The sequence below is a fragment of the Paenibacillus xylanexedens genome (genome assembly GCF_007680605.1).
Lineage (GTDB): Bacteria > Bacillota > Bacilli > Paenibacillales > Paenibacillaceae > Paenibacillus > Paenibacillus xylanexedens_B.
Genome location: NZ_VEIO01000004.1, coordinates 84094 through 141764, shown reverse-complemented (window position 1 = coordinate 141764; position 57671 = coordinate 84094). Strand labels below are relative to the sequence as shown.

At 46.9% G+C, this 57671-nt stretch carries 43 protein-coding genes and 2 riboswitches (1 of these 45 running past the window's edge); of the genes, 34 read left to right on the top strand and 9 right to left on the bottom strand.

Translation table 11 applies throughout. The features are described from left to right. The 3 genes from FS818_RS20010 to sdaAA form a co-directional block, all read left to right on the top strand. Nucleotides 1–780, top strand: the 3' portion of a protein-coding gene (locus FS818_RS20010; protein ID WP_145334040.1) for a LolA family protein. It extends 315 nt beyond the left edge of the window; the window shows 780 of its 1095 coding nt (coding positions 316–1095); its start codon lies beyond the left edge, outside the window; it ends in the stop codon at nt 778–780. 194 nt (nt 781–974) lie between these two features. After that, nucleotides 975–1151, top strand: a riboswitch (glycine riboswitch). 4 nt (nt 1152–1155) lie between these two features. Next, a riboswitch (glycine riboswitch) is annotated at nt 1156–1294 on the top strand. A 113-nt stretch (nt 1295–1407) separates the two neighbouring features. After that, a complete protein-coding gene (gene sdaAB / locus FS818_RS20005) occupies nt 1408–2097 on the top strand; it encodes an L-serine ammonia-lyase, iron-sulfur-dependent subunit beta (RefSeq protein ID WP_145334038.1) in 690 nt (229 codons plus the stop codon). Then, nucleotides 2087–3022 carry an L-serine ammonia-lyase, iron-sulfur-dependent, subunit alpha gene (sdaAA, locus tag FS818_RS20000; protein ID WP_145334036.1) on the top strand — a complete coding sequence of 312 codons (936 nt, stop codon included), beginning with the start codon at nt 2087–2089 and terminating at the stop codon, nt 3020–3022. Before sdaAB ends, sdaAA begins: the two co-directional genes overlap by 11 nt. A gap of 250 nt (nt 3023–3272) precedes the next feature. Here sdaAA and FS818_RS19995 read toward each other — a convergent pair whose 3' ends face one another. Further along, nucleotides 3273–5027, bottom strand: a complete 1755-nt coding sequence (locus FS818_RS19995; RefSeq protein WP_145334034.1) for an alpha-glycosidase — start codon at nt 5025–5027, stop codon at nt 3273–3275. 371 nt (nt 5028–5398) lie between these two features. Here FS818_RS19995 and FS818_RS19990 point away from each other — a divergent pair, with 371 nt between their 5' ends. The 6 genes from FS818_RS19990 (at nt 5399) to FS818_RS19965 (ending at nt 13144) form a co-directional block, all read left to right on the top strand. Continuing rightward, complete coding sequence (locus FS818_RS19990) at nt 5399–6082, top strand: response regulator transcription factor (RefSeq protein ID WP_145334032.1); 684 nt, start codon at nt 5399–5401, stop codon at nt 6080–6082. Then, nucleotides 6079–7665 carry a HAMP domain-containing sensor histidine kinase gene (locus FS818_RS19985; RefSeq protein WP_145334030.1) on the top strand — a complete coding sequence of 529 codons (1587 nt, stop codon included), beginning with the start codon at nt 6079–6081 and terminating at the stop codon, nt 7663–7665. Before FS818_RS19990 ends, FS818_RS19985 begins: the two co-directional genes overlap by 4 nt. 97 nt (nt 7666–7762) lie before the next feature. Then, the gene (locus tag FS818_RS19980; protein WP_145334028.1) at nt 7763–8677 is read left to right on the top strand and encodes an ABC transporter ATP-binding protein; all 915 of its coding nucleotides are present in this window, start codon (nt 7763–7765) and stop codon (nt 8675–8677) included. After that, on the top strand, nt 8674–9390 hold the full coding sequence (locus FS818_RS19975) for an ABC transporter permease (RefSeq protein ID WP_145334026.1): 717 nt from the start codon (nt 8674–8676) through the stop codon (nt 9388–9390). Before FS818_RS19980 ends, FS818_RS19975 begins: the two co-directional genes overlap by 4 nt. A 1-nt stretch (nt 9391) precedes the next feature. Further along, nucleotides 9392–10126 carry an ABC transporter permease gene (locus FS818_RS19970; RefSeq protein WP_145334024.1) on the top strand — a complete coding sequence of 245 codons (735 nt, stop codon included), beginning with the start codon at nt 9392–9394 and terminating at the stop codon, nt 10124–10126. Nucleotides 10127–10435: 309 nt separating this feature from the next. Continuing rightward, nucleotides 10436–13144: a PAS domain-containing hybrid sensor histidine kinase/response regulator gene (locus FS818_RS19965; RefSeq protein ID WP_145334022.1), complete on the top strand. Its 2709-nt coding sequence runs from the start codon at nt 10436–10438 to the stop codon at nt 13142–13144. Nucleotides 13145–13319: 175 nt separating this feature from the next. On the opposite strand, the gene FS818_RS19960 is transcribed toward FS818_RS19965, so the two are convergent. Then, nucleotides 13320–14273, bottom strand: coding sequence for an L-lactate dehydrogenase (locus FS818_RS19960; protein WP_145334020.1), 954 nt, complete (start codon nt 14271–14273; stop codon nt 13320–13322). Nucleotides 14274–14831: 558 nt separating this feature from the next. Here FS818_RS19960 and FS818_RS19955 point away from each other — a divergent pair. Further along, entirely contained in the window at nt 14832–15527 is a 696-nt protein-coding gene (locus tag FS818_RS19955; protein WP_145334018.1) for a hypothetical protein, read from the top strand. 152 nt (nt 15528–15679) lie between these two features. Further along, nucleotides 15680–16498: a protein kinase domain-containing protein gene (locus tag FS818_RS19950; RefSeq protein ID WP_260989923.1), complete on the top strand. Its 819-nt coding sequence runs from the start codon at nt 15680–15682 to the stop codon at nt 16496–16498. 237 nt (nt 16499–16735) lie between these two features. On the opposite strand, the gene FS818_RS19945 is transcribed toward FS818_RS19950, so the two are convergent. Then, complete coding sequence (locus tag FS818_RS19945) at nt 16736–16945, bottom strand: hypothetical protein (RefSeq protein WP_145334016.1); 210 nt, start codon at nt 16943–16945, stop codon at nt 16736–16738. 210 nt (nt 16946–17155) lie between these two features. Between FS818_RS19945 and map the strand changes: the two genes are divergently transcribed. Continuing rightward, nucleotides 17156–17902 carry a type I methionyl aminopeptidase gene (gene map, locus FS818_RS19940; protein WP_145334014.1) on the top strand — a complete coding sequence of 249 codons (747 nt, stop codon included), beginning with the start codon at nt 17156–17158 and terminating at the stop codon, nt 17900–17902. Nucleotides 17903–18176: 274 nt separating this feature from the next. Next, on the top strand, nt 18177–19190 hold the full coding sequence (locus FS818_RS19935; protein WP_145334012.1) for an NADP-dependent oxidoreductase: 1014 nt from the start codon (nt 18177–18179) through the stop codon (nt 19188–19190). 451 nt (nt 19191–19641) lie between these two features. On the opposite strand, the gene FS818_RS19930 is transcribed toward FS818_RS19935, so the two are convergent. From FS818_RS19930 to FS818_RS19920, 3 genes are all read right to left on the bottom strand, one after another. Further along, entirely contained in the window at nt 19642–20127 is a 486-nt protein-coding gene (locus FS818_RS19930) for a CcdC family protein (protein ID WP_186331798.1), read from the bottom strand. A gap of 1296 nt (nt 20128–21423) precedes the next feature. After that, nucleotides 21424–21999, bottom strand: coding sequence for a TetR/AcrR family transcriptional regulator (locus FS818_RS19925; protein ID WP_145334010.1), 576 nt, complete (start codon nt 21997–21999; stop codon nt 21424–21426). Further along, nucleotides 21996–22721, bottom strand: coding sequence for an MBL fold metallo-hydrolase (locus FS818_RS19920; protein WP_145334008.1), 726 nt, complete (start codon nt 22719–22721; stop codon nt 21996–21998). Before FS818_RS19920 ends, FS818_RS19925 begins: the two co-directional genes overlap by 4 nt. A gap of 430 nt (nt 22722–23151) precedes the next feature. On the opposite strand from FS818_RS19920, the gene FS818_RS19915 reads away from it, so the two are divergent. Together FS818_RS19915 and FS818_RS19910 are read left to right on the top strand one after the other, a co-directional pair. Further along, nucleotides 23152–23613 (top strand): RrF2 family transcriptional regulator, encoded by a 462-nt coding sequence (locus tag FS818_RS19915; RefSeq protein WP_145334006.1) that lies wholly within the window; start codon nt 23152–23154, stop codon nt 23611–23613. Between the two features lie 268 nt (nt 23614–23881). Continuing rightward, nucleotides 23882–24508, top strand: a complete 627-nt coding sequence (locus FS818_RS19910) for a nitroreductase family protein (protein ID WP_123065584.1) — start codon at nt 23882–23884, stop codon at nt 24506–24508. Between the two features lie 209 nt (nt 24509–24717). Here FS818_RS19910 and FS818_RS19905 read toward each other — a convergent pair whose 3' ends face one another. Both FS818_RS19905 and FS818_RS19900 read right to left on the bottom strand, forming a co-directional pair. After that, nucleotides 24718–25401 (bottom strand): S-layer homology domain-containing protein, encoded by a 684-nt coding sequence (locus FS818_RS19905; RefSeq protein WP_145334004.1) that lies wholly within the window; start codon nt 25399–25401, stop codon nt 24718–24720. A gap of 108 nt (nt 25402–25509) precedes the next feature. Continuing rightward, the gene (locus FS818_RS19900; protein ID WP_145334002.1) at nt 25510–26421 is read right to left on the bottom strand and encodes an AraC family transcriptional regulator; all 912 of its coding nucleotides are present in this window, start codon (nt 26419–26421) and stop codon (nt 25510–25512) included. Between the two features lie 145 nt (nt 26422–26566). Between FS818_RS19900 and FS818_RS19895 the strand changes: the two genes are divergently transcribed. The 6 genes from FS818_RS19895 (at nt 26567) to FS818_RS19870 (ending at nt 32460) form a co-directional block, all read left to right on the top strand. After that, nucleotides 26567–27712 carry an AAA family ATPase gene (locus FS818_RS19895; protein ID WP_145334000.1) on the top strand — a complete coding sequence of 382 codons (1146 nt, stop codon included), beginning with the start codon at nt 26567–26569 and terminating at the stop codon, nt 27710–27712. Continuing rightward, nucleotides 27709–28479 carry a hypothetical protein gene (locus tag FS818_RS19890; protein WP_145333998.1) on the top strand — a complete coding sequence of 257 codons (771 nt, stop codon included), beginning with the start codon at nt 27709–27711 and terminating at the stop codon, nt 28477–28479. Before FS818_RS19895 ends, FS818_RS19890 begins: the two co-directional genes overlap by 4 nt. Nucleotides 28480–28901: 422 nt before the next feature. Beyond that, nucleotides 28902–29987 carry a sulfate ABC transporter substrate-binding protein gene (locus FS818_RS19885; protein ID WP_145334262.1) on the top strand — a complete coding sequence of 362 codons (1086 nt, stop codon included), beginning with the start codon at nt 28902–28904 and terminating at the stop codon, nt 29985–29987. A 170-nt stretch (nt 29988–30157) separates the two neighbouring features. Further along, a complete protein-coding gene (cysT, locus tag FS818_RS19880; protein WP_145333996.1) occupies nt 30158–30997 on the top strand; it encodes a sulfate ABC transporter permease subunit CysT in 840 nt (279 codons plus the stop codon). A 142-nt stretch (nt 30998–31139) separates the two neighbouring features. Beyond that, nucleotides 31140–32018 carry a sulfate ABC transporter permease subunit CysW gene (gene cysW, locus FS818_RS19875; RefSeq protein ID WP_145333995.1) on the top strand — a complete coding sequence of 293 codons (879 nt, stop codon included), beginning with the start codon at nt 31140–31142 and terminating at the stop codon, nt 32016–32018. Nucleotides 32019–32220: 202 nt separating this feature from the next. Then, on the top strand, nt 32221–32460 hold the full coding sequence (locus FS818_RS19870) for a YezD family protein (protein ID WP_110898208.1): 240 nt from the start codon (nt 32221–32223) through the stop codon (nt 32458–32460). A gap of 252 nt (nt 32461–32712) precedes the next feature. Here FS818_RS19870 and FS818_RS19865 read toward each other — a convergent pair whose 3' ends face one another. Further along, a complete protein-coding gene (locus FS818_RS19865; RefSeq protein ID WP_145333993.1) occupies nt 32713–33645 on the bottom strand; it encodes a hypothetical protein in 933 nt (310 codons plus the stop codon). A gap of 305 nt (nt 33646–33950) precedes the next feature. Here FS818_RS19865 and FS818_RS19860 point away from each other — a divergent pair, with 305 nt between their 5' ends. From FS818_RS19860 to FS818_RS19805, 13 genes are all read left to right on the top strand, one after another. Then, complete coding sequence (locus FS818_RS19860) at nt 33951–39617, top strand: S8 family serine peptidase (RefSeq protein WP_145333991.1); 5667 nt, start codon at nt 33951–33953, stop codon at nt 39615–39617. A gap of 15 nt (nt 39618–39632) precedes the next feature. Then, nucleotides 39633–40451: an imm11 family protein gene (locus tag FS818_RS19855; RefSeq protein WP_145333989.1), complete on the top strand. Its 819-nt coding sequence runs from the start codon at nt 39633–39635 to the stop codon at nt 40449–40451. A gap of 58 nt (nt 40452–40509) precedes the next feature. Then, entirely contained in the window at nt 40510–44664 is a 4155-nt protein-coding gene (locus FS818_RS19850) for an RCC1 domain-containing protein (protein WP_186375556.1), read from the top strand. Nucleotides 44665–44800: 136 nt separating this feature from the next. Beyond that, nucleotides 44801–45214 carry a GNAT family N-acetyltransferase gene (locus FS818_RS19845; RefSeq protein WP_145333985.1) on the top strand — a complete coding sequence of 138 codons (414 nt, stop codon included), beginning with the start codon at nt 44801–44803 and terminating at the stop codon, nt 45212–45214. A 270-nt stretch (nt 45215–45484) separates the two neighbouring features. Next, nucleotides 45485–45865 carry a ribbon-helix-helix domain-containing protein gene (locus tag FS818_RS19840; protein ID WP_145333983.1) on the top strand — a complete coding sequence of 127 codons (381 nt, stop codon included), beginning with the start codon at nt 45485–45487 and terminating at the stop codon, nt 45863–45865. Then, on the top strand, nt 45843–47147 hold the full coding sequence (locus FS818_RS19835; protein WP_186331795.1) for an MFS transporter: 1305 nt from the start codon (nt 45843–45845) through the stop codon (nt 47145–47147). Before FS818_RS19840 ends, FS818_RS19835 begins: the two co-directional genes overlap by 23 nt. A gap of 172 nt (nt 47148–47319) precedes the next feature. Next, nucleotides 47320–47457: a hypothetical protein gene (locus FS818_RS28940; protein WP_161556981.1), complete on the top strand. Its 138-nt coding sequence runs from the start codon at nt 47320–47322 to the stop codon at nt 47455–47457. A gap of 118 nt (nt 47458–47575) precedes the next feature. Next, nucleotides 47576–50326, top strand: coding sequence for a lanthionine synthetase LanC family protein (locus FS818_RS19830; protein ID WP_145333979.1), 2751 nt, complete (start codon nt 47576–47578; stop codon nt 50324–50326). After that, nucleotides 50304–51104: a GNAT family protein gene (locus FS818_RS19825; RefSeq protein ID WP_145333977.1), complete on the top strand. Its 801-nt coding sequence runs from the start codon at nt 50304–50306 to the stop codon at nt 51102–51104. Before FS818_RS19830 ends, FS818_RS19825 begins: the two co-directional genes overlap by 23 nt. Next, nucleotides 51071–52564, top strand: a complete 1494-nt coding sequence (locus FS818_RS19820) for a hypothetical protein (protein ID WP_222128831.1) — start codon at nt 51071–51073, stop codon at nt 52562–52564. Before FS818_RS19825 ends, FS818_RS19820 begins: the two co-directional genes overlap by 34 nt. Then, entirely contained in the window at nt 52546–54315 is a 1770-nt protein-coding gene (locus FS818_RS19815) for an alpha/beta hydrolase family protein (protein WP_145333974.1), read from the top strand. The genes FS818_RS19820 and FS818_RS19815 overlap by 19 nt, the downstream gene beginning before the upstream one ends. Nucleotides 54316–54686: 371 nt before the next feature. Continuing rightward, nucleotides 54687–55319, top strand: coding sequence for an NAD(P)-dependent oxidoreductase (locus FS818_RS19810; RefSeq protein ID WP_145333972.1), 633 nt, complete (start codon nt 54687–54689; stop codon nt 55317–55319). A gap of 311 nt (nt 55320–55630) precedes the next feature. After that, nucleotides 55631–57382, top strand: coding sequence for an NAD(P)H-hydrate dehydratase (locus FS818_RS19805; protein WP_186375555.1), 1752 nt, complete (start codon nt 55631–55633; stop codon nt 57380–57382). Nucleotides 57383–57671 lie beyond the last annotated feature (289 nt).

Below are 57671 nucleotides of genomic sequence, written 5' to 3'. Positions count from 1 at the left end.
GAGGCGAAGACCGCTTTTGCGATGGATTCATCAGCGCTCCAGCAGGAACCCAACCAGACCCAGAAGCAGATGCTGGTGGATCAACTGGAACGTATGCGTGACAACCATAATGTGAAGATGCTGGGTCAGGAAAAGCTTCAAGACCAGGAGGTCATTCATATTGAACTAACGCCGAAGGATGAGGGTTCATTGTCCATGTCTTCGGAGTATTGGATAAACCCCAAAGAGTGGATGGTTGTTAAAGCCACCAGTACGCATGGGGATACCAAATCAGAGTTTCTTTATGACCGGATCAATTACAATCCTGAGTTCACAGACCAGACATTTACGCTGGATATTCCTGCAGATGTTGAAGTGAAAAAAATGAATGACGTGATGAATAACCAAGAAATCACACTGGAAGAGGCAGAGAAGTCCGTGGGCCAGCCCCTCCTACAATATGTAGGAAAAGATATGAACTTGTCGAGAATTGAGCTCATTTCGTCTATGGGTGAAAACGGCCGGGATGAAGTGACGTTGTATTATGTGAAGGATAACAAACCAGAAATCAGCATGACCGTATTCAAAGCACTAGAGGAAAACGGTGATGAAAAGCTGCTTCCAGAGGAAAAGAAAGTTAACATTCGTGATACAGAGGGTTCATACATGTCTATGATTCGGAACTTGTCGTGGAGTGAGGACGGTCTTCGTTATTCGGTCATGGGCGAAAATGATTTTTGGACAGAAGAGCAACTACAGATGTGGGTAAATGAGCTGCAAATACCGAAGCCAGCGAAATAATGTTGGCTGGTAGAAAAAGATTGAACAAGCTTTGAACCATATGAATGAAATGAGCATATCGTATATAGAAAATGATGTACCCTGAGATTACGTCACTTTTATTGACATATAGAGTATGGCATATTACGCTGTATATGATTGAATGCATGGCAGAATGGTGAACTTTCATTCATGAAAGAACAGAATATAGCGAATGATAACGAGCGGGAGAGACCTGAGCAGGATGATGATGCAATACAGTACAAGTAAGCATGATAGATGCCATTTTAGATGCAAACTGTACTGTACAGATGGCTTAGGCACCGAAGGAGCAAGCAGTTATGCACCCGGCATAACCGTTAATCTCTCAGGTAAAAGTACCGTCGTTGGACGCAGCTCTGGAGAGTGCGCGGAAGAAGCGCCACCCAAGGGGTATATGATTGTCAGATTGCTGAACAGGTGAGTGCTTGCGTGTACTCGGCCTTGTTCTTCCCTGGCGCTAGAATCATGAAACTCTCAGGTATCAAGGACAGAGAGAGGGCTAACGGCCTTCTTCTGTCCTTTTTTAATGTCATCAATCAGTAAATCAGGAACATTATGGCGGTCTTGTCCGCATGGCGATGACAAAACCAATTGGAGGGTTACAAGGTGCGATTTAAAGATGTTTTTTCAATTATTGGTCCGTCGATGACGGGACCATCCAGTTCACATACAGCCGGTGCGGCAAGATTGGGACGAATTGCGCGTCAGTGGCTGGGATGTATGCCAGAACGTGCGAGACTTACATTATATGGCTCATTTGCGGATACCTATCAGGGACATGGAACAGATCTGGCACTAATCGGCGGCTTGCTGGGTTACGTTACAGATGATCCGCGTATACCGGATGCAGAGCAGTATGCAGATGAAGCAGGCATGGAGGTTGAATTTTACACCAGCGGTCTGCCAGCTCCCCATCCGAACACGGTCAAGATTGAATTGTGGCACGGTGAACGGGCATGCTCTTTAATAGGTGCTTCCATCGGTGGCGGCAGTGTATCTGTGCATGCGTTAAACGATTTTCGCGTACAGATCAGTGGAGAGTTTCCGACACTTGTTTTGCGTCATGCCGATAAAGCGGGAGTGCTGGCATCCGTGACCTCAACCATTAGTTCATCCGGAGTGAATATCGGCTATATGCAAGTGGATCGAAAGGCTCGTGATGGTGAGGCACTAACAGCAATGGAGATGGATGCACCGCCGAGTGAAGACACGCTGAGCAAGCTGCGTTCATTGGATCATATGCTGGACATACGTGTGATTGATCTGAAGAGAGGGGTTGATCCGGATGCGGTTTAAACATCTACATGAATTGAACGCCATCTGCACTGCGGAGTCCAAAACCGTTGCACAGTTGATGATTGAAGAGCAGGTGCAGGAGACCAATACACCGGAAACAGACGTGGTAAAGCAGATGTCGGAGTACTACCAGGTGATGAAAGAAGCCGTTCGTAAAGGACTTACAGAAGATACCACCTCACGTAGCGGACTGACGGGTGGGGATGGGAAAAAGATGGCCGAATATATTCGCCAAGGCGAAACGTGCTCAGGTGATGCTTCTGCCCTTGCCATGGCCTATGCGCTATGTGTATCGGAAGTGAATGCTTCTATGGGACGTATCGTGGCTACCCCAACGGCGGGCTCTTGTGGCATCATTCCGGGCGTGTTTATCAGCTCGCAGGAACGATTTGGCTGGACGGATGAACATCTGGTGAATGGATTGTTCTGCGCTGGTGCTATTGGATACGTGATCGCCAACAATTCATTTATTTCAGGGGCCGAGGGCGGTTGTCAGGCGGAAGTAGGTTCAGCGATTGGCATGGCTGCCGGTGCGATGGTGGAGCTTCGCGGAGGGACGCCGGAGCAGGTGGTGCATGCTGTAGGATTGGCTTTGAAAAATACACTGGGCCTCATCTGCGATCCGGTTGCTGGCCTTGTAGAGATTCCATGCATCGTGCGCAACGGACTCGGTGCCGTTACTGCACTGGCTGCCGCAGATATGGCACTCGCTGGTGTACGCAGTGCCATTCCGTCTGACGAAGTCATCGACGTGATGTTGGAGGTAGGCAGCGCGATGCCGAGCCGTCACCGCGAGACAGCGCAAGGCGGGCTCGCTCAGACACCTACAGGCCGCAAGATGATGGAGAAGCTGGCGAAACCGAAGGCCAAGCGGTTGCCGGATGAGACATCCGAAACATCACAAACAGGCTCAGAGGCAGAGTAGCAATTGGATCATTTACAGGGTGGGGCCAAATAGCTAAGGAGCACACAACCAGGTTCCGATTAGCAATTAGCAAGTAGTAATTAGAGCATGTTAGTCGTTATTACTTCATAACAAACAAGCGTCCGCGAACCTGGCCTGCTCAGGTTATGCGAGACGCTTGTTTGTTCATTGTGCCTAAACCAGCCAAGATAGCAGTTAACCAATCAGAATTAGGAAAAGCAGTTATTTATGGTGAGTTTCAAAAGGCCATTTACTTTATTTCTGTGCGCATCACGGCATATCCGTATGCAGGCAGTTCAATGGCAAGCACACCGTCTTCCAGAGCGGTGCGATGGTTGCCCTCAAACAGCTCCGTCCAAGGTTGCTCCCCTGCGTCCAGTTCAACGATGGCCGTTTCCTCAGAACGGTTAAACAGAATGAGGATGCGTTCCTCGTCACTTTGCCGCTCCATCACAAGCTGGCTGCCGCCTTCCTGAGCTTGCAGGAAACGAATGGTTCCGGCTGCACGCAGTGCAGGATGAGCATGGCGCAGCGCAATCAGCTTTTGATAAAAGTGAAGTAGCTCCCGGTCCTGCTTCGCTTCGTCCCACTCCATGCATTTGCGGCATCCCGGATCATGTTCACCGTCGAGCCCAATTTCGTCACCGTAATAGATACATGGCGCTCCCATGTAACTGAACTGGAACAAGGCAGCCAGCTTCATCTTGCGTTGATCGCCCTCACACAAGGTAAGCAGGCGAGGAGTATCATGACTGTCGAGTAAGTTGAATGCCACCTCGCTCGCTTGAAGTGGGTAGCGGGATAACTGCCGGCCAAGGGCACTCGCGAATTGTGCAGCGTGCATCTTATCTTCCACGAAGAAATGATTTACGGCGGCGGTGAACGGATAGTTCATGGCGGCATCGAACTGGTCCCCTTGTAGCCAGGAAGAAGATTCGTTCCATATCTCACCCAAAATGTAGGCATCCGGGTTGGCTGCTTTAACAACCCGCCTGAAATCTCTCCAGAAAGCATCGTCCACTTCATCAGCTACATCAAGACGCCAGCCGTCCGTGCCAACTTCCTTGATCCAATATTCAGCTACTTCGAGCAAGTAGGCCTTCACATCGGGATTCTCTGTATTTAACTTGGGCATATGAGCCTCAAAGCCAAATGTCTCATAGGTTGGAATGCCATCCTTTACGTCCAGCGGGAATTCATGTACGTGAAACCAGTCCTTGTATTTGGATTTGGCGCCATGTTTTTGTACATCAACAAAAGGAGCAAATGTTTTGCCTGAATGATTAAACACGGCATCCAGCAGTACACGAATACCGCGTTCGTGACATAGCTTCACCAGATGCTTCACCGTGTCAGCATCACCGAAATGGCGGTCGACGCGCAGATAGTCCTCGGTATCGTATTTATGATTGGTTGTAGCTTCGAAAATCGGAGTGAAATAAATCGCGTTAATACCCAGTTCACTGAGATAATCGAGGTGATCGATTACGCCCTGCAGGTCACCGCCAAAGAAATTAAAGGGTGTAGGTTCCCCGCCCCAAGGTTCAACCCCCTTGGGATTGATATCCGGGTTTCCATTGGCAAAGCGCTCGGGGAAAATCTGATAAAACACAGCATCTTTCACCCATGCTGGGGGCGTAAACACGGCTCCGGCATGAAGATAAGGGAACTGGAACATGCGGCCGGGATCATCCGGCTCCTCCTCTTGGAAATCCGTCTCGGTCATCCAGATCTGTTCATCTCCACTTTTGAGCAGAAAAGCATACTTCAATCGATGATACGGAGGTTTCACTTCCCCCTCGTAGTAGTCAAACATAGAGTCTGACGTCAATTTGGTCAGAGGAACCATATCTCTTGTTTCCTCCCAAGCGTATTTATCTCCAGTCAGGGCATACACCTCGGTGAGATCATTTTTTTTGGCACGTAGACGTAGACGAATCGTATCCTGATCATAGGCATAGGCCCAGTTTCGTTTCGGCTGGTGAAAGATGGCTTCAAGCAACATATGTAATTCCTCCTGTCAGATAGAAATGAAGTAAGCAGAAACCAATTCATTTAAATTAGATAAAATATGCTAGTAGAACAGAAAATACATGTAGTATGTAAACATCATTGCTGAATGATATAGCTTCATATTACGTGACTGCAGATTGCGTTATAATGAGGGTATGAAAAGAGAGGGCCGGTTCTAAACGAGTGACATGGAATGTACTGAAGCCCGGGCAACGGACATTGTAGCTTGTGCAACCAGGCTTGTATTTAAACTCGCGGGGAGGCTCGCCCCATTCAAAATTTAAAGCCAAGATCATACAGATAAGCAATGCCGCCCAGATATATCATTAACCCAAAGGGAACGGAAAGGAAACGAGTACATAGATGAAAAACAAACTGTTATACATTGAGGACGATACGGAAATTGCAACATGGGTGAGAGAAGACTTGGAGGAGCGTGGATATGAGGTCGTCTGGCTCGGGAGTGGTGAAGGGGCCACCGAGGCTGTGGCAGATTGTTCCCTTGTAATTCTGGATGTGATGTTGCCAGGGCTCGACGGATTCACGGTAGGCCAGCGATTAAAAAAAGAATATCCTGCTGTGCCCATCGTTATGCTCTCGGCCAGAACATCCATTGATGACAAGCTGCATGGGCTTGATTTCGCCGATGATTACGTGACCAAACCGTTTCATCCGGACGAGCTTGCAGCGCGAATTGAGGTTCAACTGCGGAAGGCAGGAGCGGTAGCTTCAGATGAAACGGTACTTAAACTGGATCATCTGTCGATCTATGAGCAGGATAACCGGATCGTGAATGAGCAGACGGGGGAAGAGATTATTTTATCGGGCAAACAGTTTCATATCTTTGCTTATTTGCTTCGGCATATGGGCATGATTCGCACTAAAGAACAGATCTATGAGGCGGTGTGGAACGAGTCTTATCTGGATGGGGACAAAACATTGATGGTGCACATCCGGCATCTGCGCGAGAAGCTGGAGCTTGATCCGGCCAATCCTGTCATTATTCAGACGGTACGCGGTGTTGGCTATCGCGTCAAGAAGCCATGATCAGATGGTATAGAGAACGGAAGGCCGGAAAGTTTGAACAGAAAAGAGGCAGAAGCACGGATCAGCCTATCCGCCCCAAAATAAAGTTTGGCCGATCACTGATGTCCAGATACATGCTACTGATCCTGGCAGCTTTTCTGTTTGTACCTGTTGTAGTACCGGTGGTAGCAACGGTATTTATTGTGGTCATCAATAACGTAAGCTCTAGTGAAGAAGCACCTTACGGTGATGCTGATCAAATCACCAAACTGTGGACGAGCGAATCCAAGAAGCTGGATGGGGCGTCTGATCAAATGGTGGATAAACGGATGAAAGAACTGCAGGAGAGATATCCTAAATCAGCTATGTATCGTGTAAATGCAACGGGTAGAACGATGTTAGTGCTTGGTGGTGAAGAGGCGAAGGTGCTGAAATCTAAGTCATTAAATCCTTCAGACGCCTCCGAAGGAGAGCCGGAGTCTTTCGATACAGATGTCATTCTGAAGTGGTCGCTCGCAACTGGAGAAAAAGCAGAGACCCGGATCCCGGCGAGATGGACACCAAATGATACGGTTCAGTTTATGAAGGAAGCCTTCTATCGCGATCCTCTAACCGTGGTTTCTTTTATAGGCGGAGGAAATGTGAATAAAGGACAAGGGTTTATGGTGATTGAAGTCCCACGTGAACTCATTCAAAACATTACTAATAACGGGGTAGTCGAGTTCATCTATTTCGGAGCAGTGATGCTGATTGTGTTTGTCATCTTTATTGTGATGTCCGTTCTGTTCTTCGCCAAAATTCGCAAACGACTGATTCACTTGCAATCTGCTATGGTTACCCCGACCAAGGAGGGTATACCTCTTCCAGTGGACATTAAGAGATCGGATGAGATTGGACATTTGGAGGAATCCTTTAACCAGATGGTACATCAGTTAACGGATAGCCTTCAGCGTGAGCGGGAAGAGGAGCAACTTCGCAAACGGCTTGTGGCAGGGTTATCACATGACCTGAGAACACCGCTTACGGTAATTCGAGGGCATATGCATGCACTGAATAAAGAAAACCTAAGTGATAAAGGCGTGCGGGCACTGAGCCGGATGGAAGGCAAGATGCAGGATCTTGGTGAACTGATCGACAACTTGCTCACGTATAATCTGCTGACTAGTGGAAGATATACTTTAAAACTGGAGCAAAAAGATGCACTGCGTATGATAAGGGAAGCTGCTGCTTCCTGGTATCCCGTGTGGGAGAAGGAAGAGTTTGAGATCGACATCGACCTGCCTGAAACGCCGTTAATCTGGGATGTGGATGCACAAGGGTTGCGGCGTGTGCTGGACAATCTGTTCCAAAACGTCGTTCGTCATGCGGCAAGCGGAAAGTATATTCGCATTTCCACGGAGCAGATTCAGGGCCGAACTGCCGTAGTAATTGAGGATCACGGGCCGGGGATTCAGCCGGAATCAGGTACGAAGGGCACAGGACTTGGCTTGTCCATTGTCGATTTGCTGATTCGTGAGATGGGCTTGCGGAAGCGGGTAGATAGCTCGGATATGGGTGTCCGCACCTATCTATATAGCGGCAGAGAGAATGATCCGGAAGTTTGAGCGCAAGCAAAGAGGTTTCTTTTTTAAACTAAACTTAAACTTGGACATACGCTGGCTTTAACCTTGGAGGGTTACGATAGTTCCGAGGTGATGATGAATGAGCGAAAATATTATTCAAACAGCGAATTTATGGAAAACATACAAGGACCGTGCGGCTGTCCGTGAACTTGACCTTCATATTAAAAAGGGAGATATCTACGGCTTCCTTGGCCCTAACGGTGCCGGCAAAACAACAACGATCCGTATGCTTCTCGGATTGATTAAACCGACCAAAGGGGTCATCCGGGTGTTCGACAAAGATATTCGGAAGGACCGTATGGACATTTTACGTCGCGTAGGTTCCTTGGTGGAATACCCCTCGTATTACGGTCATCTGAATGCGGTAGAGAATCTTGAAGTGTTGCGCCGTATTATCAACGTACCCAAGTCAAGAATTGCGGAAGTGTTATCTATTGTTGATCTGACGAAAGATGCTAAACGAAATGTAAAAGGGTATTCACTCGGGATGAAACAGCGTTTGGGCATTGCCAGCGCGCTACTCGGCGAACCGGAACTGCTTATTTTGGATGAGCCAACGAACGGACTTGACCCGGCGGGGATTCAGGAGATTCGGGAACTCATCAAACGGATGCCGCTGGAGCATGGCATCACCGTTCTTGTATCCAGCCACTTGCTGAGTGAAGTGGAGCAGATGGCGAGTCGCGTCGGTATTATAAGAGATGGCAAAATGGTGATGCAGGACACGATGGCGAGTCTCCACAGTCAGACAGGCAGCTCAATCAGGCTCACGGTGTCCGAACCGGAGGCGGCCATGAAGCTTGCTCGTGAGCAGGGGCAATTTGGTCAGAGACAGGGTGCCGAGCTTACCTTCCCCTACATGGATAACAGCGCAGTTGCACTGCTGGTACGCCGACTGATTGAACAGGATCATGATGTATACCGGGTCGAAGAACAGAGACAGTCTTTGGAGGATCTCTTCATGCGTGTCATTGGCGAGGGGGCTACTCTATGACAGGGCGTGCATTATCAGCCGACTGGCTCAAAATTCGTGGCAAAGGTATCTGGTTTCTGGTGTTTCTGGCCCCAATCGGGTTAACGGCCATGCAGGCTCTGAATTTCGGATTACGACTGGATTATCTGAAAGAGCAGTATGCCGATAATTTGTGGGGAGGTCTGCTCGGTAACGTAGTTGTTTTTGTTCCGCTCGCTTTAATGCTGGGTGCGACCATTCTGAGTTCGATGATCGCCGGAATAGAGCACGAGCAGGGGTCGTGGAAGCAACTTCTGGCGATGCCGATTCAAAGGCCAGCCGTTTATCTTGCAAAGTTTCTGCTGGCGTGTGTGCTACTAATGATCTCGTGTTTGTTGTTAACCGCAGGGGTTGTTGGACTGGGACTTGTGCTTGGTTTCGATGCCAAAGAAATACCGTGGGCACAGGCATTGAAGCTGGGACTTATGCCGCTGGCTGGTGCACTGCCCGTATTGTCCATTGAATTATGGTTTACGCTGGTATCCAAAAATCAGGCACTACCGGTTACCTTCGGCATTATTCTTGCCATCACCGGTATGTTCTCACTTATGATCTCTCCACAATTTCCACTGGCTTGGGCGCAGATGGCGTGGAGTGCTCCTAACGCGTATCTGTACGCAGGGATGGGTGCAGGTTTAGGGATCATCATTCTGCTGACAGGCATGATGCACTTCAGCCGGAAGGATGTGGCCTGATATGAATTTCGCTACAACCTATTTTCGTATCTTATCAGCGGAACGTTTGAAGATGGCCAAATCGCCAATCTCGCTTTTGGTTCTGATCAGTCCGCTGATCGCACTGCTCATTGGCCTGCTGTCTTCCCCATCGGGTGACTGGACAGCATTGATGTCAGCCATGGTGATGATTCACGGTATGCTTTTGTTACCGATGCTGACAGGGGTGTTTACCTCATTTGTATGTCGTTTCGAACATGCGGGAGGTGGATGGAAACAGCTTTTGGTTCTGCCACTTACACGTACAGGTGTGTATTTAGGTAAATTCACAATTGTGTTACTGCTCTTGGCGGTTACACAGTTGCTTCTATTCGGAAGTATCATATTGACAGGGTTAATTCATGGGATGGCATCACCGGTGCCTTGGGGATTCCTTGTGAGCAAAATGCTGCTTGGACTTCTGGCATGTATCCCGCTGGCGGCATTACAGATGTTTGTGTCTCTGGTCTGGAGTAGCTTCGCCGCGCCGCTTGCCTTGAACTTCGCGCTAACGATACCTAACATTCTGGTCGGAAACTCTGCAACGTATGGCCCGTATTATCCATGGGCACAGCCGATGATTCTGATGCTTCCCATCGAGGGCACAGGGTTTGGAGCGTTCAATGTTCCACTGGGAACACTTTTAACCGTAGTTGGTGGCAGTGCCGTGTTATTTATGGCGATGGGCATGATTTATTTTTCGAAGAAGGAAGTATAAAGTATACGTTCGATGAGAATAACAAATGAACCTTTCCTGAGGCTGTGCATCCAAGTGATTTGGTATGCGGACAGTCTCAGTTTTTTTATATTATTTGATAAAGGTCAAATCCCATCTTTTTCATGCCTAATGATGTGAATTTCATCCTATTTGATAAGCAAAATGAGACGAGAATCTGGTAAAATAAAAAAAGCTGTTTCTAGTCAGGCGAACATGGTTATTCGAGGGTAAGGCTGTTACAGCCGAAAATGGCGCATACGTAATGTGATGAAGAAAGAAGATTTTGGCTGAGAAAAGAGGGGTAGGCCTTTGGATCATAATAAAACGGAAACCCTGAAACGAATTATTTCTGAGGGTAGCTCTTACCGATCATTGTTTTTTAACCACCCGGATGCCATCTATGTGATGGACATTGAAGGGAATCACATCGATGCTAACCCTTCGTTTGAACGGTTATCCGGCTACAAGATTGAAGAGCTTGCAGGGGTGAGTCGGGATCGCATCAGCCCGCCTGAGAGTGAAAAGAGAAGAGCGCAATTCATCGAAGATGTTCTGGCTGGACGTTCAGTCAGTGAAGCGATGGCTTTTTATCATAAAGATGGTTCTGTGAAACATGCACAGGTGACCTATATACCGATTACAGAAGGTGATGAGGTTGTCGGCATCTACGGAATTGCCAAGGATGTCACGGACAAGGTCATCATCGAACAGGAACTGCAGGAGACACAGGAGAAGTATCAGGTGCTGGCTGAACATGCACAAGATCTGATTACAACCTGCACTATAGATGGTGAACTCCTCTATGTCTCTCCATCGGTTCGTACACTGCTTGGTTATGAGCCGGAGGAAGTCACAGGGAAATCATTTAAATCCTATTGTTACCCGGGAGATTATCCGGACCCTTTGCTCATTTCTAATATTGGTCATGGCTGCAAGATGAGAGTGTTACACAAAGATGGGCATTACATCTGGATGGAAACATTGGCGAAGCCCGTGACCGGGGAACATGGCAAAATAACGCAAATTGTCAGCATCAGCAGGGATATTACCCAGCAGAAAGATGCTGACAGACGTCTTCGCGAAAGCCGTGAGCGTTACAAGTCATTGTTTGAATATAATCCGGCTGCGGTATACTCCCTGGATCTGGAAGGTAATTATAGCGCTGTGAACAGCAATATGGTGCAGATGCTTGATATCCCGCGTAGCAAACTCATCGGACAGTCCTTTCTGTCGAATCTGGATAAAAGAGAAATACACAAAGGAGAAGCCTGTTTTGAACTTGTGAAGCAGGGGCAAGCCCAATACTATGAGACTCGTGTTGCGAGTTCCAGTGGCCGAAAGATCGAAGTTTCAGTAACGAATGTGCCTATCATTGTAGATAACGAAATGGTGGGTGCTTACGGTATAGTATCAGATATAACGGAGCGCAAGGAATACACGGAGCGTATTCAGGAGCTAAGCAAGCAGCATGAGTTGATTCTCAATACCGTTACCGAAGGAATCTACGGTCTCGATGCGGATGGCATTACGATGTTCATGAATCCGGCGGCGGCGTCCATGTTTGGTTATGAAGCTCATGAATTCATTGGTAAGAGTTCACACCCGATTATCCATCACACCCGTGCAGACGGAAGTTATTTTCCAAAAGAGGAATGTCCGATTCATATGACGGTGCTCGATGGGCATGCGCGTTCAGTGACGGAGGACGTGTTCTGGAGAAAAGACGGCAGTAGTTTCCTCGTACAGTATCAAGTAACTCCGATTATTGACGAGGGCCAGATTCGTGGTGCGGTAGTTGTCTTTAATGACGTTACCGGTGAACGTGAAATTGTTCGCGCCAAGGAAACGGCTGAGCTGGCCGCACAAGCCAAGTCCGAGTTCCTGTCCCTCGTCAGTCACGAAATCCGGACACCGATGAACGGCATTGTAGGAATGACCGAGCTATTGGTGGGTACGGACTTGTCAGAGGAGCAGCGAGAGTATGCACAGATCATTCAAGAGAGCGGCGATGCACTGCTGAATATCCTGAATGACATTCTGGACTTCAGTAAGCTGGAGTCTGGTAAAATGGCCCTGGCCTACGAGCCGTTCTCGCTCCGCAAGATGCTGGAGCAGGTTGCGGAGCTGTTCAAGCCACGGGCGGACGAGAAACATCTGGATATTCGCTTCCGTCTGAATCCGAGTATCCCTGACTATATGGCAGGGGATTCGATGCGAATCCGGCAGATTCTGGTCAACCTTGTTGGCAATGCGCTGAAGTTCACAGATCAGGGAAGCATCGATGTTACCGTCGATATTATCAAAGGAAGCAAACCTGAGGATAGTGTACTGGATTTTGCTGTGCAAGATACGGGGATTGGTATTCCTGCGGACAAGCAGGATCAGTTGTTCCAGTCGTTCTCTCAACTACATCCAGTCATTAACCGCAAATATGGCGGTACAGGACTCGGGCTGGTGATCTCCAAGAGACTTGTCGAGATTATGGGTGGAAGCATCAGTGTGGAGAGTACGGAAGGAGAAGGCTCTGTTTTCCGGTTTGCCATTCCGACGACGCGAGTTGAAGCAGCAGGTGAAAAGTCAGCAAGCGAGTTCCGGCATGACCGTACACGTCAAAGTGACAAGGTGGCTATGCGTATTCTCGTAGCAGAAGATCATCCGGTTAATCGGAAGATTCTCCAGGAATATCTGGAGAAACTGGGTTATGAGGCTGATGTGTGCACGAATGGTGTAGAAGCGATTGATGCCATCTCGCAGAATGCCTATGATATTGTACTGATGGATATTCATATGCCTGTGATGGACGGTCTGAAAGCCACGAATCTGTTACATCGGTTAATTCCTCAGGACCGGATTCCTCCGATTATTGCCGTAACGGGTAATTCCAGACGGGAAGATAAAGAGGCCTGTCTGGAGATCGGCATGCGGGATTTCATCAGCAAACCTGTGATGCTAAGTGAGTTGAAGCGTGTCCTTCAGCAATGGGGACCGTCTGATGAGCCATTAATTGGGCCTAGTTAAGTGGAGATGCATGTGTAGATCATTGGATTGAATTGAAGCCCAACGGATTAAAAAGATAAGTGTAGCAGAACAACCTTCATTTCCGCAGTGTGGTGAAATGAAGGTTGTTTTTTTGTATTTTATTTAGTAGCAAGCTCGCAGATTAGACCAGTTGCTACTCCGAATTTACGGAGGCTTAGGCGATGGTCAGGCGGTTAATATTACCGGACAAAATTTCACAGGAACGCTCGAATTTCTCAACCTCGGCTTGATCGAGATTTAATTCGATAATCTCTTGAATGCCGCCCTCTCCGATGATTGCAGGGACTCCTGCACATACATTCCGCTGTCCATATTCGCCATCGAGAATCGCGGATACGGCAATGATTTTATGCTCGTCATTCAGGATGGAGCGAGTAATATGGGCAAGTGCATTCCCGATGCCAAACTGGGTTGAACCTTTACGGGTGAAAATCTCCCAGCCGGCATCTTTCGTTTTTTTGGCGATATCGTCCAGATCCAGATGTTTGAAGCGTTCCTTGTGTTGATCCAAAATGTGCAGAATAGGCTTGCCGCCAATGGTAACATGGGACCAAGCCACAAATTGGGACTCGCCATGCTCACCGAGTGCGTAGCCGTGTACGCTGCGCGGGTCGATGGAGAATACCTCGGAGAGCAGTGTTTTGAGCCGTGAAGAGTCGATCGAAGTTCCCGTCCCGATGACACGCTCACGCGGCAAACCGGACAATTTCCATACCATATACGTAACAATGTCCACGGGGTTGGCTGCGACAACAAAGATGCCGTTAAAACCACTGTTCATGATCGGAACCACGATATCTTTGGCAATGGATTCTGCTTCCTCCAGAACATCCAGTCTTGTCTGTCCAGGCTTTGGATTGGCTCCAGCGGTCAAAATGATGACATCCATACTGCCGCAATCGGCATACGTTCCTGCGTATACTTTCGTTCGGTTGTGTGTAAAGTCCATGCAATGGGAAAAATCGAGTGCCTGTGCTACCGCACGGTCATACGTCCGATCGACCATCATAATCTCCCTGCATATCGATTGATTGATCATCGAATATGCACAACTTGAACCCACAAGACCCGCCCCGATGACCGCCACTTTTCCTGATTTGCCTAACACTGCCTTCAGCCTCCGTTTACATTGGATTTATCCGTTACTTGATTATTGTTATGTTAAGTATAGTGCTTTATTTTATGCTGAAATTCAATTCTACGTTACATAAGATAACACATGGAAAAGCTATACAGCAATGATTCCCTCTGTCGCGGGAGCGTGTTGGAGTAGTGGAGTTAACAAAATTGACATCAATTTGATGCACTCCGAAATTTAGACGGCATTTGCATATCCCGTTTTCGACATGACAGCATTCCTGTAGCTTGTCGGATGAAGAGGTTTTTTTGCGAAATATAGACCTGACAAAAGTTCTTACGAATCCCCAGAAACAGAACTAAACCGTCAAAGGGTTCTGCAAGCAGACTGACGAATACTTACCGACATGCAAGAGAAAAGCACTGGCGGGTTACATGAGGAAGGTTGTTTTAGGGTTGTTCAGGTATCATGTGCATCGTCCATTGTTGTGCAAGAGAAAGGTCACCCGAACCGATGACAGTTCGTTGCAGGAACGCTAAAGTCGTTATTTTGCAAGCCCAAAAACTTCATACCGGGAGGGAATTCATGATGATTGAAGAAGTAGGAGCAACGACGGAAACGGCCAAGAGCCTGGGGATAGGTGCCAGTACTCTTCGTAAATATGCAGCAGCACTCGAGGAGCAGGGATATCGTTTCGAACGTTCTGCGAATAAATCCAGATTGTTCAAATCCGATGATATCGAGTGCATCGAACGTCTGATGACTGAGCTTAGAGAGCATAACCTGCCGCTGGCTGATGCAGTGGTCACGGTACTATCCCCAGCAGAAGGGAAAACAGAACAGCATTCTGTCCAAGCCATTCGTGAGCAAACAGAACAGGAGTGTGCTGTAGCCAGTACGGTCTTATCCGGATCTAATCCATTACCGCCGCTGGAAGTGGATCAGTACGGTCAATTGAGATCTTATGAAGGACTCGGCCAGCTTGTAAGTGAGGTTACCTACGGTGCGGTTGAACCCAAGCCGGAAGAGGACGATCGCGTGCAGGTGTTACAGCACCGGGTGGATGAACTGGAGCTGACACTCCAGCATCTGGCGGAGACTCATCTTGCGCTCCAGGAACAGATGGAGAAGCAACGTCAGTGGATGAACGAAAAACTGGAGGAAGAACGGGATCGCGAACTCGTGACCAATTTGCGCAGCTATCAGGGGCGAAAACGAAAGTCTAAAATCACTTCACTCCGTATGTTGTTTGGCTTGATGCCAAAGAAACATAAAGAAGCTTAAATGGTTCTGCATTATGGAGGATCGTGATTTCACATATACAGCCTGCTATAATTAGCTCCAATACAACATGAAGTCCAGCCGCTGATCAGTCGTTTTCTCAGGACAGGATAGGGAAATCGGTCAGACACCAGAAAGCTGGCGTGGGAGGCAACGTGGAGCTGGAGCGAAGCTGGCAAAGATTACTCGGATTATTTACAGATCGCCCTGGACGACAAGGAACAATCATAGGGGATCGTTATGTGATACGGGATCTTCTCGGCATGGGGAGTTATGGACTGACCTATCTGTGCGTGGATCAGCAGACGGGAAGGGAAGTCGCGTTGAAGGAATCAAAGCCGAGCAAGGGAAGGCTTGCTGCGCGGCTACTGAGCAGGGAAGCGGATGTGTTACAGCACCTGAATCATCCAGCAATTCCGAAGCTTTTGGATGCTTTTAACGTGCGAAGACGGAATTATATGGTGACAGAGTATGTCCGCGGACAGACGCTGGAACAATTGATCTTCGAAGAAGGACAGCAATATACAGAGCGTGAATGCGTGGAACTCGCTTGTCAGCTGTTGGCCCCGGTAGCTCATGTACACAAGCAGGGATTCATTCATGGCGATGTCCGAATCCCTAACGTCATTGTAAGAGAGGGTCGAGTGTATTTAATTGATTTTGGCCTGGCAAGACGCTTGGGGGAGCCGTTGTTGCCAGAGTTAAAACGCCGAATGAAAGATGTGCCTGAGCCTGAAGACGAACCGGCTATACCTGATCAGGATTTGCAGGATATCGGTCACTTTCTGCTTTTCATGCTGTATTCGGCCTATGAGCCGCAGAAGGGTAGCGCTCCTGCCAGCTGGCAGGAGGAGCTTCAGCTTACGTCTGAACTGCATGAGATGCTGGAGCGGCTTCTCGGGCTTCGTCCGGGTTACGAGGGCGGGGCAGGAGAGTTGCAGCGTGAGATGGATCGGATGAGAGCGTTGCTGTAGAAGCAGAAGAGCGCAGTAGAAGTTTATATAAATTAAAAAGCGGGGTGTTCCGAAGGCCGTGCGTGCGGTATCGATGGAACACCCCTTTTTTATATTTGGTGGTCAAGAGCCAGGTTCAAGTGAGGGTGGAGCCGGGACCGACGTAGAGTCATATCAGAATTGAGCCAAATTCAATCAGAGTTGAGTAAATCTAGACCTTAGCTATTGTGCACAACAATGTGGTATGTTCCGTACCGTTTAGCTGGAGCTATACTTTCTGCTTTTGTAATACCCTGATCCATGGCGCTGATCCCTGTACTTCATATCGGATGAGGAATAGCGCTTGTAGCTGCGTTTGCCAGAGGAACTGCTGTATTTTTTATAGGAACGTCTGTTGGAAGAACTGTAACGTTTATGGTGAGATGAGGACTTGGAGTCGATGAGTTTGCCTATGAGTTTCTTAAACATGAGTCGTTCATCCTTTCGTGTTCAGTTATTTTTATGCTAATACGTAGCTTGCCCAAGAGGGGTTTCGTGTTTTTGGAGAAAAAAACACTCATTCATTCAAAGCTTGGCGTATAATAGGATGTTGGTTCAGTTATCGGAATTTTTTATTTTGAGCGTTTCGCGTTACAATAGAAGACAGGATAAGATCATAACGGACAAGGAGTAGTTGGCATGATCACGATAAAGACGAAAGAACAGATTGAACAAATGAGAAAAGCTGGAGAAATTCTGGCTGCGTGCCATAGAGAAATTGCAAAACTGATTCGTCCGGGAATCACAACACAGGAAATTGACCAGTTTGCAGAGGCATTTATGAAAAAAAATGGCGCTATACCGGAGCAAAAGGGCTACAACGGGTACCCTTATGCGACATGCGCGTCGGTTAATGACGTGATCTGTCACGGCTTTCCGGGAAAATATGCGCTAAAAGACGGCGATATCGTTACCATCGACATGGTCGTGAATTTGGATGGCTGGCTGGCGGACTCGGCTTGGTCTTATGCAGTGGGAAATGTAAGTCCTGAAGCGCAACATTTGCTAGACGTGACGAAAAACTCTCTCTACAAAGGCATTGAGCTTGCTATTGTCGGTAACCGGATCGGAGATATCTCACATGCCATTCAAACGTATGCTGAAGGAGAAGGACTGTCCGTGGTTCGTGAATTTATTGGACACGGTATCGGAGAGAAGATGCATGAAGAACCGCAGGTTCCTCACTACGGCCCGCCGCATCGCGGTCCACGTCTCAAGGAAGGTATGGTCATCACGATTGAACCGATGTTAAACATTGGAACATTCCGCAGCAAGCTGGATTCGGATGGTTGGACTGCACGTACTTTGGATGGAAGCCTGTCTGCTCAGTATGAACATACCATTGCCGTTACCGCCGATGGACCGGTCATTCTGACTGCACAATAAGGTAGGTTGACTACACACAGAACGGAAGCCTATGTGCACGGTATGAACAACTCATGTCATTATGCAGAGGGTTCAGCTATTTTCGCTGTGCTGTAAGGTTGGTATAGAGCTTTTATGTGACGATATTTGTATATTTTCGGGCGGCCCACGTTTGTGATCCGCCTGTTTCGGTTTAAACTATTATGAAGATCAACATAGAGCCCGTGGTGCGCCTGTATTACTGCAGATGACAAGGACTGACCTTGGAGCCACTGGGAATCAGGAGGTTATTTTGATGACTGTAAACAAACAGATCGTACTGGCGTCCCGTCCTGAAGGGACCCCATCCAAAGAGAATTTTGAATTCGTTGAGGCATCGCTACCTGAACCGGAAGCCGGGCAAGTGCTGGTTCGTACATTATATTTGTCAGTCGACCCGTACATGCGGGGACGAATGAAAGATACGAAATCCTATGCACCGCCGTATGCCCTGAATGAAGTTATTAAAGGGGGCACGATCGGGCAGGTTGTGGAATCCTCCGAGCCAAATTTACGCAAAGGTGATCTGGTGACAGGGATGTGGGGCTGGCAGCAATATGCTGCGGTCAATACAACGGATCTGTCGCTGATTGATTCAGACGAGGCTCCAATCACAGCCTATCTCGGTGCATTGGGCCTGACGGGTTTGACCGCGTATTTCGGCATGGAGGATATCGGAAAACCCAAAGATGGAGAGACCGTTGTGGTCTCAGGTGCGGCAGGAGCTGTGGGGATGATTGCAGGTCAGATCGGTAAAATCGTCGGTGCGCGTGTGGTCGGTATCGCAGGTTCTGACGATAAATGTACCTATCTGAGAGAAAAGCTTGGTTTCGACGTTGTGCTGAACTATAAGACGGAGCAAGATATGTCGGCAGCGATTGAAAAGGCTTGTCCTGACGGGGTCGACGTATACTTCGACAATGTTGGCGGCGATATTTCGGATGCCGTACTGCGTCATATCAATCGGAATGCGCGTATTCCGCTGTGCGGACAGATCTCGTCTTATAATCTGGAGAAACCGGATATCGGCATGCGTCCACAAACGCTGCTGCTAACGAACACGGCGCTGATGAAAGGTTTTCTGCTGGGCGACTACACGAAGTCTTTCAAGGAAGGCCGCGCCAAGTTGGCCAAGTGGATTCAGGAAGGCAAGTTGCAATATGAAGAGAACATTGTGGATGGCTTCGAACGGACGCCAGAAGCTTTCATCGGTCTTTTCTCCGGAGATAATCTGGGCAAACAGCTGGTAAAGGTTGCAGACCCCGAATAGATGAAGTCGAGTTAGATCATTTGGGTTGATGGATGAATTCATTCATTCTACCTATCATAGTGACTTCCGTATATATCGTTATGATCAAGTGGTTCTAGACTGCGATTGCTCATATTCTGATGTTGAAGACAAACAAAAGCAGGAATAGGAGAAAGAGCAACGGCTGGAACAAAAGCAAAAGTGAAACCAAAAGCGCTAAACAAAGGCTGGAACAAACTAGAACAGAAACTAGAACAAGAGTAGGGCAAAAGTAGATCAAAACAAAGTAGGGCAAAAGCAAAAGACACGTTCTTGGCACCTTTTGACGGTGTGTTGAACGTGTCTTTTTAAGTTGATGTTGATGTGATCGATGTGATTGCTAGATGCTCAATACCTTAATTGTTAAATTGTTAAATTCTAATTGCTCTAGACCTATAAGAATCATGGCAGAGCCGGGTGTATTAGCTACCATCTAGTTCTGAACAGCGAGCACTTCCTTATAGTGTTTGTACATATATACACGCCAGCGCACTATCATACCGAACGCTAGCAGGAAGAACAGGCCGCCTGTCTGCGGAATGCTGACATATTGCTGGATGACTTCATGCAGAATCAGGCGTACAGCCAGAAGTCCTAGCAAAATGAAGGCAAAGCTGCGGGAACGTGTGGCAAAAATCTCTTCTCCTACGCGTTCAAACTTGGTGCTGCGAATGAGTGGATACGAAAAAATAAACCAGCCGACCAGAAGCGCGATGAGCGCCCACAACCATGGAACATGGGTCTCCGGTACAACAAACATAAAAAAGCCTGTGCTCATGCCGAGCGGCGGAATAATGATTTTACGGATGGTGACCGGCCGGTGGCTGGCTTTCATACGAATGAAGATGGCAAGTAAGGCCATGACAAGCATGCCAACGGTCGCCCCGATTTGAAGATAGTACGGAGAGATTTGAGCCACGTAAACGCCCTCTTTCTACTATGATATGTAATCCGTTGAATCGGATAAGATACAAAAAGACCTGATTTTTCAGTTTCTATTATAGCACAAACACAGGAACTCGATAGAACGCATATCTTTTAAAAATGCAGGCAATATTGATCGTTCTTTATTCGGAAAATATGTAGAAAATGTCTGAAAACGCTGAAGAAAGCAGATTTTGCCGAATTTTCGATCCAAGCAGGGAAGGGTTTTCCCGCAGGCGTGAAGGGGCACGTCAAGGGAAAGTGACATAGCAGGGGGCAAAAAGTGGGGAAAAATGCCCTTCAGTAGGTTTCAAGACACGCTCTAGTATTGTTCCCGCTGAGTTGTCGTTTATTCGAATAAAAGGAAATTAAGCAGATAGAGTAACAGATGTACTAATGACTGCACTAAGAAGAGATTACTGCAACAGATGTCAGGCGTGGGATGGTGTATCTAAACTCGTTAACCTCTGCTCCTGCTCCTGCACATCAGCCCTGCAGGCTAACGATCACCAGGAGCCTTATTTGCCGCATTTTCTGCTCATTTTAATTCTAACGATCAGGAGAAACCTTATTTTGTGAATTTTCGGTCTTTTTCACGGTTTCCAGCCCCGTTTCGAGAGAATAGCGTCTCTGGTGATCGTTAGAATTTCAAGAGGCTGTTTATCGAGCGTATAAGGTCTGTGGTGATCGTTAGAATTCCGACGTACTTACGGAGTCTCAACTTTGTTGGGGGGATTGTAGTAGATTGGTCAGATTCAACGGATCAGACGGCGGAGGTGAGCTTAGTTGCAGGCATGCTTGGATTAGAGCGCGTAGCATGTGCTGGAACTTAAACGTTACGAACAGCCTGGTTCGTTTGGTTGGACAGGGCTTCGATTACTGGGTGCATCCCGTCCAGACCATCTTTCCTTGTTTGGTTACTTACTCGTGTCCTGACTGTTCTCTTTTGCTTGGGTACTTAGGCTGGTTTCGTCGTGTTTCCTCACCTCATGTGTACAAGGCTGACCACGCTCAGTCTTGCCATGAAGAGGGGCACCGCCTGTGCCAGGAGCTACAAGCGGTGCGGAAAAGGGGACTTCGTTCGTTTGATTAGATAGACTTCGATTACTGGGTGTAGCTCAAGTCCTGAGAGCATCTTCCTTCGTTCGGTTACTTACGAGCGTCTTGGCTGTTTTTCTCTTGCTCGGATATTTAGGATACTTAGCGTTGTCCAGAACGTTAACTCCTGTTCATAGGAACGATAAGCTAAAAATGCTGGAGTATATCCCGACAGAGTTAGCCTCGCCCTTGTTTATACGTCTTCGGACAGGTGGCGCAGCCCGTGGAGAAAAGCGGATACGGTCAGACGCAGGCTATCGTCCGGACTGAAATCCATGCCGAAGCCGCCCTGTGCCTCAATGGAGGCAAAACCATGGCAGAGGCTGCGTAATCCCCGAACAGCATGCAATGCTTGCGCTTCGGTGAGGGGGTATGGTTGCAAGGTATGCAGCAGCATGTTCAGCAGAGCTGTTTTGCATGCCGCGAGCTGCGGTTCATTCAGGTCGGGCGCATGGTATGAGGCTTCGTAGAGCCCGGGATGCTGGCGAACGAAGCCTATATAAGCGGCGGCGATGGCTTGAATGGCCTCGTCGCCGGTGCGGTCAGCCACAGCCTCGTTTACGGCAAGGCTGAGCTGTTGCACTGACATCAGCGCCAGTTCCTGGCGAAGCCCGGGGAGTCCGCTGATGTGGTTATAGAGCGACGGCGAGCGCACATCCAGCCGCTTCGCAAGAGCGGCCAGGGTCAGCGCCTCGAAGCCGTCGCTGTCCACGATCTGGATCGCGGCGTCAAGCAGCGCGCCGCGATCCAGACCTTGCCGGGGGCTCATCGCAGCCCCCCGGCTGGTTGCAGTCGCTGCCGAGCATCAGCGACTGCCGCGCGCATGGCCGCCGCGGGCTGGCGGAGCATTCGTCCGTGGCCAACGGCCAGCACGGACGGCTCCAGCTCCGCCAGGCGCTTCGCGCTGGCTAGTGCCGCTTCGCGATTCCACGTGGCCAGCGCAGGGAACGGGAAGAGCGGGCGCACGCGGCCGGACACGGCGAGGCCCCCGCGCACTTGATACGCATCGCCGACGATCAACACGCGGCTGCGTGTATCCATGAAGGCCATATGCCCAGGCGTATGGCCTGGAGAAGCAATAGCGACCAGCGATCCGATCTGGTCGCCATCTTCGAGCAGGCGATCCGGCTTCGTACGGATGCCTTTGGGCACGCTGCCGCGTACCGGGGTCTGCGGCTCGTGCGGCAACAGCGATGTGTCCCCGGTTAACAGCTTGGCATCTCGGCTGGAGATGCATACCTCGGCATCGGGGAGCGCATCCTTGAGACCATCAAGCGCCCCAACGTGATCCGCATGGGCATGGGTTAGGATGATGGTGGTGATGGGTTTCCCCAAGGAAGCGGCTGTCTCCAGAATACCTTTGAGACTGAATGGCATGCCTGCATCTATCAGGGTCAAGCCTTGTTCCTCTTCAACAAGATAGACATTTACAGGAAAGAGACGGGGAAGAAATGAGACCTGGTGAACATCGAATTCACGGGTAACATGCATCGGAAATCCTCCTAAAACTAATGATGTTAGTAATATAACTAATGACATTAGTTTATGCAATATAAATTTTCGTCGTAACCGGATAACTTCTAAATCAGCTTGAAATCAAACTTTACAAAAAAAGCGTTTTCAAAATGAAGATTAGCGATTATAATAATCACGTAAGCCCTTTCATATGTCTATCTTATTGGAGCCCTTCGCGAAGCGATAGGCTCACTTTTTTATGCCTAGAACGTTTTTAACATCAGGTTTTGAACCAGCTTTCAACAGACTACCAAGAGAGTGTAAGTATTGATATAACAGGGAAAACTACGATTCAATGACGTTCAGGAGCAAATGTTGACAAACATAACTGTTATTCATATAATGACAGTTATACTTACCTTGGAATGAAGTTCATCGGTGTTGTATGCCGGGAAGGGAGTAAGTTATGAACAGCGAATTTACCATTGCGGTGCATTGTCTTGTTTTTCTATCGATGAGAAGCGAGTGTATGGCCAACAGTGAAGACCTGTCTCAAAGTGTGGGTACACACCCGGCCAGAGTCCGCAAGGTACTGAGTGTTCTGCGTAAACATGGTTACTTGACCACCAAAGAAGGTGCTCATGGGGGATACTTGCTTAGTCGGCCAAGTGAAGAGATCAAGCTTGGAGAAGTGTACAGGTTGGTCGCTGGAGGTTCGCTAGGGCCAAGCTGGTGCTCAGGCGAATCGGGTTCACCGTGTAAAGTTTCCTCTAATATGCAAGGTGTAATGGGAGCTATATACGATGGAGGAGAAGAGGCGCTGAGCGCTTATTTCGACCGTATATCCATTTTTGATGTGATGCAAAGCATCGAGCGCGGAGAAGGACCTTTTCCGATGGAAGAAGTATCTACCGAAGAGAAGACCTGAATGGGTGCTGTCAGAGTCATCGCATTAAGTATATGATGATGACGTGGTTAAACAGTCATGGGAGAGAAGTGTAAGAGATACGTATGCTCCGGTGTAAAAGAGTTTGAAAGATGAGGTAATTCCGGGCATAACGTGAACACAGATGGGGAGCGTTCGTCTGCGCTGATGTTATTTTCGGAAGGCCTGTGCTTGGGGCGGATTGGCTTTCAAGGCGTGCTTTGCGAACGTAAAAATATAATATTCCAAACAGAACTAAGGAGTGGAACACATGTCCGTTACTGAAAAAAATGAAACACTGAGCGTCATCAGCGAACGTCACGCGGTTAAAAAGTACGAGAAAGGTTTTGTATTGCCAGAGGCTGACCTGAACGCAATCTTGACTGCAGCTTCCGAAGCACCGTCTTCCTGGAACCTGCAACACTGGAGATTCCTCGTGATTGAATCCGAAGCAGACAAAGCAAAATTGTTGCCGATCGCTTACGGACAAACTCAAGTAGTGGACAGCTCCGTAACGATTGCCGTTCTTGGTGATCTGGAAGCGAACCGCAATACATTCATCTACGATCAAGCTGTTGAAGCTGGCGCACTGCCTGCTGAAGTTCGCGACGCGTTGGTGGGTCAAATTAACGGTGCTTACCAAAACCCGCAAATCGCTCGTGATGAAGCGATCCGCAACGCTTCTTTTGCTTCCCAGAACATTATGCTGGCAGCACGTTCCCTGGGTTACGACACTTGCCCAATGGGCGGATACAACCCGCAGCAATTGATCGAAGCATTCAACATCCCTGCACGCTTTGTACCAACTTTGCTGATTACTGTAGGTAAAGCTGCTGAGCCAGCTCGTCCATCAGGTCGCTTCCCGTTGTCCGAAGTCGTTGTAAAAGGTTCTTTCTAAGTCCATCTAAACTTGGATTATAGGTAGTAATATTCTAAGCGAGTACATCCTCTTATCGGAGGAAAGTACTCGCTTTTGCTATTTTCACAGATCGTCGGTACGGATTACGGTTGCTGTGTGCTCATTGAACGACCATGGTAAAACCCCGCATCTTCCAAAGAAGAAAGATGCGGGGTTTGCCATTCTATTCTTTTGTCCTGAGATACCTTTTACTTCTCCGGTGTTTCCGGGATTTGCGGTGTGAAGAAGGATTCCATGTGCTGGATGGCATTGTACATCATCACGGCAGCTTCAGCGCGAGTAATGGCTTGTTTCGGATGGAACTGTCCGTTCGCATCGAGTGCGCTGATCTTCAGCACCAGAGAACGCTGTACTGCGCCTTGGTACTCGGGTGTAAGCTCATTTTCGTCCGCAATGTCTACCGGCTGGATTTTGATCATAGGCAGACCCCCTTTGGCCTCAATCGCTTGCATGAGGAAGAGAGTATACTGTTCACGGGTAAGCGGTTTGGAAGGATCAATATTTTGCGGAAGCTTGATACTGTTGTACTGTGCGCGGATGAAGGCATCGCTGTACCAGACACCGTCTTTTACCACTGAGAAATAATCACTAGGCACAGGCATTTTAATAAAACGAATCGCATTCAGGTTTAAGTCCAGTCCGTCGACGATCAATTGAACGCCTTGCGCGGTACTTAGCTGTTCTTCTGGCTTGAACAAGTTATCGCTAACCCCTTTGATTAATCCATCCTGATGGAGAGATTCGATTTTGTCTGCACCCGGAATGCCTTGAATATCCGTGAATTTGGACGGCGCAGCATGGAGAGGGCCCGCGCTTAAGGAGAGTGTAAGCAGGGCTCCTGCTGTAAGGGTTGCTATAAAATTTTTCTTCATTTCGGTGTCGCCTCGCTTTTCCAGGAAGTTCATATCCCTTTGTTTTAAAGTGATTTGCCCCTATAGACGACCCTTTTGTTCAAAAGGTTGCTTTAATTTTCCACAAATTTATCCTTTGGATTGGTTCCGGTAATCCGTGGGGGACTGACCCATCATTTTGCTGAACAGTCGTGAAAAATAGTACGGGTCACTGAACCCCAGCTCGGAGCTGATCTGTTTGATGGTCCAATCGGTAAAATCAAGATAACGGCAGGAATGCTGGATTTTGAGCCGTAAGAAATAATCGATGGGTGAATGACCCGTCACCTGTTTGAATACTTGGGAATAATGCGGCACGGACAAGCGGGCATGCGCGGCCAGTTCCTTGAGTGTAACCCCGCTCTCCAGGTGCTCCAGCATATACTGTACAGAATACTCGGCTGCTTGTTTGCTGGTCATCACTCCGTTATCAGTTGCAGAGGCATAGGAACCGTAAGCAAGCAAGCCCAGCATGTAACCGATAATCTGTGAGGCAAAGGTCATCGTTTGCAGCGAATATCCGGTTTCGAGCGCGCCGTAACATTCATGAAAAAGCTCCAGCCATCGTTGTGCCTTCGCAGGTGGCATTGTTGTAATCTGCTGCGAGATCAAGGATTCGATATATGCATGGGCGTGTTCGCCGCGCAAGTGAAACCAGTATATGCTCCACGGTTCTTCCGTGTTGGCACCATAGATATGAGGAATGTGGGCGGGCAAAATAATCAGGTTCCCCGGTTGCACCTTACAGGTTTTACCCTGTTCCAGTTCATACCAGCCTGAGCCTTCCGTGCAGTACATCAGAATGTGTGAGTCACATCCTTCCGGGCGATCCCGGTAATGATGCTCTGCTTCATGGAAATATCCAATATCCGTGACATACAATCCCGATGTCACCGGGGAAGCAATTGCTTCCATCAGTAATGATTCGGGTAGCACCATTAGTTTTTGCCGGCGGAATCCGTCTGATTTACGTAACAGGGGTGGGCGGTGTGTTGGTCTCATATTTCATATTATGGTGAGGGAGGAAAGTGGAGTCAATGTTGTTATGAGTCCATGCTAAATAAAGGTGTAAAAAAATTACGTTCTTACTCAATACTGATGTATGTTTTTTACGAATTGGCTTATTATAAGAGAAAGGAGGGATAACATGTTAAGCAAAATAACGATGAGTAATTTTCGATCTTTTAAAAATACGACGGTTGTTGATATTCGCGCTACAGGATATAAAATACTTTCAGATAAAAATGTATACGCAGATACACTAAAGGGACTTTTTTTCGTAGGAGCGAATGCATCAGGTAAAACCAATGCCATTCGTGCATTGAAGTTACTGTTAGATCTTTTATTTGCTGAAAGAAAAATAGATATTGGAGCAGAGAGGTGTCTGTTTTCATCAGGAAAATCAATGAGCTTAGAGTATGAGTTCGAAATTAGCCATCATGAAATTAAATATTATATCGAATATATACGGGAACAGCGTACTTTAGTTGAAGTATTAACGGTTGCAGGTGAAGTTGTATTGAATCGAATTGGAAAAAATGCCAAATCGGAGATTACTGAAAATAAGGTGTATGAGGATATCGATACAGACATGTTAGTATTGAGAGAGATCTACTTTAATACAAAATTCAGAACTCAGAAAGTTTTAAAAGATTGGTTTGATTTTCTTATTAACTCGGTGTATATAGATGGATATAAAGAAACGGTTTTTTCTCCGGGGAACATTAACTTAACCATTGAAGATTATCTTGAGAACCATGGTGTGGATGAAATTAATACCTTTTTTGAGAAGTTTAATTTTAATCAGCGAATTGAGTACGCCAATTCAAGTTCGGGCAACTTTACGAAGCTACGATTGAACTTATTGGAAAAAGTAGTTTATTTCAAGCGCGAAGGTGTTGGAGAGCCTATTCCATTTTCTTTGGAGTCTCTTGGTAACCAAAAATTGTTGAGATTTCTGCCTGCATTCTTTCATTCGGTAAAAAATGGGGGCATGTTAATCGTTGATGAGTTTAGCAGCGGTTTACACAACTTCCTCGAAGAATTACTGATCAGATATTTTATGAATGGTTCAAAAAACTCACAATTATTCATCGTATCTCATTCAACTAATTTACTATCAAATTCCCTTCTTAGACCTGATCAGATTTATGCTGTAGATTTTAATGGAGATGAAGGAAGTTTATTAAAGAGATTCTCAAGTGAGCAACCACGTGTCGCACAAAATTTAGAGAAAATGTACACAAGCGGTGTATTCGGCGGGATTCCAGCATATAAGGATGATATCTTTTGATCAAAATTAACAAGGACAAAAATATCGGGAAAGTGCTGCTCATTGTTGAAGGAGAACGTACAGAATTTTATTTGCTGCGAAAAATATTCACCCAAATCTTCGACTATCAATACGAAAAAATGGATCGAATGAGGAAATATAAAAAATACAATGAAAAAGATGGAATTCATTCATCCATATTTGTTATCAACGCAAAAGATCCTGCTATATCTACGATTCATACTCAGGAGGATTTTTTGGATGAAATTTTTGAGAAACTCATTGTTGAATATCAGTTTCCAGTAGATCGTGCTGCTATTTTTTATGTCTTTGATCGAGATGTCAGGTCGAATACGGACGCAGTTTTAATACGAAATTTATTACGTAACCTAAGTAGCTCCAGAGATAGTAATGACTTTGATCGTCAAGGTCTGCTGTTATTAAGTTATCCTTCTATAGAGAGCTTTGTTGCATCCAATTTTATGGAGGACTCTTTTCGTTTAACATTTGAAACGGGGAAGGAACTAAAGCAATATTTAGATTCAAACAGGATGAATCAAAGTAAGATAACGGAACAAACGTTGTTAAAAGCTGTGTCTGAGATGTTATCTGGAATGCAACACTTAGGTGTAACAGAGTATAGTATTGATCAGTTCTCCGATACCAATTTGTTTATATTCAATCAACAGGAAGAATTTTATATCACGAAACAACAATACCAGCTGCTGAGTTTGCTCAGCATGATCTTGCTCGATTTAGGGTTAGTTGAGATTATAGAGGGACAATAGTAGATCCTGGTTCCGTCATTTAATATCGATGGTGAAAAACTAAACTTCGTTATAGGGGAACAATGGGCGATCGTTCGTTGTTCTCTTTTTTGTCAATGATACAAAATTTCGGTAAAAGGCGGAAAAAACGTTTGACAGTCATATAGACTGCCTTTATTATACGTATATAACTTACTAAACAGGTAGGAATAATAAAAATGACTGCAAACACTTGAACAGCATAACGTTCTCACCGTATAGACGGAGGAACACCGCAGTGCATTTTACCGATGAAGCATACACGACTTAGGGGTTGGTATGACTTGATGAAGGGAAGAATGCGCAGGGGGTTCCTCCGTCTTTTTGTTCTTTTCTGGTGCGTACCGCTGTTCTGCCGACCTGTAGTTGATCATGCAAGTTTATATCGGGGGGAGTGTAAGATGATGAAAAAGAGAGTTCACAAAGGAATTCTGATTGGGCTGGCATTGGTGTTAACGGGGGTGCTGGCGGCTTGCGGATCAGATAACGGCGGGTCAAGTGCAGCAGGTGCAGCCACAGGAACGGGGACAGATGGGAATAAGGAAGGCAGCAAGGCAGTTGAACTGCTCAATGTCTCCTATGACCCGACAAGGGAACTTTATGAGGAATATAACAAAGCATTTGCCGCCCATTGGCTGAAAGAGAAAGGCCAGGAAGTGACCATCAAACAATCTCACGGAGGTTCGGGTAAACAGAGCCGTTCCGTCATTGACGGACTGGATGCAGATGTGGTGACACTGGCACTGGGCTATGATATCGATGCGATTGAAGATAAAGGTCTGATTAATGCGGGCTGGCAGGACAAATACGAGCACAACAGCTCTCCGTACACGTCCACGATTGTATTTCTGGTGCGCAAAGGCAATCCGAAAGGCATCAAGGATTGGGATGATCTGATCAAAGGAGATACGCAGGTCATTACTCCGAATCCGAAGACATCAGGCGGAGCACGGTGGAACTATTTAGCGGCCTGGGGTTACGCGCTGAAGCATAACAACAATGACGAAGAGAAGGCAAAGCAGTTCGTGGCAGATCTGTTCAAACATGCCCCTGTGCTCGACTCGGGTGCTCGTGGGGCGACAACGACATTTGTGGAACGCGGCATTGGCGATGTGTTGCTGGCTTGGGAGAATGAAGCATTCCTTTCGGTAAAAGAATTAGGGCCGGACAAATTCGACATTGTCGTGCCTTCCATCAGCATTTTGGCTGAACCTCCTGTAGCGATCGTGGATAAAAATGTAGACAAAAAAGGCACTCGCGACGTGGCGGATGCTTATCTCCAATACCTTTACAGCGAAGAAGGCCAGACGATTGCTGCCGAAAATTATTACCGTCCTACGCTAGATAGCGTAAAGGAGAAATTCAAGGATCAGTTTCCGAAGCTGGAGCTCTTTACGTTAAAAGATGTCTTTGGGACTTGGCGGGATACCCAGGCCAAACACTTTAATGATGGGGGCATTTTCGACCAGATCTACGTGCCGGGCAGCTAAGGACAACAGGGCAACAGCATCAAAAGTGAGCAAAAGAATCAATCAAGGCAAATCAATCAATCGAAGTACCCAAGCGAAGCAAAAAATCAAAGCAAAAAAACAAATTAAACATATTGGACTGTACGGGGCCAACCAGCCTGACCGGCTGACGGCAGAGAGGATGAATAGGTATGAGCAAGGTTATCGCGGCCCGGGGAAGGCGGACATTGCCGGGATTCGGATTAACGATGGGGTACAGCGTGCTTTACCTGAGTCTGGTCGTGCTGATTCCGCTGACGGCACTGTTATTCAACTCCACGGGATTGACCTGGGCAACGATGGTGGAGGTGGCTACCAATCCAAGGGTGCTGGCTTCGTTCCGGGTCAGTTTTCTGACAGCTGGTGCGGCGGCACTAATTGATCTGTTCCTGGGCCTGCTACTGGCCTGGGTGCTGGTTCGGTATGAATTCCCTGGCAAACGATTGTTCGATGCGGTGATTGATCTTCCGTTTGCGCTACCCACGGCAGTAGCCGGGGTGGCTCTGACGGCGATCTATGCCGGGAATGGATGGATTGGACAATTGGTAGAACCTTTGGGCATCAAGCTGGCTTACTCTCAAGTTGGAATTACACTCGCACTTATGTTTATCGGCATTCCCTTTGTCGTGCGTACGGTACAGCCAGTGCTGGAAGAGCTTGAAGCTGAGGTCGAAGAAGCAGCGGCGACGCTGGGTGCGGGGCGATGGCGGATATTCCGTACCGTTTTGCTACCGGATCTCGTCCCGCCGTTGCTGACGGGGTTTGCGCTAGCTTTTGCAAGGGGTATTGGTGAGTATGGTTCGGTCGTATTTATTTCGGGCAATATGCCGATGAAAACGGAAATTGCGCCGCTGCTCATCATGTCCAAGCTGGAGCAGTTTGATTATGCAGGAGCTACAGCCGTAGCCTTACTGCTTTTGTTGATCTCGTTTATCCTGTTGCTCATCATCAATTCTCTGCAACGCTGGAGCCGGAAGGCAGGGAGAGTGTGATTGCAGCAATAGCAATAGGAGAGTCCGGAAGACTGTCAGACCACTTCACATTCTGTCCGTGCGGCTTGCCCGTTCGTGGCGGCCCGGATGGATTTACATTGCCACAATGTGGCACACTCACCAAACCGAAGGAGGTGTACGTATGGCGGGTTCTGTTCCCCTTAGTCCTGTTCCACCTGTAAAAACCGGTCGCAGTACAAATCGCGCCACAACAGAAGCGCCTTGGGTAAAATGGCTACTGATCGGACTTGCGAGTCTCGTCCTGATCTGGCTGCTGATTCTGCCGCTGGTCATCGTGCTCATGGAAGCGTTGAAGCAAGGCTGGGGGGTCTACATCGCTGCGCTGACGGAACCGGATGCCTGGTCTGCACTGAAGCTGACCCTGCTGGTTGCCGCAATAACCGTTCCGCTTAACACGATCTTTGGCGTGGCAGCGGCTTGGGTCATCACCAAGTTCCAATTCAAAGGTAAAGGACTGCTCATCACACTGATTGATCTTCCCTTTTCCATCTCGCCTGTCGTTGGCGGTTTGATCTTTGTTCTGGTGTTTGGCTCAAACGGATGGTTTGGCCCTTGGCTATCTCAGCATGATATCAAAATCATTTTTGCACTTCCGGGAATTATCATTGCGACGTTGTTTATTACCTTTCCTTTTGTAGCAAGAGAGCTGATTCCACTGATGGAGGATCAGGGCACCCGGGAAGAAGAAGCGGCTGTAACACTTGGAGCCTCCGGGTGGCGCATCTTCTGGAGTGTGACATTACCCAACATTAAATGGGGGCTTCTCTACGGGGTCATTCTGTGTAATGCACGTGCTATGGGTGAGTTTGGAGCGGTGTCGGTTGTATCCGGGCACATTCGTGGAGAAACGAATACCTTGCCGCTGCACGTCGAGATTTTGTATAACGAATATCAGTTTTCGGCCTCATTTGCGGTTGCCTCGCTGTTGTTAATCCTGGCTTTGGCTACATTGTTGCTCAAGAGCTGGCTTGGTCATAAAGCCGTCGCAGAAAAGGCATAGTGTGGGTGGACGGCGTAAAAAGACAGACTCAAAAGAATGCTGCTGTTGAGATGAAAATATCAATTGACAGCTGTTGGAAGCCCTGATATTGTATAAACCAAGTATATGGGTTGGATAAGAATGAATTATAAGTTAACGCTTGAAATACAGGTGTGTACAGGATGAATAACGGGTGATAGCCCGAGAAGAGGAGGCGGCTCAAGTGGCTAAGCCGTTAAAAGTGGATGAGGTATGGTTAAACCGAATTGCCGGGCAGCTGGATGACATGGAATTTGGTTCATTGCACATCGTGGTACATGAGGGACAGATTGTACAGATGGAGCGAACCGAGCGCAAGCGTTTTGAAAATACGTCCTCAGGCAGCGCCTCCAAATCCGGCAATACGGCTAGAAGCAGCTCCGCCCGTTCCGTTCGTGGATCGAACGCGAGTGCCAAAGGATAATAATAATAGCTTAGTGTCTTGGAACGCATCATTTTATCGTTTTTCATAAATAATCCTGTGTTACATGGTTGATTCCGAAAATAAAAAGGCTGTCCCTGTCATCGTGATGACTTAGGGACAGCCTTTTTTTGTGTACATATGGATCCTTAGGGTAAAAACGTTGCACCCCTCGGAAGGGGACAATGTTGAAGTTACGAAATGGAATGAATTTTTAACATGGATCAAACGCCTTTTTTCACTTCAAGCTTGTGATTAATCGGACGCGGATACAGATCTGCGAGGTGTGACAGGGGAGGAGGTATCCTCCACAACACTCTCATGTACTGGCGTAGCTGTATTACTATTACGATTGCTATGACTGCTGTCTTCATCCGTTTCCGAATGTCCGGCATATGGGCGTTCACTGCGAGAGCGTGATCCAGTCAAACCGAATCCGGAGACAAACAGAATAAGCTGTAGAGCAAGGGCATATGGAGCAGCCGCAAGTCCGATCAGATGAAGCAAAGAGCAGAGTGTGATCAAGAGGGATAGCCATTTGACCAGCGCTCCTGAAGTGCCACGCTTGGGGCTGGACCAAAGCAGGTAACCGTATAGTATCGTAAGCATGAGGGAAATGGCCTGAAACCATGGTAACAGGCTGTCCCAGGAATTCACAGCCGTAATAACGATACGCTCTGTGTAGAACAGATGTCCGATTAAAAGTGCAGTGGCCGTCAGTGCAGCAGGTTCAGCGGCAGGCCTGAAAACGGTCCAGATGGCACGGCCCCAGTGCACCGAATATGAATTTCGGCTGAGTTCATCCGATAGTGCAGTGCACTCCCGTTCAAGTGCTTTATGCATCAGGGCAAGCCTGGCGGGATCTTCATTTTTGACGCAGTCACGAATCTGATCCTGAAGCTGCGGGGAGAGGCATGAGGCCGCTTTGCAGGCGTGCATGGCTTTTAACAACTCATGCTGTTCCTCTGAAGGAGCTTCATATTTTCGTTGTTCCCAAATGGTAAGTAGTCCCAAAAGACCTGTGCTTATGTATAATGTATCTCGTACCCTCTGCATATGCCTCTCATGGCTGCGCCGAATTTCTGTGGCCGACCACAGATAAGTTGCCAGAAGCAATGCTACAACACCAAGCAGTATAAACGCGGCATCGGGATGTGATGACAGGTTATCCAACCAACGTTGAAACACAACATTTCCTCCTTTACAACCAACTTGACGTATCTAAACACGCTTTTACGCAAGCCTTCTCTCACTATTACACAGGAAGTAGATGAATTCAAGCAGATAGAGGGATATCATCTCTAAACGGATTGTAAACATAATTTGATCCATAAATAAAAAATATCTTTGTTGCACTTCCTTTTTCCGACTTTATATTACAAATATCGACAAAATATGTGATTGATTTAATAGATTACAAAATCTATTATTAAGTGGTCACAGAATCGTTTGTATAAATGTGGCAGTAAAAGTCGAACTAGGAGGAATTTTGCTTGAGAAGTTTAAAGAAAGTATTTTTATTGTTATTAACACTTTCTGTTCTACTCGGGAACTTTGAAGCTTCAATTGGTTTTGCGGCTTCAGGAAGTGATGGTGGGGACACCTCGAATCCAGTATCTCCAGAACAACAGCAAGCCAGTGACATAACGAAAAATGTCGAAGAAACGCCCGTTTCACCTGATGGGAATGAAAGTGATCTAACGAATGAAGGAACATCACCTGCAGAGGAACAAGAAGGAGAAGCGGTTAAGCAAGAAGAACCATTGCCTGAAGAAAAGCCTGTACAAGTCGAGATTCCAAGAAATGATGTAAGCGAAATTATAAATAATATTAGCAGTTTTGAAAATGTACATAAGAGTAACAAGCCACGAACCAAATTTTTGGTTCGTCTGAAAAAGGAATTCTCGGTTCAACTTCCTTCACCAATTGAAGGTGTTGGTCAGGATATGCTAAATCAGAAAAGCATGAGAACTCAAAGTATAGTACCAGAAGTACAGCCTAGCTTAGATCAGGATTTAGAGAACAAGCTTGATCTGTATAATGTAAAAAGTTTAGAAAGTGTGAATGCCCTATCCATGGATTTAAATAGTGAAGAGGTTAATCTTCTCTTGTCTGATCCTAAGATAGAGTCGATCGAAGAAGACAAACCTATCGAAATTGCTACCGATCAAGTCACAGAAGTAGAGGATAAATCAGTAAAAGAGAGCGCACAAACGATTCCGTGGGGGATTCATTCCACTGGCGCGTACATACTCCAGTCCAAAAAAGGAACGGGCGATCATGTTGTAAAGGTAGCTGTATTTGATACAGGAATTGCCGAACATCCGGATCTCAATATTGCCGGAGGTGTTAGTTTTGATGAGTCATCAACCAGCTACACGGATGATAAAGGACATGGTACACATATAGCAGGTACAATTGCGGCGATCGACAATGGAATCGGCGTAGTGGGTGTCTCCCCGTCCACAGAAGTGTATGCAGTTAAAGTCATGGATGGTGCGGGCAATGGTTATACAAGTTCGGTCATTCAGGGCATAGAGTGGGCGATCGATAATAACATTAAGATCATCAATATGAGTTTTGTTGCATCGCAATACAGCGATGCGTTACATGAAGAGATTTTGCGAGCAAAAGAAGCAGGAATCATTATTGTAGCAGCAGCAGGTAATAGCGGCTTAGGAGAAGATACAATTAAGTACCCAGCCAAATACCCTGAAGTTGTTGCAGTTGGTGCAGTGGACTATTCCCATCACCGAGCAGATTTTTCTAGCACAGGTAATGAATTGGATCTGGTTGCACCTGGATTCGGAATTATTAGTACAACGATGGATGGTTCATACGGAGTTTCCTCAGGAACCTCAAATGCTGCGGCACACGTAACCGGGGCGGCAGCGCTGATATGGAGCCATAATCCTTCATTGTCTAGTGAAGAAGTTATTCAGAAAATGTATGACACGGCTACACCTCTGGAAGATGCTCATGAAACTGGCCGTGGACTTCTTAATGTGGCTAAAGCAGCAGGTGTTATTGAAGGTTCAATTGCACCGCTCTCAGAGGAAAACTTATCGGGTTTGAACACGGTGATTCCGGTTGAGCCTGAAGGAGAGATTTCTACAGCTTCATACGATCTAAAGAATAACGGAGCTACGATTGAACCTGGACAGTCCGTGACCGTATCACTTAAATTGGAAGGCGACCAGACTGGCAGCAATCCACACCGACAAATCATTGTTGAGGTGACGGCAGCTTCTAACCCGAATAGTATCATTGCAACACAAACAATAACTAATCCAAGTTTGAATGTGGATATACCGTATACTTGGCGCACAACTTCTTCGACGCCAACAGGAACGTATTATATCAAGTATCGATATCCAAATGTGAGTTCCGGAAGATTCGATGACACATTTATCATTAATGTTGCACAACAAGGGCCTGGACAAGACACCTATGAACCTAACAATACAATTCTTACTGCCAAAGGTGTAAATCCGGGAAATAGTTATATTTCATATATTTCATCAAGTAGTGATATCGATTATTACAAACTGACGCCCGATAAAGACGGAGAAATCTCCATTACGCTAGATATCCCTTCTTCTGTAGATTATGAGATGGATATCTATAATGAATCGGGGATTCAGGTCGGTGAATCTTCTAACGGAACGGGTATAGCTGAACGTATTGATTTTGAGGTCTCAGCCAGCAAGTCTTATTACATTAAAATTACGGGGTTCAGTGGTCAATTTAGCACTTCGCCTTACACATTGACACTGAGTAATATCACGACCCAGGCCTATAGGGCACCTACAGGGCTTGAGGCAGTACCTAGTGCGACAAGTATTAAGCTTTCTTGGGATAGTATGCCGAATGTTACATCATATGTCGTAAGACTGGACGGAAGAGAAGTCGGAACAGTTAATGCGAGTCCATACACTTTCAGTAGTCTTGAGCCGTTGAAGGCATATAAACTTGAAGTTGCCGCAGTTTATGCGGGAGGTAAAAGTTCTTTTTCATCCATTCAGTCATCAACAACGATTCCTGAACTATTTGTTTCAAGACCAGAAGATATTAATCAGCCTGCGGGCAGAGATCAACTATACAGTTTTACACCAGCGACAACAGGGGTATATCGTATCCGTACCAGTGCATACCAAGGATCGGGCCCTGAAGTTGACACGGAGTTGTCGATCTATTCCAGCCTTCAACTTACGAAGCAAATGGCTTCTAATGATGATGCCAATGACTCGGTATTTTCAGAGATTACCATTAGTCTTATTGGTGGACAAACCTATTATGTGAAAGTAAATGGCTTTGATACAACTCCGTTACGAGCAAGGATAACAGCAGATGTTGTTAGTTCAAGTATCCCTTATATTTATCTGAACCAATCTCAGGATATCAATGAACAAGTAGGTAACAGCAACGTGTATGTGTTTGTTCCTGCAACCAACGGTAAATTTAGAATTGCTACAAGCAAATACAATGGTAATGCAAATTCCAAAATCAATGACACAGAACTAAATGTTTTCTCGGATGCAGATATGCTGACTCCGATTACGAATGGATACAATGATGACAAGGGAGACTCCGTATACTCTGAAGTCATTGTTAATCTCAGTGCGGGTACACCGTATTACATCCGAGTGAACGAAGCGAACAAAAGAAAGGTATTTGCCAGACTCCAGGTTACTGCTGCTGGGCAAACCGGGTTCGATTCTTTGAAACTTGGTGAAGCAACAAGTCTGTCCAGACCGAGTGGTGAGGAAGCATACCTTCAGTTTACGCCGTCCACAACGGGCAAATATCGCTTCTTCACATCATATTATCCGGGCAGTAATGAAGTGAATGATACACATCTTGCATTATATGGTGATCCAGAAATGGAACGACTCTTGGATTCCAACGATGATGTGAAAGGATACAGGCCTTATGGAGATTTATTTTCCAAACTGGAAGTGAATCTGAATGCAGGCACTACCTATTACTTGGCTGTGAGCAGCTTTGGTTCCGCACAAGGATTACGTGCGCAACTTACTGTAGAGAGTATGGCACATAATACAAGAGAAACAGCGCAGGTTGTTCCATTTGGTGAAGTGATCACCCAGGATCAATCTGGCAATGCCTTGTCCATTTCTTCTCTTTATGATGTGGATTACTACAAAATTGTGTTGAGTAATCCTCAGCAGCTAAGTATTGTACTGTCCGAAGGTGAAGGCATTCTGGAGGACGAGAGTGGCTTTACTCTGAGTATCTCCAATTCCGAGTCCATGCAAGTCGTGGATCTGTATGCTGGAACATACTACCTTAAGGTAACGTCTGGACAATTCAGAAACAACTTTAAGCCATATATCTATGATTTGGCTGTTGATATGAACAGAGTGGAGTACCAGAACTGGCCTGTAGAAGATGAAGAAGAAGAACTTGTAACGATGATGCGCGCAATGGCTAAGACGAGTGCCAGAGCCAGAAATGATGAGTGGTTAGATGCAACTCCGGGAGCAAAAGATAACTCAGCTACGATATATTATCGTGTGAAAACCCCAAATCAAAAACTGTATTTTGAAGTTAGAACAAAAAGTGATGCTCAACTTGTTTATGCCGACTTTAAAGAAGGTAATTTCAAAAAAGGTCAGGAAGTTCCAATCGTTTGGAATGGTCAAGTAGTAACATTTAACAAGGATAAAGCACTTTTTTCAAGATATGCAAAAATTAAAGGGAAAGATACGTATTGGGCCAAAGATGGGTCATACGATATCCTTATTTACAGATACAATGATAAGGATCGAAGCCGCAAAGAGACACAGATGGCAACGGTTGTTGTCTCTAATGATCCTTTGCTCAAATTAAATAGAGTTCCTCTTCCTCCAAGGAAATATGAAATTAGTAAGAAGCTTATCAAGGCTGGAGAGGAGGATCTATGTACCGAATGTAAAGTTTATTTCAATCGGTATGTTTATAAACCGACAATCAGTCATAATGACCTCCAATATACTACCTGGTTTTCTAAAATATATGGAAAAACAGGTTTGCAACAATTCTGGGAAGGGTCAGCAAAACTTGTGCTGTGTAAAGATCTTAAAGGATCAGAATTAGTACATTGCGTTATCGAAAATGTTGGAATGATTCCTATATTGGGCGAACCATTTGATGGGATTAATGGAGTAATATATCTATTGGAAGGCAATGTAGCCGATGCGCTGTGGTCCGCAGGAGCAATTATTCCAATTGCAGGTAACGGATTTACAGCTTTCAAGAAAAGTAAATCATTGTATGGAATTAAAAAATTCTGTGGTTGCTTACCGGCAGGGACTTTGATCAAGACTCAAGATGGTGATAAGCCAATAGAAGATATTAAAGTTGGAGATCTTGTTCTTGCAAAGGATACTGACCGCGGGATACAGTCTTATAAACCTGTAGAAGCGCTGTATAATACTGTCTCAGAGGGAGTGTACACACTTCAAGTAGATGGAACAGATATCAGAACGACAGGCAATCACCCTTTCTGGGTTCATACTAAAGGATGGACAGATGCTGAGGCATTAAAAGTTGGAGACCAGCTTGAGCTTGAAGACGGAAAATTCAAGTCAATAACATCAATCGCATACAGCGACGAGACTATTGAAGTCTATAATTTTACCGTTACTGATTACCATAATTATTATATATCTGATTTAGGCATTTTAACCCATAACCTTATGGATCAGTGTCAGATCAAAAATTATAAGGGTAAAGTAACTAAGGAGAAATTGACAGGTCGAAAAGCCGGAGCTCCGAGCCTCATACTTCAAGCTGAACTTGAGAAAGCAACTGGTATGAAGAAGCCTAAAAATTGGGCTGCACATCATATATTCCCGGAAGGAGATTCTAGGTTTGAATCTTCAAGAAAATTAATGGAAATATTGAAAAAACATGAAATAGATGCCAACTCTTCCGTCAATGGCGTATTTTTACCCAGAGAAAAAGATATGTCGACCACGCTTATCGATGGTCAAACTATGGCTACTCATAATGGTTCACATGCAGAGTCATATTACAAAATTCTATTTGATCTAGTTGAACCTGTTAAGGATAATGAGGCTAAAGTTATAGAAACGATTGAGTATGTACGTGAAGAATTACTCGAAGGAAGATTACGATTAGCAAATCTAGATAACTGAGGTGGATAAATAAACATGAAAATCTACAGATTTAAGCATGATTTAAAAGCTAAAGTCTTAGCTTCAGTCGAAGATGACCGACATCCAATTAATAGTGATTTTCATGGTGAATCCAAGATAAATGAGTGGACTGTGGTAAATCTAGAGACCCTTAAAGAAAGAAGGTACATTGATTTTCCTGATTATCACATTGGTAAGCCGGTGGTTTCAAAAAGGGTCAAAGAAAAGATGGAAGAAGAAGGGATACTAGCAAGTGAAGTAGAGTTTTTACCTATAACCAATAATGATACTGAATTGTTTTTGATGAATGTTACTAAAATATTGGAATGTGTTGACTATAGCCGTTCTGATATTGGGAGATTTAAAGACGGATCATGGGCACGTTTTAACAAGCTTGTATTCGATCCTTCCAAAATACCTCATGGAACGTGTATGTTTAAGATTAAAGAAACTCCAGGTGTACAGGTTTTTGTTACTGAAAAGTTTAAACAGTGGGTTGAGGAACATAAATTCAAAGGGCTTAATTTCTCCCAAGTGTATGACGCTGACTTTACAGAGGAAATGGAAGCGGAACAGCAACGATTATATGATGCTGCGCTTGAAGAGATTGGACGCAACAAAGGACAAGAATATTCCTATGAAGAAGCTCGTGAGCTAGTAGATCAGGGCGAAGCTATGGCTAGCGGTCCGTGGAAGATGCAATTGAACAAGCATGGACAATTCGTGCAGGGTGAGTTGCTGAAAGATCTGTCCTATCAATGGATGATCCCAGCGTATATCCCACCAGTGTTATTGTTAAAGTCCTGGCATAAAGTTAAGAAATCAGAAATTTAATTTGTTTTGGAGGATGAACATGAGAGGCTTGAGACGTAATATTGCTGCAATAACAGCAATGGCATTACTTATATCCTTGCTCTCTCCCCTTTTCGGGGGAGTAAGCACTGTATTCGCGGCAGATGTTCCAGGAGCACCGATTACAACACATGTGATCAAGGGAAATAAGAGCAACAGCGGCATTTATTATGGTGCAGTAGAGATGGAGTTGGTTGCTCAAAATACAGGTTCGGGTGTTTCTCTAACAAGATATAGTTTAAATGATGGTGCTTCTTGGTCTACGTATACACAACCTGTTGTGTTTTCGGATAAGAAAGTTTATAACATCGTTTATCAATCAATTAGTAACAATAACCGAACAGAAACGCCCAAAGAATTAAGGTTCACCATTAAGAAAGATACAAATCCGCCTGAGACTTCAGTACAAGTCACGGGGACGCAAGGACAGAACTCCTATTACATAAGTCCGGTTACACTAACCCTTCAGAGTACAGACACACAATCTTCCGTTGATTACACGGAATATAGCTTGGATGGCGGAATGACTTGGATGAGATACACCTCTCCAATTCCAGCTACCGAAGAGCAGAGTACGATATATTATCGTTCACGTGATCTGGATGGCAATGTAGAGAAAATGAAAAAAAGTAAGATTAGTATTGATACAACTGCACCGACTCCGCCCTTATTTAATTACAAACCTGATGAGTGGAGTAATACTACGTTCCTCGTTACTATGTATCATGGTACCGATGAACAAAGTGGAATTATGAAATCTCAGTATCGGCTGGATCAAGGAGGGGCTTGGACCGATTACACCGTTCCTTTTAATGTAAGTGGTGATAAGTTCAGAACAGTCTACGTCCGGTCTGTTGATAATGCAGGTAACCTAAGTGAATTAGATGAATTTACATTGCAATTTGATAAAACACCGCCATCTGCACCTAAAATTCTTTTGCAGTATGAAGACTGGAGAAGTCACGAAATCTACATATCAATCGATGAAGGCACCGATGAAGATAGCAAAGTGAAAGGGTACGAGTATCGAATTGGTTCTAGTACAGAATGGATGGAATATATTAGTTCATTCCCGGTAGAACAAGAGGGAAACACCAAGGTTTATGCTCGAACGGTGGATAAAGCGGGCAATGTAAGTGCCACGGTGGAGGCCAACGTGAAGATTGACCTTACGCCGCCTTCACCTCCTGAAAAGCTTTATAAAGTAAGCCAACTCGGATCGAATGCTGTCATTCGCTGGTCACCTGCGCAAGACGCGTTGTCAGGCATAAAAGGATATGAAGTTTACAATGGTGACACTCTTGTAGGTGAGACTACGGATACTAAATTTACGATTACCAATCTTACGCTGAACGAAATGCAATCGATCTCCGTTGTAGCGATAGATCAAGCTGAGAATTCTTCAGTAAAAAGCAAACCGCTTGTGTTCTTTACTAATAACTTGGCAATATCTGCGTATCGAGATCATACTTTTGCCTGGAACCAACAGGGACAAGTTTGGGGTTGGGGGCTTAACAGCAACTACCAGTTAGGCGACGGAACTACAGCGAATCGTACAAGTGCTACGAGAATAACAAGCCTGGATGGTTTCTCTATGATCTCAACGGGCCTAAAACAAAATATAGGATTGCGTTCAGATGGAACCGTATGGACTTGGGGGACTAATGATTATACCAATCAACGTCTAACGCTTACTCAAGTACCTGGTCTGGAGAAAGTAGTATCTATTTCTGCTGGTCTTCAACATTACATGGCACTTAAGGAAGATGGAACCGTATGGACCTGGGGAGATAATGGTTTGGGTCAACTCGGATCGGGTAGCAAGTTGCCATACAACAGCCTTGAACCCATTCAGGTTGCAGGTTTACAAGGTGTTGTGGCTATCAACGGAAGTTACTACAACAGCATGGCATTAAAAGATGACGGAACCGTATGGATCTGGGGGAATGGAAATCGAGCAATCGGTTACCAATCTTCAACAAGTACCATTCACTACTCACCAATTCAGATCGCGGGATTATCTAATATTGTTCAAATTGATATGACCTATCTGCATGGACTGGCTCTCCGCGACGATGGAACTGTATGGAGCTGGGGCTTTAATGATTCGGGTCAGTTAGGTCTGGGAGATTATATCGACCATCCAACTCCAACACAAGTACCTAACTTGAATAACGTTAATAAAATTACAGCGGGATACTCGCATAGTATGGCCTTGACCAATAGTGGAGACATATGGTCATGGGGAAATAACTACTATGGAGAAGTAGGGGATGCTTCAGCTATTCAAAAGCGTCCGAATCCAGTAAAAGCTGCACACTTAAAAGGAGCTACAGATATCGAAGCTGGTGAGATGTACAGCTATGCTCTGAAGAAAAATGGTTCTGTTTGGTCATGGGGGAATAATACTTATGGTCAATTAGGGAATGGAACAACGACTTCACAACCTACACGTGTTCTGGTGGGCGGGTTCAGTTACCCAGTAGATAAAGATGCTCCATCTGCACCAGCACAACTTAGAGTCGCGGGCAAGACTTCCGCAACAGCGGTGTTATATTGGGAAGAATCGGAAGATAATCATGCAGTGAAGGAATATCTGGTATATTCCGGGGCGACCCTATTCAGTACGTTGCCTGTAGATGGTAAATCATTAGAGTCCATTATTAATTACACTGCCAGTGGTCTAGCGCCGGGACAGACATATACCTTTACAGTTAAAGCAAAAGACTATCAAGGTAATGTTTCAGAAGCAAGTAATAGTGTAACTGTGACTACGGAACAATCGTATACAAAGGAAATGTCAGGAGGTCAAAATCACTCACTGGTATTAAAAACAGATGGTTCTGTCTGGGCATGGGGATCTGATCAATGGGGACAATTAGGATCTGATAAGGTCTATTCAACTAAAACACCGACTCAGGTGTCCAACCTGTCTTCAATTACAGCCATTACATCGGGTCCGGATTATAACTTAGCTCTTAAAAGTGATGGAACAGTCTGGGCGTGGGGGAGCAACCAATCCGGGCAATTGGCCAATACCAATGCAATTATGTCAGATGTCCCTAAGAAAATCGAAGGCATAGACTCGGTTATAGCTATTGATGCAGGAACAACCCATGCTTTGGCATTAAAACGAGATGGAACGGTTTGGTCATGGGGAAGTAATTTCTATGGGGAACTGGGAATAGGGAATAACACAAGCCAGTATGCTCCAACTAAAATTTCTTCATTAACAGGGGTTAAGTCAATTAGTGCAGGTGCGTTTTACAGTTTTGTAATTAAAACAGATGGCACGATCTGGTCATGGGGGGCTAACAGTAGAGGTCAACTTGCTAACGGTACAGAAGTTAACAAGAATGTACCAACCAGAGTCACAGCTCTATCTGGTGTAGAAAGTATATCCCTGGCTTATTATCATGGACTTGCATTAAAACAGGATGGTACAGTATGGGCATGGGGATATAACAATAATGGTCAATTAGGTGACGGAACCTATACATCCCGGTCTACACCAGTTAGAATTAACAGTTTGTCTGGAATAAGTCAGATAGCAACAGGTAATTTCTACAGTTTGGCTAGAACCTCAAATGCAGTATACAGCTGGGGTCAAAATAGCTATGGAGAATTGGGTAACGGGGGGCGATCGGGAAGTAATTCCCCGAATCAAGTCGTTTCTATTACTTCTGTACAGAACATAGCGGCCGGAGTTTTCCATGGTATGGCTCTATCAAATAATAACTTATTGACATGGGGATATAACCAGGATGGACAGCTAGGTAACGGTACAACGACGAATTCGTATGTTCCCGTTAACGTTTTGGGAATGTCTACTGCAAAGGCGAGCACGGCTTCTAAATCAGCTGCAACATCCAAAACGCAATCTTTGAACATGGAGATAAATAAACCAGAATTACCGACCGAAGTCATTTTGACTGATTTTATAGCTCCTACACCTCCCGAAAATGTAAAAGTAACTCGAAGCGGCGGAGAGCTTGAATTAGGTTGGTCTCCATCAAAAGATGATGTGGGTGTAAAAGAATATTGGATATATATAAACGATGAGTTGATATCAAAGACAGCTTCTCATGCGAACGTAAAAGTTCAAGGTCTAACGGATAGTCTCGTCAATATTACAATCAGAGCAGTCGATGAGGCGGGTAATGTTTCGATCTCTAGTACTCCTGTAACACCTTAATTATTTGAATTTTCGGAAAGTCTCCCGGGCTATTAACGCTTGGGAGACTTTCCAGTATAATGACAACAACGCAAACGGTAAATTATAAACTCAGAATTCGATGGAAAGAAATTCTAACAGGGGAAGGGATGAACGAATGAACGAGGTGAAAATTGAACATGCACCTCCGGCTGCGGTTGAATATTTGGCACTGCGGCAGATTGCGGGGCTGAGTCCGATGAGCCGGGAGGGGGCTGAGATAGGGCTGCCTCGCAGTTTATTTGCGGTGTGTTTGCGAGAAGCCGATGTTCTCATCGGGATGGGACGTGTCATTGGGGATGGTGGTTGTTTTTTTCAAGTGGTCGATATTGCAGTGCATCCTGATCTCCAGGGGAAGGGTTATGGGAAACTGATCATGATCGAAATTATGAACTATTTGCGTGAAGCTGTGCCTGCGCGGGGGTTGGTCAGTCTGCTGGCGGATGTGCCTGCGGATCGCCTGTATGCTCAATTCGGTTTTGAATATACGAGCCCGAAATCGGAAGGCATGTGGTGGAGGCAGGGGGAATAAAGTTTGAACCGGAACCCACGAACACGGCAAATGTAAAAAAATAACGATCATAAACCTTTGGGAAACCAAAGGTTTTTTGCTTTACATCCATATTTTTACATGATATTGTAAAATAAATACAAATTACGATATACGAATTACATTTTAAAATTTGTATCCTGAATCTCAAAATTCCTATCTCGAATTCAATGTCAACTACGTACTACAAAGCTACCGTATAGTCGTTCATGACTTATGCCGGCAATTCACAACGAGAATGGAGGAAATATGTTGAACAAAAATCAAAAAATACAGTTCAATCAAATGGTCGAACGATCGATGGAGCAGGCTACCAAAAATCTTTCAGGCATCAAGGGAGTGGTTTCCGTTCGATTAAGTCAGGAAGAGATCGTTGTGATCGACCAAATGGTATTTCTGGAACTCGCCAAAAACCGCTCGGATGCAACGGCAATGCTGATTAGGGAAGGGATTCGCACGCACCAGACGCTGTTTCACGAGATGCAGGAGTACACAGCTGAACTGGAACAAGTCAAAGCCAAAATGCAGCGAAGAATCCAGGAGTCAGGCTTGGTAACACGATTGAAACAGACGGATGATCATATTGATATTCCATTTGGAGGCGATGGAAATGAACCAGGAAACAACAAATAAAACGAATAAAACTGGCGAAGACGGCTACCTTGCGGTGTTACGATTACCATCCTTTACCGTGTTGCTTGTGGGCAGGCTTGTCTCCGGCGCAGGGCAGATTTTATTTTCCATGGCCACGATGTGGTACATCTTGCAGTTAACTGAATCCGCACTTGCTGCGGCATTAATTCCGATGCTCCCCTATTTGATCTATGCCTTTCTGGGTATCCCGCTTGCCACGATCAGTGACCGCCTGCCAAAGAAACAATTGTTGATCTGGACTGACATATGGAGAGCGGTTATTGCCTGTATCTTAGCGATTCTATTTCTGACGGGTAGCATGCTTCCGTGGCATATCTATGCGGCCAATCTGCTCATTGCGATTCTCGGTTTCATGTTCAACCCTGCCACTCAGACGGTCATTCCGGCGATTCTGCCCAAACCGGCAGAGCAACTCGCTCCAGCCAATGCCCTATTGAACTCTTCCTCCAAAACGATAGAACTGCTCGGTTATGCCTTAGGGGGGATTTTAATTGCCTTCGTCTCCGTACAATCCATCCTATTCATCTATGCGCTTACTTTTCTGTTATCCGCACTTGCTATTGCCTTCATTCGTATCCCTGTGACCAAAGTGGTCAAACAAAAAGGATTTTCAGGTTTTGTCAGAGACAGCATGCAGGGGATTACCTTTTTATTTTCGAACAAAGTTCTGGCTTGCTGTATTATCTTTGGTGCCATTATCAATTTTGCAGGAGCCCCGCTACATATCTTCACGCCGATTTTTGCCAATATGGTGCTGGAAGCCGGTCCACAGGGATATGGGTTGCTTCAATCTGCATTTGCCGCTGGCAGTATCGTTGGTTCTTTGCTTAGTGGAAAATATGCCAAACGTCTGTCGCTGGCCCACTGGTTTCTAATCAGTTATCTGATCTCGGGCGCAAGCTTGCTGTTGATGCCGCTGTATCCTAACTTGTACTTTGCCATTGTCTGCTCTTTTCTGTTAATGGCGGGACTTGCTATTGTGAATGTACCGCTAGTTACTTCCATTCTGTTATCTACACCGGAAGAAAAAAGAGGACGTGTCATGAATAGTATGGGAGTACTTATGAGTGGTGTTAGTAACCCGCTCGGTTTGTTACTTGGAGGATGGTTAATTGAAGCCTACAGTCCATCCTGGGTGTACATGGGAATCGGCATGTTTGTTATTTTTATGGGCACGGCAAGTTTGTTCGTCAGACCTTTTCGGGAAGATCGAGCAGGACATACCTTACACAGGAAATCGTCAATTTCGTCTGAAATTTGATGTTAGATCTGCCCTTTTTTCAACCGAAAAACAAAGGTTATGACAGGTATTACAACTATATATGGATTTAACAAATAATTTTTGTAAAAAAATTCAATTAAAAAGAAGGAATTTAAAATTTTATGTAGAAATTGGTTTATAAGAGGGGGAGACAAATGGGAGGTAATTTATCATGGAAAACAAGGAAATTTTATCTGTACAGGATTTGATGGCTCTGGAGGTTGAAGAGGATAACAACATGTTCGAGGAAACTAGCTTGTGTACAGTGTGTAGCTGGACAAGCTCACAAACGATCGTTGTAGAGGCTTAGAACTCTTCATCGTCTCGAACCACTGAATGATTCTTAAGATAAGTCTTTGATTTCGTATTACTAAACTAAAATAATTGTACCTCCCCCTCTTATCTACTTCATAAAGGAGTGATTCTCATTGAAATCAGCAAGCCTGACTGAAAAGAAGGACGCGTATGAGAACGCTTTGCAACATATAATCCGGGATCTACCCGAATCCATCCAATGGTCGAATGACGGCCATTGGATTTGTTTTAAACCGGACCGATTAACGCTTCCCGCACAGGGTTGGAAGATTCATTTATCGGTTATCCCTGTGGAGGGTGCTGAACTGTTGCGCCGAATTACACCGATCCTGACAATGCATGGTGTAATGTGGAAAGTCGTAAACAGCGGGCTGAAGTTAATTGAAACATCCAACGGTTCGACACCGTTGCCTCAGACCGGAAAGTGTGTGACCATCTACGCACGCAGTGATGAGCAGTTTATGCAATTGCTTGAGGAGATGTATGCTTGTACGGGTGATCTAAAAGGCCCAGAAATCCCTACAGATCGGGCTTACCGGGGAAGTTCATGTGTATTTTATCGCTATGGAGCCTTTGTAGATCGGTTCTACTATGATCGTTACTCTGGGGCAAAAGTATATGCCATCCAGAACCCGGAAGGCAGACTGGAGGAAGACCGAAGAATTCCAGGCAGATACAAGCCCGAGTGGGTAGATGAGCCGGAAGAGCTGGTGAGCATACAGGCCGGGTGGAAGGAAGAAAATGAGGCAATAAACAATTCGCATAATTCCAGTAACAATGAGTTCGGAATACGTAAAATCCGTGTGAAACGGGTGCTCAAAAAATCGGGCAAAGGAGGCGTATTTCTAGTCTCCACGTCCCGGCATGAGCAAGCCGTGATGAAAGAAGCGGTTCATCTCATGCGTGTGGATGGCACCCGACGTTCAGCCCATGATTATCTGGATAACGAGTATCATGTGCTTGATCTGATGAAGGATACGGGGTATACTCCGAGGCCGATCGAACTGTTCAGTGCTGAACGGAATCGATATCTGATTCTGGAATACTTCGAGAGCATCAGCTTGCGCGAGTACATCCATCGCAGGCATGTAGTTGCTGACGACAATCAGGCAGAACTTTACCGAATCGGCTCCGATATTCTGGATATTGTACAACAGTTTCATGATAGAGGAATTGTCATCAATGATCTCACGCCTAACAACATTGTGATCTTGCTTGACGGAAGCGTACGGTTGATTGATCTGGAGTTAGCCTATGTGAGAGATAGCAAAAGTCAGGTGAAACCATTAACAGGGCACACGCCTGGTTATGTACTTCGAGGAAGAGAGCACAGTCAGCGATCGGAATACTCCGATGATCTCTACGCGCTGGGAGCCGTTTATTATTACATGGCAACCTCCATGGACCCTTATTTGAAATACAGACAGTCTCATCTGTCTGCTGGACAAGCCTATTTGGACAATCTCTATGATAGACAGCTTCTTGGGCTGGGGAGTCTGGGGATCGAGATCATGTCTGGACGATATAATGATTTATCTGAAATACGTGAACAGCTAATACGTATGTGTGAGCAAGAGAAGGGCGATTTAACAGGGAGCCGGCAACCTTCGCGTACGAATGAAGCAGACATGAAGGCAGAAGAAGTACTTCATCAAGCCGAGCTTATGGCTAACAAGTTGGTTCAATCCCTCGAATTGAATAATGCTCATCAACTTTATCCGGAAAATAGCTTGAGCAAAATGTTCCACCCGGCCAATTTCAACTTTGGATGGACGGGCATGGCCTACGGTTTTCATCAACTTGGTCAGGTTACGCAGAACAGACAGTATCATCAGTATGCACGTGAAGTATTGGAGTGGATATTGAATCATACGCCTTATGTTCCCGGAGAAACGCCAGAGGGCCTGTATTTCGGTTATGGGGCTGTTCCTTGGGCACTGGCACAGACAGCGGATGCGCTGGATGATAAACCGTTACTTCGCATTGCTGAAAATCTTGCCTTGGAGATGACGAGGCATGACCCGGTTCAAACCAATATCAGTCATGGAGCGGCAGGTTTAGGATTAATGCTGATGGAGGTACATCATCTTGGAGGTTGTTCCGAACTTTTGACAAGGGCTGATGAACTCGGCGAAATGATTTTGCAGCAGGAAAAGCGAACAGAAGACGGGCTGAGCATGTGGGAAGTGAAGGACAAGTCGGATAAAAAAAGCCACCACTCGTATGGGTTTTCGCATGGCATTGCAGGGATCGGTTATTTCTTGCTTGCCTTAGCGAAGCAAACGGGGAAGGGCGAGTATTATTCGGCGGTGAAGCGCATTGTGGGCACGCTGGAACGTACAAGTCACGAAGGAAAGAATGGGGTGAGGTTATGGCCTGCTTCTCCCGAAAAGCCGGACGCTCTCTGGGTTCATTGGTGTAATGGTTCAGCGGGTATAGGACGGTTTTTACTGACTGCAGCCGAGGTTCTGCGAGATCCGGCGTGTTACAGACTCGGTCAGCAGGCCGCAGATGCGGTCGCCCGGTCAACCATTTTTGCTTCTTTCAGCCAGTGCCACGGGATCGCGGGTAACGGGGACTTTTTGATCATGGCGAATCGCATTTTCCCTGGCAGATATGAAGCCAAATTGAAAGAGTATACACAGCGTCTATACGTGCTTCGCAGTGATGTGCAGAAAGACTTTTGGATGTGGCCACTGGAGGATATGGAGTCATTTTCACCAGATTATATGACAGGATACATGGGGATTTACTCTTTTCTGCTTCGTCGATTTTATCCTACGGTTTCTTTTGAACCCATGGTATATTCAGGTTTCGACAAGACCAGGGAGGTACAGGTATATGATGCAAACATCCATAGCTGATATCCTGCCGCAATGTCAGCATGAACCCGGCAAGGTCGGGGGTCGATACTATGCCAGTGAGCCTGGGAAAAGAGAAACGATCTCTTCCATGCTGTTGATAGATCATGGGGAAGGTCAATATATGATGGATTTATGGAGTGAAGCTTCATCTCATGCATATTGGGAAGGACAGATCACATCCTTATTGGACAAATTGTCCTGCTCTTCTATATATGTAACTGCACCTGCCTCGTTTCCATGGGAAAGACTCGGGTATAAGGCAGATGTGCTCGCCCATCGATATCGCTTTTACGGTGATCTGAAGCACATTTCTGTTCCGGTTATGCCGGATTCGAACGGAAAGTGGTTGCCTGCAGAAGGGCAAGAGGAAGTTATGGCTCATTTGCTTCAAAGCAGTGATCCAACATGCCCCGGAATCCAGGCTGCTCGCAAGGCAGTGGATGATATCTATGAAGGGATGTACGGACGTTTACTGGACGGATCGGGACTGGTGGAGCTGGAAGGCGCAAAGATCGGAGGCTGTCTGTTAAGCGATGAGTTCGATAGCATCCTTCTGTCACATATATTCACCATGCCTGCGGCAAAACGCAAGGGCTGGGCACGGTGGCTTGTTGCTTATGCTCTCCATCAGTGCAGTTCCGACCCGGAAAAGCAGATCAAGGCTTCTCTTGATGCAAACAATCAAGGCAGCTATCGCTTGATGAGTGCATTGCCTTTACAGCAGGTGCCTGAACTTATACATGTATGCCGGATCAGGAGGGAGAGCGAGAGATTATGAAACCTGTGAGGCTGGAAAGTACGGACTATCATGACCTGAGAAGTACATGGTTTCGTGCGAGCCACGAACCAGGGTTATTTGTGGTTGAAGGACGTTCGGATATTGTGCAACAAGAGTTACGCAAGTTAAGTATGCATTGGCAGGATCAGGCGATTCGCCTTGTGCTTGATGATGCGTATCACACGTTGCCATTCATTTATCAGTTGAACCCGGTTCACCCGATTGATGATCTGGTGGCGTGCAAAAATGCGTTACTCCGATTCCATCGAGCCGGCTGGGCACCGGGGCCACGGAAATGGATCCTGGTTGAGGTGGTCTCCGGTCTGCATCCTGCAGATCTTGGAGCCATACATCACCTGCTCTATCGTCAAAAACTAAAGGACGTAAGCGTATTGTTGTTTTTTCATCAATATCCCGTGAGCGTTAATCTTCCCCAACATGTATCGAGGCTAGCTATTTCTCTGGTGAGAGATATACCGGAACAGACCCGGCGTTTGTTGAATGAACAGCTGCGAATAGCTGGCAGGCACGATAAAGCACAACACAAAGCGTTGGCTCTTTACAACAGGCTGGCCTGGGTTTTGTTGTGCAAATCGGATAATCGACAGCGGTACAAGGCTTGTTTTCGCTTTTTTAGTCAAAACTCCATATTCCAACAATTATCGTCAGCGCAGCAGGCTATTCTGTGGTTTGAACTGGGTCAGCTATTAACCAAAAACGGGGATGATTATGCCGCGGCAAGAAAATGTTACGCCCAAGCTCGGGCCGTTCTGGAGCATGAGGAATTGAACGAAGTCTATCGCATTGGAAAGGAAGCTGCCTTAGATAACGGTGAAGCATTGATTGAGATGCAGGAAGGTCATATCTCACGTGCCATTGAACTGGAGAAGCGGGCAGGGATGCGTATTCGCGAGCTTCCTCCAGGACCGGACCGACATGTTTTTCAGATTCAAACGGCTCTGAACATTGCAGGGCTGCAGATCCGGGCAGGGCTTTTCATGGATGCGGAAACGACTCTACTAGCTGCCGAGAAACTCTGTACAGGTGCGTACTCGGGTTGGCTGGGACATATACTTCAATTAAAAATGTCAGTTTATCAGCAACTCGGTGAGCAAGAGTTAGAATACAAGATGTTGATTCAGGTGCTTAGGATGAAGACAGGTTCAATTCCTTCCAAATTGCTGCAACGTTCAATTGAATTGGCTGGAGTGCTGATCCAGCAAGGTGAAGAGGAACGTGCTTCGGAGGTGTATCGTCTTCTGATCGCGGGATTGCCAGCAACCCATCTGAAGCAAATCCGTTTGATCCGGCAAGCGCTAAGTGGTTTGGGAACAGAGAGTCCTGTAGCAGCGGCCACACAGCAGCAGCTTACGCTCAAGCTGGAACTACAGCTCGATACCTGGGAGCAGTTCAAGCATTGGCATGAGGGGAGGGAATCGGGTTGGGCAATCCATTCCTGAACCGAATGAGTCTGAACCGGGAGCGGACAAGCATGGTCTTGTGTTATGACGACCAAACATGTGAATGGTGTGAGCTTGACGATGCTGGCGATGTTCAAGGTGTGCATTGTTTTTCCGGTCATTGGACAGAACGGGGCCAGACTGTACAGCATGTTCAATTCATCGGAACAGACCAAGTGGCGGCAATCACCCGGAAGAAGACGGAGAGATGGATTCATGTATTCCAGAAAGAGCGGGAGCACATAAGGCTGATTCAAACACTCTCTCTAAAATTACCGTTTCCGGTGATGCAGATGGCCTGGCAAGATGGGCAACTCCTGTTACTTTTTGCCGTTCGACACCGTTCAGGGCTTGTGCAGATTGGGCTGTATGATCCCGTACAAGAAAAAGCCGAGTGGGTTACTCCAGAACTGGATAACCCGCAATTTGTGTTCTGGGCCAAGCCTGAGCGAGAGATTGGTGTTAATGTGGGCGGGGTTGGCAGTGTATATTTTTACGGGAAAGATACCGGATCATCTCGGGAAATTCCTTATCAGGAGTATGCATATCCGGTAATGGACAAGCAGGGTGATCGGATTGCTGTCTGCATTCCGCTAGAAGATGGTTTCTGTCCTGGCTGGATGAGCGTTCAGGAGCATGTTGTTCAATGTAATCCGGAGCACAGTGAGCCGTTCTCCGAGTTGATTCGTATGCAGCTGGATGTGGATCGACAGCATATCTTATGCGAGGGAATAATGCGTGGGAAGTGGCGATATGTTCAGTACAAGCTGGATGGAGAAAAAACATTTGAGCTGTGTGATTATCCGGGAACGTTAACACAAGCCGTATACAGCAGGGACAAGCAGAACCTCATTGGGAAATTCGAGTCTATTACGACTGCCCCGGTGCCCGCCAGGTGTAGGATATCTGAGCCGTTTGGGGATATCACTCCACTTGCAGTCAGGTATGGAGATGTGTCTGTAAGTAATCTTGTTAAGTGGCCAGAGACTAAGTACAAACACTTGCGTTACGGGGATGTGTCCATTCCTTATATGGATATCCATTCAGAAGGTGAAGAACAGGCAGTCATCTATCTGCACGGTGGGCCACATAATTGCCTTCTGGACAGTTACAGTCCGGTTATTGCACGTTTATGTGAGACTGGAGCGAGGGTGATTGGGCTGAATTATCCAGGCAGTTCAGGATTCGGTCCGGATTACAAGCAACGTATTCAGAATGATTGGGGCGGTGTGGATGCAGATGTTATTCGGATTATTCGGGAGCAGGTCTTGGGTTCCTATTCGGCCGTTTCACTGTACGGCGTCAGTTATGGGGCTTATTTAGCGCTGTTAGCAGCAGGTAGAACTCCGGAATTGTGGTGCGCCGTCGTGGCTTGTGCACCGTTTACGGATTTGAACAGCTTGTATGCCGGTGGTGGGGCGAAGCTAAGATCGTTTTTGCAGATGGAAATCGGAGGATTGTTACAGGATGAATCCGCACTGCGGAAGAGAAGCCCGTTAACCTATTCGTCTGCTCTGTGTAACGTGGATTTACAGCTTGTTCACGGCCGGAATGATCAGCTCTGCCCGGTGGAACAGACGGAGCGTTTATATCAGGAGATATTGAAGCAGAAGGAGCCTGTTAAGGCGGCCGATAGGCGACTTGAGTTGCATATCATTGATGATCTGCAGCATGAGGTGTATGCAGAGCGAATCTGGGCGGCGAAGGCGGTTCATTTTCTAACCCGAAACAGGGTAACTCAGCGAGGGTAAGATGATCAAAATAAAATGTGGAAGCCGCCCGTGCGGCTTTTTTGGCGTACATGGAACTATTTTAAATGAGAGAAGAGGGGCAAAGAATGGATGGATAGCGGAGGGAATTGGAGAAGGAATTAGAGCACAGATCTGATTTGGAGAATGGGTTGAAACCTGGAAGAACATTTTTATGAAGAGATCTACAATGTGTGAATAAAATAGAAACGCTCGGCTGAGGTGCTGGTAGCGCTAATGAAGTTTCGAGTTTACAAGTAGGTCTATCCGGTTTAAGATGGCGTGAGCCGTTTAAGGTATATAACAACAGGATTAAGTATTAAAATAACGGTATAGCTGATTAGATGACATCGGCAGAAAAGAGGGATTCCGATATGAAAGTAGCGATTTTTGGAGCGACCGGAGCGATTGGTAAGACGATTTTGTGGGAATTGATGGATCGTGGGCATGAAGTGACCGCGGTGGTGCGTGATCCGTCCAAGGTAGAGATGGTGCATGAGCGCTTGCGTGTGGAGCAGGGGGACGTGCTTAACCCGGATCAGGTTGCTGATTTTGCAGCGGGACAAGAAGCGGTAGTGAGTGCGTACGGGCCGAAGTTCGGCGAACAAGAGGAACTGCTGGAAGTCACGCGTTCACTGATTGAAGGCGTGCGCCGCGCAAACGCTGGACGTCTGGTTGTTGTTGGAGGGGCAGGCAGTCTGATGACCGATTCAGGCGAGATGCTGATGAATACACCCGGATTCCCCGAGGAAATCAAACCTCTTGCGCAGGCTCATGCGGATGCTTATGGACTTCTGGAAGAATCGAATATTCACTGGACGTATATGAGTCCGGCAGCAACGATTACTACAGGGCGGAGGACAGGTCAGTTCCGGATTGGCATGAACCGTGTCATTACAGATGATCTGGGTGAAAGCAGCATCTCTGTGGGGGATTTTGCCGCAGCTTTGGTAGATGAACTCGATGATCCGCAGTTTGTTCAAGCGCGGTTTACGGTAGGGTACTAACTGAGGATAAATAGGTAAACGGGATAATTATAGAAGATGCAAGAGATAAGACAGGGTAAGCTCTTTGCGCAAAGTGAGTATGATGGTGCATTGCTAACCGGCAGGACACTGTAATGGGACAAACCATGAGTGAGCGGAGAACCGATGAGACATGAATGGAAGGTAAACTCATAAGCCCTGTATGATCAGAAAACGAGTGACACACCATTGATCGGGAAGCTAATGGCAATGTAAAACTTATGAGAATGGAAGACCCATATGTGTGATGCTCTAGCAGTGCTATTCATAACGCGACCGGGGAGGGATAAGTGTTGTTTATCGTAACCGCTGATCAGATGCGGGCTGTGGACGAGTATACGATTCAGCAGCTTGGCATTCCTGCGGCCAGTCTGATGGAGAATGCAGGCAGAGCTATCGCCGAGGAAGTTATCAAGCTGTGCCGGGAAGGACAAGAGGATGGTAGTCGGGAGGGTCGTGGCTGGGGTGAAGGCGGTCATGCGAAAGGTGATGAAGCACGGCACAGAAACATCGGTGAAGTTAGGGGTGGCTGGCCTGATTGCGGCCAGCGGAGAGAGGCGGCGTGGCGGGCGCATACCGGGCCCGGCGACCGCGTAGGTTGCGGGGGCGACATCATCGCCGATCCGGCGCTGGTGATGGCGCATCCCGGTGATCAGCATTGGTACATGCTGATCGGGAAGGGCAATAATGGCGGCGACGGGCTGGTTGCGGCGCGCCATTTGGTTGAAGCGGGGCTGGGCGTGACGTTAGTCTACGCCGATGCCCCGGAGGCACTGCGGGGCGAAGCCGCAGTGCAACGGGATGCCGCCGCGAAGCTCGGCATCCCTGCCGTTGTCCACGGGCGCGAAGCCGTGGACTTTAGCCGGTGCACGGGCATCGTCGATGCGCTGCTGGGCACCGGCTCGCGGGGGGCGCCGCGCGGAGCATACGCGGCGCTGATTCGCGCGGCGAACGACAGCGGTAAGCCAGTCGTATCCGCCGATGTGCCAAGCGGACTGGACGCCGACACCGGTGAGGCGTACGAGCCGTGCATTGAAGCCCGGGTAACTGTATGCCTTGCGCTGCTTAAGCGTGGTCTGGTACAGTACCCGGGCGCTTCTGCCGCGGGGCGCATCGTCGTGCGTGCCATCGGCATTCCCGCGCTCCTTGCGCCAGAGCATGGCCCCTCGGTCCGTCTGTTGACGGACGAGGTACTTCGGGGTGCGCTACGCGTAGACACAGGCCGTCGCCGGGCACCGGACGGCCATAAGGGCACCTACGGCCATGTATTGCTGGCCGCTGGAAGCATGCCGATGAGCGGCGCTGGCCTGCTCTCGGCCAAAGCCGCGCTGCGCGCTGGTTGCGGGCTCGCCACATGGGCGCTACCCGCGGCACTGTTGCCGCATGTCATCGGCACCGTGCCCGAGCTCATGCTCGCTGCTGCAGCCGATGGCGCCAGCGGCGAATGGAATGCGGCTTCCGCCGCAGCGGTGCTGCGCCTTGCGGAGAGCCGCGACGTGCTTGCGACCGGCCCGGGCCTTGGTCGCTTTCAAGGCGACACCGACTGGCTGCGCCGTCTGTGGCAACAGACGGATTGCCCGCTCGTCATCGACGCGGACGCCCTCAACATGCTGGCAGATGCAGGCCCGGATGGGCCACGCACCTGGGGCCAGCGCAGTGCGGCGACCATACTGACGCCGCACCCTGGCGAGATGGGCCGACTGCTACGCATGTCAACCCCCGAAGTGCAGCGTGACCGAATTGCACACGCTGCACAGTACGCCCGCGAGCAGGGCGTGACCCTTGTGCTCAAAGGAGCACGAACGGTCATCGCAACGCCTTCCGGCGAGGCGTACATCAACACCACCGGCCACGCCGGCATGGCAACGGGCGGCGCAGGAGACGTGTTGACCGGCATCATCGCCGGTCTGCTCGCCCAAGGGCTAGACGCGGAGCAAGCCGCCGCGTTCGGTGTATACCTGCATGGACAGGCCGCCGAACGGGCAACATTGCGGCGAGGTGATCCTTCCTCCCTGCTGGCAGGAGATATTATCGATGCACTGTAGAGATATGTTCAATCCAGCGTGCAAGATCATACGGAAGCCATAACCTTTAAATACGTACCACATGAAAGTATAAACCTATCAAAAAGGAGCCCGCCATCATCTCGATGGGCTCCTTTTTGATATGAAGTGAATTTATAAATGATAGACAATCCATATATCGTTGTTATATTGGGAGCATCGAGCCACCAATCCGAAAACCTTGCTACAGTATCAACCTGACTCATCAACCCAACCATCGCACATTCCGTCAACCTGACTCATCAACCCAACCATCGCACATTCCGTCAAC

Bases quoted from the DNA above. Each gene is read 5' to 3' on its own strand.
- sdaAA (WP_145334036.1), top strand. From the start codon at position 2,087: ATGCGGTTTAAACATCTACATGAATTGAACGCCATCTGCACTGCGGAG.
- FS818_RS19995 (WP_145334034.1), bottom strand. From the start codon at position 5,027: ATGTTGCTTGAAGCCATCTTTCACCAGCCGAAACGAAACTGGGCCTAT.
- FS818_RS19990 (WP_145334032.1), top strand. From the start codon at position 5,399: ATGAAAAACAAACTGTTATACATTGAGGACGATACGGAAATTGCAACA.
- FS818_RS19985 (WP_145334030.1), top strand. From the start codon at position 6,079: ATGATCAGATGGTATAGAGAACGGAAGGCCGGAAAGTTTGAACAGAAA.
- FS818_RS19980 (WP_145334028.1), top strand. From the start codon at position 7,763: ATGAGCGAAAATATTATTCAAACAGCGAATTTATGGAAAACATACAAG.
- FS818_RS19975 (WP_145334026.1), top strand. From the start codon at position 8,674: ATGACAGGGCGTGCATTATCAGCCGACTGGCTCAAAATTCGTGGCAAA.
- FS818_RS19970 (WP_145334024.1), top strand. From the start codon at position 9,392: ATGAATTTCGCTACAACCTATTTTCGTATCTTATCAGCGGAACGTTTG.
- FS818_RS19955 (WP_145334018.1), top strand. From the start codon at position 14,832: ATGATTGAAGAAGTAGGAGCAACGACGGAAACGGCCAAGAGCCTGGGG.
- FS818_RS19945 (WP_145334016.1), bottom strand. From the start codon at position 16,945: ATGTTTAAGAAACTCATAGGCAAACTCATCGACTCCAAGTCCTCATCT.
- map (WP_145334014.1), top strand. From the start codon at position 17,156: ATGATCACGATAAAGACGAAAGAACAGATTGAACAAATGAGAAAAGCT.
- FS818_RS19935 (WP_145334012.1), top strand. From the start codon at position 18,177: ATGACTGTAAACAAACAGATCGTACTGGCGTCCCGTCCTGAAGGGACC.
- FS818_RS19925 (WP_145334010.1), bottom strand. From the start codon at position 21,999: ATGAGCCCCCGGCAAGGTCTGGATCGCGGCGCGCTGCTTGACGCCGCG.
- FS818_RS19920 (WP_145334008.1), bottom strand. From the start codon at position 22,721: ATGCATGTTACCCGTGAATTCGATGTTCACCAGGTCTCATTTCTTCCC.
- FS818_RS19915 (WP_145334006.1), top strand. From the start codon at position 23,152: ATGAACAGCGAATTTACCATTGCGGTGCATTGTCTTGTTTTTCTATCG.
- FS818_RS19910 (WP_123065584.1), top strand. From the start codon at position 23,882: ATGTCCGTTACTGAAAAAAATGAAACACTGAGCGTCATCAGCGAACGT.
- FS818_RS19905 (WP_145334004.1), bottom strand. From the start codon at position 25,401: ATGAAGAAAAATTTTATAGCAACCCTTACAGCAGGAGCCCTGCTTACA.
- FS818_RS19900 (WP_145334002.1), bottom strand. From the start codon at position 26,421: ATGAGACCAACACACCGCCCACCCCTGTTACGTAAATCAGACGGATTC.
- FS818_RS19895 (WP_145334000.1), top strand. From the start codon at position 26,567: ATGTTAAGCAAAATAACGATGAGTAATTTTCGATCTTTTAAAAATACG.
- FS818_RS19885 (WP_145334262.1), top strand. From the start codon at position 28,902: ATGAAAAAGAGAGTTCACAAAGGAATTCTGATTGGGCTGGCATTGGTG.
- cysT (WP_145333996.1), top strand. From the start codon at position 30,158: ATGAGCAAGGTTATCGCGGCCCGGGGAAGGCGGACATTGCCGGGATTC.
- cysW (WP_145333995.1), top strand. From the start codon at position 31,140: ATGGCGGGTTCTGTTCCCCTTAGTCCTGTTCCACCTGTAAAAACCGGT.
- FS818_RS19855 (WP_145333989.1), top strand. From the start codon at position 39,633: ATGAAAATCTACAGATTTAAGCATGATTTAAAAGCTAAAGTCTTAGCT.
- FS818_RS19850 (WP_186375556.1), top strand. From the start codon at position 40,510: ATGGCATTACTTATATCCTTGCTCTCTCCCCTTTTCGGGGGAGTAAGC.
- FS818_RS19845 (WP_145333985.1), top strand. From the start codon at position 44,801: ATGAACGAGGTGAAAATTGAACATGCACCTCCGGCTGCGGTTGAATAT.
- FS818_RS19835 (WP_186331795.1), top strand. From the start codon at position 45,843: ATGAACCAGGAAACAACAAATAAAACGAATAAAACTGGCGAAGACGGC.
- FS818_RS28940 (WP_161556981.1), top strand. From the start codon at position 47,320: ATGGAAAACAAGGAAATTTTATCTGTACAGGATTTGATGGCTCTGGAG.
- FS818_RS19825 (WP_145333977.1), top strand. From the start codon at position 50,304: ATGATGCAAACATCCATAGCTGATATCCTGCCGCAATGTCAGCATGAA.
- FS818_RS19820 (WP_222128831.1), top strand. From the start codon at position 51,071: ATGCCGGATCAGGAGGGAGAGCGAGAGATTATGAAACCTGTGAGGCTG.
- FS818_RS19810 (WP_145333972.1), top strand. From the start codon at position 54,687: ATGAAAGTAGCGATTTTTGGAGCGACCGGAGCGATTGGTAAGACGATT.